45 protein-coding genes, 2 tRNA genes, 1 pseudogene and 1 riboswitch (1 of these 49 running past the window's edge) are annotated in these 47,085 nt (G+C 60.4%); of the genes and pseudogenes, 29 read left to right on the top strand and 19 right to left on the bottom strand.

All coding sequences use genetic code 11. The annotated features are described in order from the left end of the window. Window positions 1-196, top strand: the 3' portion of a protein-coding gene (locus tag KGA88_RS12880; protein WP_223591445.1) for a hypothetical protein. The gene continues 11 nt to the left of window position 1, outside the view; only the last 196 of its 207 coding nucleotides appear in the window; its start codon lies off the left edge, out of view; its stop codon occupies window positions 194-196. 51 nt (window positions 197-247) lie between these two features. Here the strand turns inward: KGA88_RS12880 and KGA88_RS12885 are convergent, their stop codons facing one another. Then, window positions 248-439, bottom strand: a complete 192-nt coding sequence (locus KGA88_RS12885) for a YegP family protein (RefSeq protein WP_110658535.1) — start codon at window positions 437-439, stop codon at window positions 248-250. Window positions 440-697: 258 nt separating this feature from the next. Between KGA88_RS12885 and KGA88_RS12890 the strand changes: the two genes are divergently transcribed. Then, window positions 698-1,171, top strand: coding sequence for a hypothetical protein (locus KGA88_RS12890; RefSeq protein ID WP_110658536.1), 474 nt, complete (start codon window positions 698-700; stop codon window positions 1,169-1,171). Between the two features lie 48 nt (window positions 1,172-1,219). Here the strand turns inward: KGA88_RS12890 and KGA88_RS12895 are convergent. The 5 genes from KGA88_RS12895 to dapA form a co-directional block, all read right to left on the bottom strand. Then, window positions 1,220-1,309 (bottom strand) — tRNA-Ser (locus KGA88_RS12895). 83 nt (window positions 1,310-1,392) lie between these two features. After that, window positions 1,393-2,106 (bottom strand): phosphoribosylaminoimidazolesuccinocarboxamide synthase, encoded by a 714-nt coding sequence (gene purC, locus KGA88_RS12900; protein ID WP_093413164.1) that lies wholly within the window; start codon window positions 2,104-2,106, stop codon window positions 1,393-1,395. 28 nt (window positions 2,107-2,134) lie between these two features. Further along, on the bottom strand, window positions 2,135-2,893 hold the full coding sequence (locus KGA88_RS12905) for an MBL fold metallo-hydrolase (protein WP_223591448.1): 759 nt from the start codon (window positions 2,891-2,893) through the stop codon (window positions 2,135-2,137). A 4-nt stretch (window positions 2,894-2,897) separates the two neighbouring features. Then, on the bottom strand, window positions 2,898-4,013 hold the full coding sequence (bamC, locus tag KGA88_RS12910) for an outer membrane protein assembly factor BamC (protein WP_110658538.1): 1,116 nt from the start codon (window positions 4,011-4,013) through the stop codon (window positions 2,898-2,900). Window positions 4,014-4,030: 17 nt separating this feature from the next. Further along, the gene (dapA, locus tag KGA88_RS12915) at window positions 4,031-4,909 is read right to left on the bottom strand and encodes a 4-hydroxy-tetrahydrodipicolinate synthase (RefSeq protein ID WP_007979774.1); all 879 of its coding nucleotides are present in this window, start codon (window positions 4,907-4,909) and stop codon (window positions 4,031-4,033) included. A gap of 328 nt (window positions 4,910-5,237) precedes the next feature. On the opposite strand from dapA, the gene KGA88_RS12920 reads away from it, so the two are divergent. Both KGA88_RS12920 and KGA88_RS12925 read left to right on the top strand, forming a co-directional pair. Continuing rightward, window positions 5,238-5,798 (top strand): glycine cleavage system protein R, encoded by a 561-nt coding sequence (locus KGA88_RS12920; protein WP_007979776.1) that lies wholly within the window; start codon window positions 5,238-5,240, stop codon window positions 5,796-5,798. 10 nt (window positions 5,799-5,808) lie between these two features. Then, the gene (locus KGA88_RS12925; RefSeq protein WP_223591450.1) at window positions 5,809-6,282 is read left to right on the top strand and encodes a peroxiredoxin; all 474 of its coding nucleotides are present in this window, start codon (window positions 5,809-5,811) and stop codon (window positions 6,280-6,282) included. A 216-nt stretch (window positions 6,283-6,498) separates the two neighbouring features. On the opposite strand, the gene KGA88_RS12930 is transcribed toward KGA88_RS12925, so the two are convergent. Further along, complete coding sequence (locus tag KGA88_RS12930; protein WP_223591452.1) at window positions 6,499-7,569, bottom strand: AI-2E family transporter; 1,071 nt, start codon at window positions 7,567-7,569, stop codon at window positions 6,499-6,501. A 31-nt stretch (window positions 7,570-7,600) separates the two neighbouring features. Beyond that, a complete protein-coding gene (locus KGA88_RS12935) occupies window positions 7,601-7,840 on the bottom strand; it encodes a sulfurtransferase TusA family protein (protein ID WP_110659961.1) in 240 nt (79 codons plus the stop codon). 98 nt (window positions 7,841-7,938) lie between these two features. On the opposite strand from KGA88_RS12935, the gene KGA88_RS12940 reads away from it, so the two are divergent. After that, window positions 7,939-9,372, top strand: coding sequence for a M48 family metalloprotease (locus KGA88_RS12940; RefSeq protein WP_223591454.1), 1,434 nt, complete (start codon window positions 7,939-7,941; stop codon window positions 9,370-9,372). A 76-nt stretch (window positions 9,373-9,448) separates the two neighbouring features. Here the strand turns inward: KGA88_RS12940 and KGA88_RS12945 are convergent, their stop codons facing one another. The 4 genes from KGA88_RS12945 to rpoE form a co-directional block, all read right to left on the bottom strand. After that, a complete protein-coding gene (locus KGA88_RS12945; RefSeq protein WP_110659959.1) occupies window positions 9,449-10,876 on the bottom strand; it encodes a DegQ family serine endoprotease in 1,428 nt (475 codons plus the stop codon). 178 nt (window positions 10,877-11,054) lie between these two features. Next, the gene (locus tag KGA88_RS12950) at window positions 11,055-12,014 is read right to left on the bottom strand and encodes a MucB/RseB C-terminal domain-containing protein (RefSeq protein ID WP_223591456.1); all 960 of its coding nucleotides are present in this window, start codon (window positions 12,012-12,014) and stop codon (window positions 11,055-11,057) included. An 8-nt stretch (window positions 12,015-12,022) separates the two neighbouring features. Further along, entirely contained in the window at window positions 12,023-12,610 is a 588-nt protein-coding gene (locus KGA88_RS12955) for a sigma-E factor negative regulatory protein (RefSeq protein WP_110659957.1), read from the bottom strand. 31 nt (window positions 12,611-12,641) lie between these two features. Continuing rightward, window positions 12,642-13,223 carry an RNA polymerase sigma factor RpoE gene (gene rpoE, locus KGA88_RS12960; protein ID WP_003172477.1) on the bottom strand — a complete coding sequence of 194 codons (582 nt, stop codon included), beginning with the start codon at window positions 13,221-13,223 and terminating at the stop codon, window positions 12,642-12,644. Window positions 13,224-13,775: 552 nt separating this feature from the next. On the opposite strand from rpoE, the gene nadB reads away from it, so the two are divergent. Beyond that, the gene (nadB, locus tag KGA88_RS12965) at window positions 13,776-15,392 is read left to right on the top strand and encodes an L-aspartate oxidase (protein WP_223591458.1); all 1,617 of its coding nucleotides are present in this window, start codon (window positions 13,776-13,778) and stop codon (window positions 15,390-15,392) included. On the opposite strand, the gene KGA88_RS12970 is transcribed toward nadB, so the two are convergent. Both KGA88_RS12970 and KGA88_RS12975 read right to left on the bottom strand, forming a co-directional pair. Beyond that, window positions 15,361-15,813: a protein YgfX gene (locus tag KGA88_RS12970; RefSeq protein ID WP_223591460.1), complete on the bottom strand. Its 453-nt coding sequence runs from the start codon at window positions 15,811-15,813 to the stop codon at window positions 15,361-15,363. The genes nadB and KGA88_RS12970 overlap by 32 nt on opposite strands. Then, complete coding sequence (locus KGA88_RS12975; protein WP_007979797.1) at window positions 15,797-16,051, bottom strand: succinate dehydrogenase assembly factor 2; 255 nt, start codon at window positions 16,049-16,051, stop codon at window positions 15,797-15,799. Before KGA88_RS12975 ends, KGA88_RS12970 begins: the two co-directional genes overlap by 17 nt. 149 nt (window positions 16,052-16,200) lie before the next feature. Here KGA88_RS12975 and KGA88_RS12980 point away from each other — a divergent pair, with 149 nt between their 5' ends. After that, window positions 16,201-17,142: a YgfZ/GcvT domain-containing protein gene (locus KGA88_RS12980; RefSeq protein WP_223591462.1), complete on the top strand. Its 942-nt coding sequence runs from the start codon at window positions 16,201-16,203 to the stop codon at window positions 17,140-17,142. A gap of 34 nt (window positions 17,143-17,176) precedes the next feature. Beyond that, a complete protein-coding gene (locus KGA88_RS12985; RefSeq protein WP_223591464.1) occupies window positions 17,177-17,998 on the top strand; it encodes an HDOD domain-containing protein in 822 nt (273 codons plus the stop codon). A 146-nt stretch (window positions 17,999-18,144) separates the two neighbouring features. Here the strand turns inward: KGA88_RS12985 and KGA88_RS12990 are convergent, their stop codons facing one another. Together KGA88_RS12990 and KGA88_RS12995 are read right to left on the bottom strand one after the other, a co-directional pair. Continuing rightward, window positions 18,145-19,533, bottom strand: coding sequence for a sensor histidine kinase (locus tag KGA88_RS12990; RefSeq protein ID WP_223591466.1), 1,389 nt, complete (start codon window positions 19,531-19,533; stop codon window positions 18,145-18,147). Next, window positions 19,526-20,197 carry a response regulator gene (locus tag KGA88_RS12995; protein WP_007979804.1) on the bottom strand — a complete coding sequence of 224 codons (672 nt, stop codon included), beginning with the start codon at window positions 20,195-20,197 and terminating at the stop codon, window positions 19,526-19,528. The genes KGA88_RS12990 and KGA88_RS12995 overlap by 8 nt, the downstream gene beginning before the upstream one ends. A gap of 237 nt (window positions 20,198-20,434) precedes the next feature. Between KGA88_RS12995 and KGA88_RS13000 the strand changes: the two genes are divergently transcribed. Genes KGA88_RS13000 through KGA88_RS13020 form a run of 5 tightly spaced genes read left to right on the top strand, consistent with a single transcriptional unit; the run spans window position 20,435 to window position 25,808 of the window. Further along, a complete protein-coding gene (locus KGA88_RS13000) occupies window positions 20,435-21,724 on the top strand; it encodes an OprD family porin (protein WP_223591474.1) in 1,290 nt (429 codons plus the stop codon). Window positions 21,725-21,763: 39 nt separating this feature from the next. Then, window positions 21,764-22,741: a Bug family tripartite tricarboxylate transporter substrate binding protein gene (locus tag KGA88_RS13005; protein WP_110662037.1), complete on the top strand. Its 978-nt coding sequence runs from the start codon at window positions 21,764-21,766 to the stop codon at window positions 22,739-22,741. A 59-nt stretch (window positions 22,742-22,800) separates the two neighbouring features. Beyond that, window positions 22,801-23,259, top strand: a complete 459-nt coding sequence (locus tag KGA88_RS13010) for a tripartite tricarboxylate transporter TctB family protein (RefSeq protein ID WP_223591476.1) — start codon at window positions 22,801-22,803, stop codon at window positions 23,257-23,259. 1 nt (window position 23,260) lies between these two features. After that, window positions 23,261-24,775: a tripartite tricarboxylate transporter permease gene (locus KGA88_RS13015; RefSeq protein ID WP_075947502.1), complete on the top strand. Its 1,515-nt coding sequence runs from the start codon at window positions 23,261-23,263 to the stop codon at window positions 24,773-24,775. After that, complete coding sequence (locus tag KGA88_RS13020; protein WP_223591478.1) at window positions 24,768-25,808, top strand: AbrB family transcriptional regulator; 1,041 nt, start codon at window positions 24,768-24,770, stop codon at window positions 25,806-25,808. Before KGA88_RS13015 ends, KGA88_RS13020 begins: the two co-directional genes overlap by 8 nt. 101 nt (window positions 25,809-25,909) lie before the next feature. Here KGA88_RS13020 and ung read toward each other — a convergent pair whose 3' ends face one another. Then, window positions 25,910-26,602: a uracil-DNA glycosylase gene (gene ung, locus KGA88_RS13025; RefSeq protein WP_103394563.1), complete on the bottom strand. Its 693-nt coding sequence runs from the start codon at window positions 26,600-26,602 to the stop codon at window positions 25,910-25,912. Window positions 26,603-26,734: 132 nt separating this feature from the next. On the opposite strand from ung, the gene KGA88_RS13030 reads away from it, so the two are divergent. After that, window positions 26,735-27,847 carry an enoyl-CoA hydratase/isomerase family protein gene (locus KGA88_RS13030; RefSeq protein ID WP_110662557.1) on the top strand — a complete coding sequence of 371 codons (1,113 nt, stop codon included), beginning with the start codon at window positions 26,735-26,737 and terminating at the stop codon, window positions 27,845-27,847. A 128-nt stretch (window positions 27,848-27,975) separates the two neighbouring features. On the opposite strand, the gene KGA88_RS13035 is transcribed toward KGA88_RS13030, so the two are convergent. Together KGA88_RS13035 and KGA88_RS13040 are read right to left on the bottom strand one after the other, a co-directional pair. Further along, window positions 27,976-28,413 (bottom strand): hypothetical protein, encoded by a 438-nt coding sequence (locus KGA88_RS13035; RefSeq protein WP_110661813.1) that lies wholly within the window; start codon window positions 28,411-28,413, stop codon window positions 27,976-27,978. A gap of 167 nt (window positions 28,414-28,580) precedes the next feature. Continuing rightward, the gene (locus tag KGA88_RS13040; RefSeq protein WP_223591480.1) at window positions 28,581-28,835 is read right to left on the bottom strand and encodes a hypothetical protein; all 255 of its coding nucleotides are present in this window, start codon (window positions 28,833-28,835) and stop codon (window positions 28,581-28,583) included. A gap of 282 nt (window positions 28,836-29,117) precedes the next feature. Further along, a riboswitch (guanidine-I (ykkC/yxkD leader) is annotated at window positions 29,118-29,218 on the top strand. Between the two features lie 60 nt (window positions 29,219-29,278). Here KGA88_RS13040 and KGA88_RS13045 point away from each other — a divergent pair. From KGA88_RS13045 to KGA88_RS13115, 15 genes and pseudogenes are all read left to right on the top strand, one after another. Beyond that, entirely contained in the window at window positions 29,279-30,346 is a 1,068-nt protein-coding gene (locus KGA88_RS13045) for a putative urea ABC transporter substrate-binding protein (RefSeq protein WP_110661815.1), read from the top strand. A 15-nt stretch (window positions 30,347-30,361) separates the two neighbouring features. Beyond that, window positions 30,362-31,177: an ABC transporter permease gene (locus KGA88_RS13050; protein ID WP_110661816.1), complete on the top strand. Its 816-nt coding sequence runs from the start codon at window positions 30,362-30,364 to the stop codon at window positions 31,175-31,177. Further along, a complete protein-coding gene (locus KGA88_RS13055; RefSeq protein WP_223591482.1) occupies window positions 31,174-31,962 on the top strand; it encodes an ABC transporter ATP-binding protein in 789 nt (262 codons plus the stop codon). The genes KGA88_RS13050 and KGA88_RS13055 overlap by 4 nt, the downstream gene beginning before the upstream one ends. 13 nt (window positions 31,963-31,975) lie before the next feature. Continuing rightward, window positions 31,976-32,701 (top strand): urea amidolyase associated protein UAAP1, encoded by a 726-nt coding sequence (locus KGA88_RS13060; RefSeq protein ID WP_110661818.1) that lies wholly within the window; start codon window positions 31,976-31,978, stop codon window positions 32,699-32,701. Between the two features lie 11 nt (window positions 32,702-32,712). Then, window positions 32,713-33,354 carry an urea amidolyase associated protein UAAP2 gene (locus KGA88_RS13065; RefSeq protein ID WP_007996701.1) on the top strand — a complete coding sequence of 214 codons (642 nt, stop codon included), beginning with the start codon at window positions 32,713-32,715 and terminating at the stop codon, window positions 33,352-33,354. A 305-nt stretch (window positions 33,355-33,659) separates the two neighbouring features. Beyond that, entirely contained in the window at window positions 33,660-37,295 is a 3,636-nt protein-coding gene (gene uca, locus KGA88_RS13070) for an urea carboxylase (RefSeq protein WP_223591491.1), read from the top strand. A 25-nt stretch (window positions 37,296-37,320) separates the two neighbouring features. Further along, on the top strand, window positions 37,321-39,099 hold the full coding sequence (atzF, locus tag KGA88_RS13075) for an allophanate hydrolase (RefSeq protein WP_223591493.1): 1,779 nt from the start codon (window positions 37,321-37,323) through the stop codon (window positions 39,097-39,099). A 295-nt stretch (window positions 39,100-39,394) separates the two neighbouring features. After that, window positions 39,395-40,888: a sensor domain-containing diguanylate cyclase gene (locus tag KGA88_RS13080; protein WP_223591495.1), complete on the top strand. Its 1,494-nt coding sequence runs from the start codon at window positions 39,395-39,397 to the stop codon at window positions 40,886-40,888. Beyond that, on the top strand, window positions 40,875-41,093 hold the full coding sequence (locus tag KGA88_RS13085) for a cysteine-rich CWC family protein (protein ID WP_110662853.1): 219 nt from the start codon (window positions 40,875-40,877) through the stop codon (window positions 41,091-41,093). The genes KGA88_RS13080 and KGA88_RS13085 overlap by 14 nt, the downstream gene beginning before the upstream one ends. A gap of 34 nt (window positions 41,094-41,127) precedes the next feature. Then, window positions 41,128-41,820, top strand: coding sequence for a 16S rRNA pseudouridine(516) synthase (locus KGA88_RS13090; RefSeq protein WP_223591497.1), 693 nt, complete (start codon window positions 41,128-41,130; stop codon window positions 41,818-41,820). Window positions 41,821-42,132: 312 nt separating this feature from the next. Then, window positions 42,133-43,017 (top strand): alpha/beta fold hydrolase, encoded by an 885-nt coding sequence (locus tag KGA88_RS13095; RefSeq protein WP_110662373.1) that lies wholly within the window; start codon window positions 42,133-42,135, stop codon window positions 43,015-43,017. Window positions 43,018-43,195: 178 nt separating this feature from the next. Beyond that, window positions 43,196-43,269 (top strand) — tRNA-Gly (locus tag KGA88_RS13100). Between the two features lie 325 nt (window positions 43,270-43,594). Next, window positions 43,595-45,139: a Fic family protein gene (locus KGA88_RS13105; protein WP_110662372.1), complete on the top strand. Its 1,545-nt coding sequence runs from the start codon at window positions 43,595-43,597 to the stop codon at window positions 45,137-45,139. A 553-nt stretch (window positions 45,140-45,692) separates the two neighbouring features. Further along, window positions 45,693-45,962, top strand: a complete 270-nt coding sequence (locus tag KGA88_RS13110) for a short-chain dehydrogenase (RefSeq protein WP_223591499.1) — start codon at window positions 45,693-45,695, stop codon at window positions 45,960-45,962. A gap of 75 nt (window positions 45,963-46,037) precedes the next feature. Next, a pseudogene (locus KGA88_RS13115) lies at window positions 46,038-46,286 on the top strand (type II toxin-antitoxin system HicB family antitoxin); the annotation flags it as partial. Window positions 46,287-47,085: the final 799 nt, after the last annotated feature.

Genomic DNA, 47,085 nt, shown 5'->3' on the forward strand with positions numbered 1-47,085 from the left:
CAAAGCCAAAGACGACAAGCACTTCAACTGCACCCAGACCCACGAAGCCGACTACGTCGCCAGCCTGTACCCCCACGCCAGGGAAGAGGTCAAAACGTTCCTCGCCTCGGCCTGCAAGGACAAATCCCTGCACAACTCCACCCACAAGGACGTCTACGAACTGATCAAGAGAAAACTGGGTCATTCCCAGCCGTAAAACCGGTTGGGAACGAAGCTGCTCTGAACGAGCAGCTTCACCACCCTAAAGCTAGATTTCCTTGATCGGGGTCTGCTCGCAGGTCCCCTTGATCAAGTTGATTGCATGCACGCAATCGCCCTTGTTGACGTAAGACTCCCCGCTGGCAATGGTTTCATGATTCCCCGCCTTCAACCGCCACCGCCACTGGCCCCTGCCAGTCAGAAGGGTGCCGCGGATTTGCCTGTAAATCTCAAAATACATTGCTCACTCCTTGCAATTGCTGGTGACTGCAGGTCAGTGACCTGCGAAAGCCAGAGTAGAGGAGGAACTTTCAAGAAGACGTTTTTCAGTGTCAGGGGATATTTCGAGGAAAAAGCTTCGGCGTTCGCAACTCCAGGCTCCACTGAGTCCGCTACGCCGCCGTCATATGCACTCACATTGTAGGGTTCGCCGCGCCCAAGTCCGCCCGTTAGTCTTTGCCGCTGCAGCCTCTCTTTTTCATAACCCGAGCCGAAAAACATGAACGTCTTCGCCCTTCGCACGCTATGCCTGATGTTGATAGGCATGCCCGTCATTGTGCACGCCAATGAACCTGAGACACTCACCCTGATCACCTACGCCGACGGCACCCGCGGTATGAAGAACGCGATAGACCTCGATCCGCCCGGCCCCTCGCAGGGTGACTTGTTTGTCTTCGACCAGCCGCTGATGAACGAGCAGCGACAAGATATCGGCAGCAATAGCGGCTACTGCGTGAACACACTTCCCGAAAAACACAGCCAGTGCCAATGGACCCTGCTATTCAACGACGCGGCGGGCAAAACGGCCGCCAGTATCGTCGTGGCCGGACAGGAGCATGAAACAGGGCAGTCGATTGTCGCGGTGATTGGCGCCACAGGAGAATACGCCGGGTTCAGCGGTGAAATGAGTACGGAACCCAATCCCGATGGCACCTTCACGCAAATCCTGCAACTCTCGCGCAGCGCAAGATGAAACGAAAAAGCCCCGTAACTTTTCAGCTACGGGGCTTTTTCTATGTAATGGCGGAGAGATAGGGATTCGAACCCTAGGTACCGGTGAAGGTACAACGGATTTCGAATCCGTCCCATTCGGCCACTCTGGCATCTCTCCAACGGCGCGCATCATAACAACACTTTCGCCGGAAGCGAACCCCCTAAGCGAAATATTTCTGTGCTTTCAGATGCTTGCGTCGGTTAAAGCGGTACGCCCAGACGATTGGCGACTTCTTCGTAGGCTTCGATGACGTCACCGAGGCCCTGACGGAAGCGGTCCTTGTCCATTTTCTTGCCGGTTGCCTTGTCCCACAGGCGGCAGCCGTCCGGGCTGAATTCGTCGCCCAGGACGATGGAGCCATCGTGGAACACGCCGAATTCCAGCTTGAAGTCGACCAGCAGCAGGCCGGCGTCGTCGAACAGTTTGTTCAGGACTTCGTTGACCTTGAGCGACAGTTCTTTCATGCGAACCAGTTGCTCGGCGGTGCCCCAACCGAATGCCACGACGTGGGATTCGTTGATGAACGGGTCGCCCTTGGCGTCGTCCTTCAGGAACAGTTCGAAGGTGTAAGGGTTGAGCTTCATGCCCTCTTCGACACCCAGGCGCTTGACCAGGCTGCCAGCGGCGTAGTTACGCACGACGCACTCGACCGGGATCATATCCAGCTTCTTCACCAGGCACTCGTTGTCGCCCAGCAGTTTGTCGAATTGGGTCGGCACGCCGGCGGCTTCGAGCTTCTGCATGATGAAGGCGTTGAACTTGTTGTTCACCATGCCTTTGCGGTCGAGCTGTTCGATACGCTTGCCGTCGAACGCCGAAGTGTCGTTGCGAAACAGCAGGATCAAACGGTTAGCGTCGTCGGTCTTGTAAACCGACTTCGCTTTGCCGCGGTAGAGTTCTTCACGTTTTTCCATGATGGGCTCCGCTTGCTAAGTAGATGGGCTAGGCGATGTGACGCCAGTCGAGCCCTGAATCTTGATCGGCCAGTTGCAGCCAGTCCGGGTCGCACCCGAGGGTGTCGACAAAACATTGCCGGGCCAGCCGCGGCAGGTTGTTCTTACTGCTCAGATGGGCCAGGACCAGGTGTTGCAGGTCTTTCCAGCCCAACTCGGCCACCAGGAATGCCGCCTGATGGTTGTTCAAATGTCCCAGTTCACCGCCCACCCGTTGCTTGAGAAAGTACGGGTAGTGACCGCGAGCCAGCCTGTCACGGCAATGGTTGGACTCGATCATCAATGCATCGAGGTCGCGATAGCCGTCCAGCACCTTGTTGCAGTACGAGCCCAGGTCGGTCAGCAGGCCGAAACGCCGCTCCCCGTCACTGAACACGTATTGCGTCGGCTCCAAAGCATCATGGGCCACGGCAATGACGTCGATGCTCAAGTCGCCGACCTGCAGTTGCTCGCCGCCGGCCACAAAGCCTGCGGGTTCAATCGGTTTGCGCATCCCGCGCAAGGTCCCGCGACTGAGGTAGACAGGCAGATTGTAGCGCCGAGACAGCAAACCCACGCCATGCACGTGGTCGGCATGTTCGTGGGTCACGAGTATCGCGCTCAGCTGCGCAGGGTTCACACCCAGGCGCAGCAGGCGTTTTTCGGTTTCCCGCAGGGAAAAACCACAATCCACCAAGACATACGTATCAGCGCTGGCTATCAGCGTGCCGTTCCCTTGACTACCGCTGCCGAGAACGGCAAAACGCATAGGATCAGCCCAGGTTGTCTTGAATCTTGCTCAACACTTTACGCGCCACATCTGCCGGCGCCACGGTGTTTATGTTCTTCTCGACGGTGACCTGGACGTTCTCGCCAACCTTGCTCAGGCGAACCTGATAACGCTCGGCACGGGCTTCAAGCTCTTCCTTGCTCGGCGCGCTGCCGAACAGGCTGCTGAAGAAGCCTGGCTTGTCGTCTTTCTTCTCGGCTTTTTCGGCCAGGTTGATGTAGTACAGGCCCAGGCTGCGGTTGATGTCTTCAACACGCCATTCGCCTTGTTCCAGCGCACGACCGACGCTCGACCAGGCACGATCCAGGTCGGTACCGACGTTCAGCACAGGGTTGCCGCTGCCGTCTTCGCTCAGGCTGATACGGCTAGGCGCGTCGAAATCACGCGAAGCCAGCATCGAGACCGAGCCGCCCTTCTCCGAGATACGGCTCATGCTCGCGAGCATGTCGTCGACCAGTGCCGCGTCCAGGCCAGTGTTGACCGAACGGTTGGTGAAGGCCACGTCGGCGGTGCTGCCGGCAGGACGCTCGGCGCTGACCACATAGACTTCACTGGTGTTGCGCTGCACGCCCGGCTCGATACGCACCCGCACGCGGGTTTCGCTGTCGGTGCTGACGCCAGCCGCGCTCAGGCGCTTGGCGACAGCGGCGGACAGTTCGTCGGAATGCTGCCAGGTCGTGGTGAATTCGCCGGTTTGCGGGCGCTGTTCATCCATGCGGAAACCGTTGTCCTGGAAGAACTGAACGGCCACGGGCCAGACTTCGGCCGGCGGGTTCTGCGCCAGGATGGAGCTGGTGCCGCCGCTCTTCTGCAGCGAGTAGGCACTGGCGTCGGCAGCCGCTGTCAGCGGCTGAGGGCGAGGAACGATGTATTCGCCCGTGGCGGTGTCATCGGCCACGTTGCGCGGGATCGGCAACAGCGGATCCAGACGCTTGGCGGTACGGACATCCGGCGGTATTTGCATCGGTGCAGTCTGTTGCGCTTCCAGGTAGTCGCTACCACGGTCACGGAAATAACCTTCCGGGCCCCAGACCCATCCGCAGCCACTGGTGCTGGAGATAATCAAGGCAAGTGCGGAAAGTCCGGCCATTCGCTTCATGCGTTGTACTTCCTCAATTAAACCAGGACGCTGCACTGGCGCAGGGCCGTGCGAAGCGTTTCGTGACAAGGTGCGCTCAGCCAGGTCAGCGGCAGGCGAATACCTTCGTGCATCAGGCCCATTTCAACCAAAGCCCACTTCACCGGAATCGGGTTGGCTTCGATGAACAGGTCCTTGTGCAGCGGCATCAGTTTTTCGTTGATCGCCCGTGCAGTCTCGGCATCACCCTTGAGGGCGGCCTCGCACAGGTCGGCCATTTCACGCGGCGCGACGTTGGCGGTGACGGAGATGTTGCCCTTGCCGCCCATCAGGATCAGCTCGACCGCGGTCGGATCATCGCCAGAAAGAACGATGAAGTCCTTGCTGACGCCATCAAGGATGGCCTTGGCGCGCTTGAGGTCGCCGGTCGCTTCCTTGATGCCGATGATGTTCGGCACGGTGGACAGGCGAATCACGGTCTCGGCCTGCATGTCGCAGGAGGTGCGGCCGGGAACGTTATAGAGAATCTGCGGGATGTCGACCGCTTCGGCGATGTGCTTGAAGTGCAGGTACAGGCCTTCCTGGGTCGGCTTGTTGTAGTACGGCACGACCAGCAGGCAGGCGTCGGCGCCGGCTTCCTTGGCATTGCGGGTCAATTCGACGGCTTCGCGGGTCGAGTTGGCGCCGGTACCGGCAATCACCGGAATACGGCCATTGACCTGTTTGACTACCGCCTTGATGACGGCGATATGTTCATCGACATCAAGGGTTGCCGATTCGCCGGTAGTACCGACGGCGACAATGGCATGGGTGCCGTTTTCAAGGTGGAAGTCCACGAGTTTGCTGAGGCTGTCCCAGTCAAGACGACCCTGTGCATCCATGGGTGTGACCAGTGCCACCATACTGCCCGCAATCATGAAACCGCTCCTGCCGGAAAAAGAGAGCCGTAATGGTACTGGCGCCAAGATGCTTGCACAAGCGAAGTACTGTGCTGCCGCCATTCCCCTTGGCGCCGGTTTTCGCTACCCTTCAGACTTTGATCGGTACAGACAAGCTCGTCCGCCGGGTTTCAGCCTCCATTTTCGGCATCACAAGTCCTGATCCAGCCTTGCCACGTCTCGCTCCCGCCCTGCCGGAGCTCGTTGCAACCTGTCACTCGGGGCTTTCTGAGTTCGCATCCGCAGGCTCGCTCCCGGCAAATCAGCCCACTAACGTACCGACCGCTCATCGCTTTAGGAATGCTGCATGTCCACCCCCACAGTTCGCGAACAATTCCTTGTTATCAGTGCCCTCGGCGCCAACCCCATGGAGCTGACCAACGTCCTGTGCCGCGCCAGCCATGAAAATCGCTGCGCCGTTGTCACCTCCCGCCTGACCCGTCATGGCGAATGCAGTGCGCTGGTGCTGGAAATCTCCGGTAGCTGGGATGCCCTGGCGCGCCTGGAAGGCAGCCTGCCAGTGCTGGCCAAGCGGCATGCGTTCACGGTCAACGTGGTACGCAGCGCTGCCCTGGAAAACCGTCCCCAGGCTCTGCCGTACGTCGCTTATGTCAGCTCGGCCTACCGCTCGGACATCATCAACGAGCTGTGCCAGTTCTTCATGGACCACAATGTCGAACTGGAAAACCTGACCTGCGACACCTATCAGGCTCCGCAGACCGGCGGCACCATGCTCAACGCCACCTTCACCGTGACCTTGCCGGCCGGCGTGCAGATCAGCTGGCTGCGCGATCAGTTCCTGGATTTTGCCGACGCGCTGAACCTGGACGCGCTGATCGAACCCTGGCGCCCACAGAACCCAATGTAAGGAAGCTTTCATGGCCGTTGCCATCGACCAACCGGTTGCCGATTTCGAAGCCCCCGCCACCAGCGGGCAGACCGTTAGCCTCGCCGGCCTGAAGGGCAAGCAGGTAGTGATCTACTTCTACCCCAAGGACAGCACGCCGGGCTGCACGACTGAGGGGCAGGGCTTTCGTGATCAGTACGCCGCGTTCAAGGCCGCCAATACCGAAGTGTTCGGCGTGTCTCGCGACAGCCTGAAATCCCACGAGAACTTCAAGTGCAAGCAGGAATTCCCCTTTGAGCTGATCAGCGACAAGGACGAAGCAATCTGCCAGCTGTTCGACGTGATCAAGCTGAAAAAGCTCTACGGCAAGGAATACATGGGCGTGGATCGCAGCACGTTCCTGATCGACGCCAAAGGCGTGCTGCGCCAGGAATGGCGCGGCGTGAAGGTGCCGGGGCATGTTGATGCGGTTTTGGCTGCGGCTCAGGCACTGAATAAAGGCTGATGTATCTGGCGTCTGCTCAGACGCCTTCGCGAGCAAGCCCGCTCCCACAGGATTATTGGGCGATCCCGGGATTTGTGCCTGGCGGCAGTCCCCTGTAGGAGCTGGCTTGCCAGCGATGGCGGAGTGTCATGGTGAAGACAGTTGCTGCGCTGACCCGGTGGGAGCGGGCTTGCTCGCGAAGAGGCCATCAGCCTCACTGAAAATAAAGCCTGAACACTAAAGCAGCGGCGCCACCACCGGCTCCTTGCGCGGCCACGCATCCAGCACGGCCTTGAACAGCGTTGCCAGGGGAATCGCAAAGAATACCCCCCAGAAGCCCCACAGCCCGCCAAACAGCAGCACCGCGCAGATGATCGCAACCGGGTGCAGGTTGACCGCCTCCGAGAACAGCAAGGGCACCAGCACGTTGCCATCGAGCGTCTGAATGATCCCGTAGACCGCCATCAGGTAGATGAACTGATCGCTCCAGCCCCACTGGAACAGCGCAATCAGGAACACCGGCACAGTCACCACCACGGCGCCGACATAAGGCACCACCACCGAAATCCCCACCAGCAATGCCAGCAGCGCCGCGTAGTTGAGTTCAAGAACGACAAAGGCTATGTATGTCACGCCACCGCAAATGAAGATTTCGATGACCTTGCCGCGAATGTAGTTGGCGATCTGCCGATTCATTTCATGGGCGACCCGGGTGATCAGCGCCCGCTCACGAGGCAGGTAACCGCGCACCCACTGGCCGATCATGGCCCGATCCTTGAGGAAGAAAAACACCAGGATCGGCACCAGCACCAGGTAGATCATGATGTTCACCAGCAATGGCAGGCTCGACAGCGAAAACGTCAGCGCCCACTGACCAAACTTGCCGATTTCGCCCCGCACCACTTCGATGGCCTGCAACACCTGCTCATCAGACACCAGGTGCGGATAACGCTCGGGCAGCAGCAGCAACAGCGACTGCCACTTGGCGAGCATGCCGGGCAACTCGTTGAACAACGTGATCAGTTGATGCCACAGCAACGGCACGACCACCACGATAAACACCAGCAACAACCCCATGAACAACGCAAAGACCAGCCCCACCGCAACCCCGCCCGGCACCCGCAGGCGTTCGAGGGTCACCACCAGTCCCTGCATCAGGTACGCCAGCACCATGCCCGCGAGCACCGGCGCCAGCATACCGCCCAGGGTCAGTACGGCGGTGAACGCCAGAATCAGCAGGACAGCCAGCACCACCGCTTCTTCATCGGAAAAATAGCGCTGAATCCAGTCGCGTAACACTTTGAACATCAATAATCCTTAGGAGCAAACGCAGCCGATTTCAGGCTTTTTTCAACCAGTAGCGGTAAACACCGGCATCTTCTTCTTCACGAAGCAGGGTATGACCGGCCAATCGGGCAAAGGTGCGAAAGTCGCGCTGCGAACCTGCATCGGTGGCGATGACCTTGAGCACCGCGCCACTGGCCAACTTGTTGAGCTCCATCTTGGCCTTGAGCAATGGCAAGGGACAATTCAGGCCGCTGGCGTCCAGTTCAACGTCATGCTCTACAGCATCGGTCATTGCATCACTCCGGGTCAGGTGGTTGAGCTGCCTAGAATATCTGGTCGCAACGCCGGTGTCCGGCTACAGTAAGGTCTTTGTCGACTAAGGCTTTGTGCATGACATTTTTGCGCCCTACCCTGCTGACGCTCGCTTGCCTGCTCGCCTCACCGGGCTTCGCCGACGACCTGCCGTCACTCGGCGACGCCAGTTCTGCCATTGTCTCGCCTCAACAGGAATACCAGCTCGGTCGCGCCTGGCTGGCCATGTTGCGCAGTCAGGTTTCGCAGCTCAACGATCCGCAGCTCAAGGATTACGTGGAATCCAGCGTTTATCGACTGGTGGAGACCAGCCAGGTCACCGACCGGCGCCTTGAGTTCATCCTGATCAACAGCCCGCAGCTCAACGCCTTTGCGGCGCCGGGCGGGATCGTCGGGGTCAACGGTGGCTTGTTCCTCAACGCCCAGACCGAAGGCGAATATGCCTCGGTACTGGCGCACGAATTGGCTCACTTGTCGCAGCGCCACTTTGCCCGCGGCATCGAAGCACAGCAACGCATGCAAGTGCCGATGATGGCTGCATTGCTGGCCGGCATCGTGGTGGCCGCCGCAGGTGGCGGTGACGCCGGGATCGCAGCCATTGCCGGCACACAGGCCGCAGCCATCCAGGAACAGCGGAGGTTCTCCCGCCAGAACGAGCAGGAAGCCGACCGTATCGGCATCCTCAATCTGGAAAAGGCCGGTTACGATCCGCGCTCGATGCCAACCATGTTCGAGCGCCTGGGGCGTCAGTACCGCTACGATGCCAAGCCACCGGAATTCCTGCTGACTCACCCGGTCACCGAATCGCGTATCGCCGATACCCGCAACCGTGCCGAACAGTTTCCAATAGGCGGTATCGAAGACAGCATGCGCTACCAACTGATCCGCGCACGCGTGCAGCTGATCTATGAGGAAACCCCGGGGCTCGGCGCCAAGCGCTTCCGCGCCCAGCTCGACGAGAACCCGAAAAACGACGTGGCACGCTACGGCCTGGCGATCGCCCAGATCAAGGGCGGCCAGCTGAACGAAGCACGGGAAAACCTCAAGCAGTTGCTGACCAAGTCACCCAACGAAATCATTTACAACCTGGCTCAGGTCGATCTGGACATCACCAACAACCGACTGGCGGATGCCCAGTCCCGGGTTGACCGCTTGATGGCCCAGTACCCTGGCAACTACCCGCTGAACCAGGTGCGCGTCGACCTGCTGCTCAAGCAAAACCGTACTGCGGATGCGGAGAAAGCCCTCGAAGGCCTGCTCAAGTCGCGCCCGGATGATCCGGACGTGTGGTATCAGGTTGCCGAAACGCGCGGTCTGTCGGGCAACATCATCGGCCTGCATCAGGCTCGCGCCGAGTATTTTGCGCTGGTCGGAGACTACAAACAGGCCATCCAGCAACTGGACTTCGCCAAACGCAAGGCAGGCAGCAACTTCCCGCTGTCTTCGCGGATCGACGCGCGGCAACGCGAGCTGATGGAGCAGGAGCGCATGATCAAGGACATGATGGGCTGACGCCTCCGGAGACAAAAAGTCCGGACAAAAAAAACCGCCTCTTGCGAGGCGGTTTTTTATTCAGCCAACAACCGGATTATTCAGCCAGTTTGAAGGTGATGAAACTCGCACGCCCCTGGCGCAGCACCCGCATCGACACCGAGCGGTTCTTTGGCAACGCCTTGGCGATGTCCGCGAACTCCTTGGTGGAACCGATGGCCTGGTTGTTCAGGTGAGTGATCACATCACCTGGCTGCAGACCGATCATGGCGGCAGGACCGTCCTGCACTTCCTTGATCAGCACACCACCCTTGAGGTCGTAGGTTTTCTTTTGCTCATCAGTCAGCTCGACCACGGAAACCCCGAGGCGATTGCTGCTGCGCTCGATGCTGGATTTTGGCAGCGCATCCATCTCCGAGCCTTCTTCCGGAATTGAACCGACGGTCAGCTCGACATTCTTGCGCTTGCCGTCACGAATCACTTCCAGATTGGCCTTGGCACCTGCCTTCAACGCACCAACGAGGTGCGGCAGGTCGGCCGACATGACAATTGGCTGACCGTTCATGCTCAGGATCACGTCGCCAACCTGCAGGCCACCCTTGGCTGCCGGGCCATCATCCTGGATCTGGGCAACCAGCGCACCGGCCGGTTTCTCCAGACCGAACGACTCCGCCAGGTCCTTGCTCACTTCCTGAATCACGACGCCCAGCCAGCCACGGCTGACCTTGCCACCGGATTTCAGTTGATTGGAAACATCCATGGCCACGTCGATCGGGATCGCGAACGACACACCCATGAAGCCACCGGAGCGGGTATAGATCTGCGAGTTGATCCCGACCACCTCACCGTTCAGGTTGAACAGCGGGCCGCCCGAGTTACCCGGGTTGATCGGCACGTCGGTCTGGATGAACGGCACATAGTTTTCGTTCGGCAGGCTGCGACCGACGGCGCTGACGATGCCTTGGGTCACGGTGTGGTCAAAGCCGAATGGCGAGCCGATCGCGACCACCCACTGGCCCGCTTTCAGGTCCTGGGATTTACCGAGCTTGAGCACCGGCAGATCCTTGCCTTCGATTTTCAGCAGCGCCACGTCGGAACGTGGATCGGTCCCGACGAGCTTGGCTTTCATCTCGCTGCGATCAGCCAGGCGAACGAGGATTTCGTCAGCATCGGCGATCACGTGGTTGTTGGTCAGGATGTAGCCATCAGGAGAGATGATGAAACCCGAGCCCAGGGAAGTTGCCTCGCGCTGACGGTCACGAGGTGAACGCGATTGCGGCGGCATGCCCCGCTCGAAGAACTCGCGCAGCATTGGCGGCAAGCCTTCGAGGTCGGGCATCTGCTGCTGGCTGACTTTGCGATCCGGCAGCTTTTGCGTGGTACTGATGTTCACGACCGCAGGCGAGGCCTGTTCGACCAGTTGCGTAAAGTCAGGCAATTCGACCGCTTGGGCGGTGACCGTCTGACCGAGCACCAGCACGGTGGCAATAATGGAAAGGTAGGACTTCAAGCGTGGTATCGACATACGGCTCCCGTTACGACGAGCATGGTTAAGCGATATGGAGCAAGGAACACCGGGAACAATACGCCGGTATTTTTGTTCCGGGAACAACAAACAAGGCCAGAGCCGAGGGGCTCTGACCTATAAAAAATTTAAGGGATTTTTGCAAATTGAAATGCTCACGAAACATTTCGAATTTAGCTCACTGCTTGGTTGCAGTGGCGTCGGTACGCATCGAAAGCGCTATCCGTTCAGCGGTACCGACCGGTATCTCGCCGACGACGGTTACCATCATGTCACCCTGCGCCGTGGTCAAGCGCCGGGAAACCGCAACGGTCGGCCCCAACTGAGTACGGGTGTCGGTGACGGTTGCGCCATTCAACGGCTCAAGGAATACCGAAAAACGCGCGAGGCCATCGTCATACATCAGGCTATTGACCTGGGTTTTGGTCTGCGGATCCTTGCGCGCGGTGCTGCTGGTCAACTCGAAGCCGGGCGGCAACCAGTCGGAACGCCAGACCTGGGCAGTCTTGATGGCAGAGGCCCTGTCACTTTCGAGGTTGACTGGCTTGCAATCGTTACTGGCCTGCAGGTCGTTTTCGGAAGGAACGTCAGCCGTATCCAGTTGCGTAAACTGGAAGCGCTCCAGCAACCGCCCCTTGTCGTCCAACAGCAAAGACTTCAGAGGCAGGCCGGTTTCTTTATCCAGATGCAGTTCAAAACCGTAGCGGTGTTGATCTCGGGGTGTCAGCGATACGATCACCGCCGAACGCCCGGCGACACGCGACTTGCCGATGACAGCAAGGTCATACCAATTCTTGAGCTTTTGAGGATCGAGTGCACGGGCAGCGGAGTTGGGGGAGTCCCCCAGCCCTGCTATCAATGTACCGCTGACGCATTGAGTATGCCCATCAATGCGAACGACTTCCTGAGCGGAACCGTCGAGCTGAATCAATCGCTCGCGGACCTTTCCATCCTGGACACGGTGCCAGATGTTATGGGTAGAAAAACTACCGTTACGCTCGTAGACGAAAGTACCCTGAAAGCTTTGCTGCTGCTCTGCCTGGCCCAGGCGGGTCAACCAATCCTGGGCATCATCGGCTTGGGCTGGAACGATGAACCAGCCGCTGAGCAGAAGCGAAAGTAGAGGTAGGGCGCGCATGATCCTCCTTAACGGTTTTCCAGACTTGCGGCACGAGCGTAAGGCAGAGCGCTCTCAGTGCCTTTCAGTGCAGCCTGTTGAGCATGTTGGCGCAAGTAGCCTGGCAGACGCTGATCATGCCAGCCTGGTTGACCTTGCAAAACGCCATTGGCCATTGGGCCAGTAGCTTCCGAACTCTCATTGTAGCCTGCCAGAACAGCAGGGCCTTTTACTTGAGGAACGGCCAATGCGGGTTGAGTGGATTGCTGGGCCAGCTCGACACCAGCGATCTCATCCTGGTTGTACAGACGCACGCCAGCCAGTACCGCCAGGGTCACCGAGGCAGCGACCGCCAGACGACCCAGGCTGCGCCATGGACCGCGGGAAGCTTTTGCCGGCGAGGCTTCGTCAGCCAGGGCAGCGGAAACAGCCGCGGCGATGTCCAGGCGTGGAAGCAGCAGATCCTTGTGCATCACTGCCCGAGCGATCTGATAACGAGCCCATGTGTCACGGGTTTCAACATCGTCGCAGGCACTCAATACCCGACGCAATTCCAATTCGTCCGCTTCGTTATCCATCACTGCGGACAGCGATTCCTGCAGGGCTTCACGACTCATGGCGTTCCTCTCTTGGCTATCGCCGCTGTCTTTAGTTTTCCTGCAACAACGGCTGCAGGGCTTTATCGATGGCCTCCCGGGCGCGGAAGATCCGGGAGCGCACGGTGCCTACCGGACATTGCATGACACTCGCAATGTCCTCGTAACTCAGACCATCAAACTCACGTAAAGTTAAAGCCGTACGCAAATCTTCCGGCAGTTGCTGAATGGTTCGATGGACGGTGCCTTCGATCTCATCCCGCAGCAAAGCCCGTTCTGGCGACTCGAGATCCTTGAGGCCATGATCGCCATCGTAGAACTCTGCATCTTCGGAACTGACATCGCTATCCGGCGGCCGGCGGCCGCGTGAAACCAGATAGTTTTTCGCCGTGTTAATGGCGATGCGGTAAAGCCACGTATAAAACGCGCTGTCTCCGCGAAAATTTCCAAGTGCACGGTACGCCTTGATAAAGGCTTCTTGTGCCACATCCTGGGCTTCATGGGTGTCGTGCACAAAACGCACGATCAACCCGAGAATTTTGTGCTGGTATTTCAGCACTAGCAGATCGAAAGCACGCTTGTCGCCGCGCTGAACGCGCTCGACCAGTTGCTGATCCTCTTCCTGGGTTAGCATGAACACTCCTCGATGAGCTCGGAGGAGGCTTGCAGAAGTAAACCACCAGACTTGCAAACATAGACTCGTGCTTTTCGCAAAAGTTCTCCCCCTCCAGGCAAGTTTCCTGCGGGCTCTGATTTGGCACGCACGAAAAGCGCAGCGCGAGTTGACCCGGCTGCGCGAATAATCTTGTCATCGGATTCTTCGGCACGGATCGCACTGCAATCGCGCACTGAAGCCGACACTGTCCCTTGTTTCAGGCATCCGTCTATTGATCTTGGCCCTTTGGCAAAAGTTCCAAATATTTATAGCTGCGCCGAGCAGACATTGTGCAACCGTGAAGGGAAAAAGACTGTTAAATCGGCGATACAGTCATTCTCGCGCCTAACGGGCAGAAAAACATCCGACGAAGCGTCCGATGTTTTGCGTCACAGTAGTTTCACAATGCCATGCTAGCTCGGGTATTGTGCCGCTCCCCCCCTCTATATACTAGTGGGCTGTGCGGCTGACCTGAGTCGCCAATCCAGCTGCGCCACCCCCGACCCGGGTCGCTTTGAGCGGAATCCTGAAATGAGCCAACAGTTTCAACACGATGTGCTGGTAATTGGCAGCGGTGCTGCCGGCTTGAGCCTTGCGCTGACCTTGCCCGGTCATTTGCGCATTGCCGTTCTGAGCAAGGGCAACCTCGCCAATGGTTCGACTTTCTGGGCCCAGGGCGGCGTTGCAGCCGTGCTGGATGACACCGACACCGTTGAATCCCACGTCGATGACACGCTCAATGCCGGCGGCGGCCTGTGCCACGAGGATGCCGTGCGCTTCACTGTCGAGCACAGCAAGGAAGCGATTCAATGGCTGATCGACCAGGGCGTGCCCTTTACCCGCGATGAACAGTCGAGTACCGAAGATGGCGGGTTCGAGTTCCACCTGACCCGCGAGGGTGGTCACAGCCATCGGCGCATCATCCATGCCGCCGATGCCACGGGCGCTGCGATTTTCACCACCCTGCTCGATCAGGCCAGGAAACGATCGAACATCGAACTGCTGGAGCAGCGGGTTGCGGTTGACCTGATCACGGAGAAACGCCTGGGCCTGGAAGGTGATCGCTGCCTTGGCGCTTATGTGCTCAATCGCGGCACCGGCGAAGTCGACACCTATGGCGCGCGCTTTGTGATCCTCGCCTCCGGTGGTGCGGCCAAGGTCTACCTGTACACCAGTAACCCTGACGGTGCCTGCGGCGATGGCATCGCCATGGCCTGGCGCTCGGGCTGCCGGGTAGCGAACCTGGAATTCAACCAGTTCCACCCCACTTGCCTGTATCACCCGCAAGCCAAGAGCTTCCTGGTCACCGAAGCCCTGCGAGGCGAAGGTGCCCACCTGAAGCTGCCCAATGGCGAGCGCTTCATGCAGCGCTTCGATCCACGGGCGGAGTTGGCGCCACGGGACATCGTCGCCCGGGCCATCGACCATGAAATGAAGCGCCTGGGTGTCGACTGCGTCTACCTGGACATCAGCCACAAGCCTGAAGCCTTTATCAAGACGCACTTCCCGACGGTATACGAACGCTGCCTGGAGTTTTCCATCGACATCACCAAGCAACCGATTCCGGTGGTCCCGGCGGCGCACTACACCTGCGGCGGCGTGATGGTCGATCAACAGGGCCGTACCGATGTGCCGGGGCTGTACGCCATTGGCGAAACCAGTTTCACCGGCCTGCACGGCGCCAACCGCATGGCCAGCAACTCGCTGCTCGAATGCTTCGTCTACGCCCGCTCGGCGGCCGCGGACATTCTCGAACAGTTGCCCCGTGTTTCGCTGCCCGCCACCCTCCCCGCCTGGGATGCGAGCCAGGTCACCGACTCCGATGAAGACGTGATCATTGCGCACAACTGGGATGAGCTGCGGCGATTCATGTGGGACTACGTCGGCATCGTGCGCACCAACAAGCGTCTGCAACGGGCGCAACACCGCGTGCAACTGTTGCTGGATGAAATCGATGAGTTCTACAGCAACTACAAGGTCAGCCGGGATTTGATCGAGCTGCGCAACCTGGCTCAAGTGGCCGAGCTGATGATTCTGTCGGCCATGGAGCGCAAGGAAAGCCGTGGCCTGCATTACACCCTCGACTACCCGGACATGTTGCCGGTCGCGCTGGACACTATTCTGGTGCCGCCCACCTACGTCGGCTGAATTTGAGCCGGACCCGCAGGCGTCGGTGCACATCCGCCGCCTGCGAATCCCGGGGCACGCAAATGGCCCTGACCCGGCGCTCGCCACGCAGGCGGAAACGCAAAACCACAACCAACGGCAACGCCAGGCTGTCCGGTCGCAACTGTACGGGCTGCCAACCTTTCGCGCGACTCCACAACTGCCAACCATCGGCATCGCGCCGCAAGCCGCAAAAGGCCTGTGGGTGCGTCAGCAAGATCTGCCGGGACAACGACCAAAACCCATGAGCCAGGCACAGCACAACGCCGAGCGAACTGGCCCAGAGCGGAATCGACAGTAAAAACATAGAACCCAGCGCGAACAGCTGGGCCAGAAGATACGCCGCCAGCAACTGCCGTGAGGCATGCCAGCGGCATTCGAAGCCGTTACTTGGGCTGGACACGATCCAGGATCATGCGGACCATGCGTTGCAGCTCGGGATCCTCGGATTCGCTGCGTTCCATGAACCAGCCGAACATGTCCTGATCCTCACACGTCAGCAATCGGACGTACAACGCGCGATCCACCTCGTTGAGCGTTGCGTAAACCTCTTTCGTGAACGGCACCAGCAACACGTCAAGCTCAAGCATGCCACGGCGGCTGTGCCAAAAGAGGCGGTTCAGTTCAACATCTTCGACCATGGAGCGCTCCTCAAATAGGCCGCAAGTATACAGGCCCGCGCCCCGTCGAACAGTCGGCTTTGGTCGGGCACCGTCGAGCCTTTGTTAACTACCCATTTCGAAGGCGCCCCCTTATGATGTCCACCAGACTCTTTACCCTGCGATGACCCATGGCCGATTCTGCTTTTTTCTGCACCCTTTCTCATGAGGGTGTTCTCGCGGTCCGCGGCGCGGACGCCAGCAAATTCCTGCAAGGCCAACTGACTTGCAACCTCAATTACTTGAGCGAAACCCGGGCCAGCCTTGGTGCGCGCTGCACGCAAAAAGGCCGGATGCAATCGAGTTTCCGCATCCTGCTTGAAGGGGACGGCGTGGTCCTGGCCATGGCCACCGAGTTGCTCGAACCGCAACTGGCGGACCTGAAGAAATACGCGGTGTTTTCCAAGTCGAAACTGACCGACGAAAGTGCCGCCTGGGTCCGTTTCGGCGTTGACCATGGCGACGCTGCACTGGTCAGCCTCGGCCTGGACCTGCCGGCGGAAACCGACAGCGTCGTGCGCCACGATGGGCTGATCGCCACCCGTGTCTCGCCGCAACGCGCCGAGTTGTGGGTTGCCGCCGCTCAAGCCGATGCGGTCAAAGGCAAACTGGCGTCGGTACTGAGCGAAGGCGATCTGAATCAGTGGCTGCTGGGCCAGGTCCGCGCAGGGATCGGCCAGGTCATGCCCGGCACCCGCGAGTTGTTCATCCCGCAGATGCTCAACCTGCAAGCGGTCGGCGGTGTGAGCTTCAAGAAAGGCTGCTACACCGGGCAGGAAATCGTCGCGCGGATGCAGTACCTGGGCAAACTCAAGCGCCGCCTGTATCGCCTGCAACTGACTGCCAGCGAGCTGCCTGAACCAGGTATCGCGCTGTTTTCCCCAACCCACGGCAGCTCCATTGGCGAAGTGGTGCTGGCTGCCCGCACCGGGCAAAACGTTGAACTCCTGGCTGTGTTGCAAGCCGAAGCAGCAGAAAGTGGAGACATCCACCTGGGCGCGCTCGAAGGGCCGTCCTTGCAGCTGCTCGACCTGCCTTATGAACTGGACCGCGATCGCGAAATCCAGCAATAACGGCAGCACTTGGTGCAACACCTAGAGAGACTAAATGAGCGAGCTGGCGGAAAAGGTCCAACAGGATTTGGTTGAGGCCATCAATAACGATGACCTGGTTCTGCCAACGTTACCGGAAGTGGCCCTGCAGATTCGCAAGGCCGCGGAAAACCCGGAAGTCAGCGTCAGTACCCTGAGCAAAGTGATCGGCCGTGATACCGCGCTGTCGGCACGCCTGATCAAAGTGGTCAACAGCCCGCTGTTGCGCGCGACTCAGGAAGTGACCGACCTGCATACCGCGATCACTCGCCTGGGCATCAACTACAGCTGCAATCTGGCGATCGGCCTGGTCATGGAGCAGATTTTCCATGCCCGCTCCGACGTGGTGGAACAGAAGATGCGCGAAGTCTGGCGCAAAAGCCTGGAAATCGCTGGCGTCAGCTATGCCCTGTGCCGCAATCACACCCGGCTCAAGCCCGACCAGGCCGCCCTTGGCGGGCTGGTGCATCAGATCGGCGTGCTGCCGATCCTGACCTACGCCGAAGATCACTATGAGCTTCTGTCCGACCCGGTCAGCCTCAACCATGTGATCGACCAGATTCATCCTCTGATCGGCGAAAAACTGCTCAGGGTCTGGGAATTTCCCGACATGCTGGTGCAAGTGCCACAGCTATACCTGAACTTCAAGCGCCAGTCTGCGCAGGTCGACTATGTGGATCTGGTGCAGGTGGCCAGCCTGTATTGCCTGCGGGATACCGAACATCCACTCTCCAGTCTCGATGCCTTGAATGTGCCGGCCTTCAGGACGCTCGGAATCGATTTTGACGACGAGGCGACGTGCGCTGATCTGGAAAAAACACGCACGATGTTTTACTGAGCATTGTGGCGAGGGGGCTTGCCCCCGTTGGGCTGCGAAGCGGCCCCAAAACCTGCGACCGTGTAAGCCAGGCACACCGCATAGTCAGGATTTACGACTGCTACGCAGCCGAACGGGGGCAAGCCCCCTCGCCACAATGGGATTGATCAATCCCCCGCCACAAAACTCACCCGCACCTTCAACCCCGCGTGCTCACCATCATGCAAGCTGATCTGCGCCAGATGCGCGCGGCAGATCTCGCCGACAATCGCCAATCCCAACCCTGAACCGGCCACTTGCTGATTGCGTCGGTAAAAACGCTCGAACACCCGACTGCGTTCCTCAACCGGGATACCCGGCCCATCATCTTCGACTTCCAGCACGGCGGGCGCCGAGACACGCAAAATCACATTGCCGCCCGGTGGCGTGTGAGCCAGTGCGTTATCCACCAGATTGCTCAACAGTTCGTTCAACAGCGTCGGCTCGCCCCGCAACCAGACAGGCTCATCCGCCTCCAGCGCCAGCGCGATCCCGCGCTTATGGGCCAACGGCGCCATGGCCATGCCCAGCTCCCGCGCCAACTGACTCAAGTCGAGTAATTGCGCGCCGCCCTCGGCAATCGCCCGGGCGCCATTTTCCACCCGTGCCAGGGACAGCAACTGATTGGCCAGATGGGTCAAGCGATCGGTGCCCTGGGCGGCTGTCTCCAGCGTACTGCGCCAGGTATCGGGCTCGGCCGAACGCATGCCCAGTTCCAGCCGCGCCTTGAGCGCCGCCAGAGGCGTGCGCAGTTCGTGGGCGGCATCGGCAATGAATTGCGCCTGCTTCTCGAACTGCCCGCGCAAGCGCTCGGTAAAGTGATTGAGTGCACGCACCAGCGGCCACAATTCGCGCTGCACCTCCACCAATGGCAAGGGACGCAGATCGTCCGGCTGACGTTCTTCCACCGCCGTGCGCAAGCGCTCCAGCGGACGCAACGCGGCACTCACCGCAAACCACACCAGCATCAACGCACCGATGGCCAGCATGCCCAGGCGCAGCAAGGTGTCGGCCGCCAGGCTGCGGGCCATGCTGACCCGCGCTTCATCGGTTTCCGCCACGCGGATTTCCGCCATGCCGTTCATGTTCGGCTCGCTCACCGGCTTGAGCAGGCTCACCACCCGCACGTTCTGCCCGCGGTACTGGGCGTTGTAGAAACGCGCCAGCGCCGGATAGTCATCGGTGCGCGGCGTTCCCGGCGGTGGCGCGGGCAGGTTTTCGTAACCGGAAATCAGCTTCTGATTGATGTCGTTGACCAGATAGAAAATGCGCCCGGCACTGTCGTAGGCAAACGTATCGAGGGCCACATAGGGCACGTCGGCACTCAGGGTGCCATCGCGCTGGGAGACACCGGCGGCGATGGTCCGCGCCGAGGCCAGCAGGGTCCGGTCATAGGCCGTGTCGGCGGCTTCACGACCGTTCCAGTAGGCGCTCAAACCACTGGCCAGCATCAACACCACCAACAACAGCGCCAGGTTCCACAACAACCGCCAGCGCAGGCTGCTGGGCTTATGCATCGCGGCTTTCCAGCAAGTAACCGAGGCCGCGGAAGGTCACGATGGCGACTGGCTGGCCATCGAGTTTCTTGCGCAGGCGGTGCACATAGATTTCGATCGCATCGGGGCTGGCCTCTTCATCGAGACCGAATACTTGCGACGCCAATTGCTCCTTGCTCATCACCCGACCGGGACGTGCGATCAGGGCTTCGAGTACCGCTTGTTCGCGGGAAGTCAGGGTCAGCAATTCTTCGCCGAGGGTGAAGCGCCGGGTTTCCAGGTCATAGGCCAGCACACCGCAACGCTGAATGCGTTCACCGCCCAGCACACTGCGACGCAGCAAGGCTTTGACCCGGGCTTCGAGTTCGGTCAGTTCGAAGGGCTTGGCCAGGTAATCGTCGGCGCCGAGGTTCAGGCCGTGGACCCGATCCTTGACGTCGCTGCGGGCGGTCAGCATCAGCACCGGCAGGTTCTTGCCCCGCGCCCGCAAACGCGCCAGCACTTCAAAACCATCCATGCGCGGCAAGCCGACGTCGAGGATCGCCATGGCGTATTCCTCGCTGCCCAGCGCCAGGTCGGCTGCCACGCCATCGTGCAGGACATCCACGGTCAGCCCGGTGCTCTTGAGCGCCTGGGCGACACTTTCGGCGAGCTGCAAATGGTCTTCGACGAGCAGGACACGCATGGATCTTTACCTCATTCAGGGATGGTCGACGCCATTCTTTGGCGCGAAGTTTACAGCCGCATCCGCCGCTGTGAAGCCCGAAAACCGTGAAAGTCAGCTGAAAGCTTAGCGAAAGGTTAGCCCGTTACAGTCCAGCCACGGACAGTTTCGACTGCCGTCGCTGAAGCCACGCAGCGATACGAAAAACGCCTCGAAGCGTTTTCGACAAATAAGAACAATAAACGGAGTAAGTCATCCATGCAGTCCTTGCAGACCCAGGCTATCGCGCCTGCCCGCCTCTCCCGTTTCAGCCACACTGCGCTTGCCAGCGCTGCCGCCCTTGCCGGTTTTTCACCGTTGAGCCAGGCCGCCTTCTTCGAAGACAGCTCGGCCACTTTCGAAACCCGCAACATGTACTTCAATCGCGATTTTCGCGACGGCACCAGTGCCCAACAGTCCAAGCGTGACGAGTGGGCCCAGGGGTTCATGCTCAATCTGAAATCAGGCTACACCGACGGCACCGTGGGGTTCGGTGTCGATGCGTTGGGCATGATGGGGGTCAAGCTCGATTCGAGCCCGGACCGTACCGGTACCGGTCTGCTGCCGACCGACGATGGGCGAGCCGTCGACGAATACTCCAAGCTGGGCCTGACCGGCAAAATGAAAATCTCCGCCAGCGAGCTGAAAATCGGCACCCTGATGCCGGAACTGCCGATCCTCAAGCCCAACGACGGGCGCATCCTGCCGCAGACCTTTGAAGGCGGCATGCTGACCTCCAAAGAGATCAAGAACCTGACCTTCACCGGCGGGCGCCTGGACAAAGCCAAGGACCGTGACAGCACCGACTTCGAGGACATTGCCCTCAATAACAAGAACAGCCGTTTTGCGGGCACCGTAGCGGGCGACCACTTTGACTTTGGCGGCCTGGACTACAAGTTCACCGACAAGATCACCGGCAGCTATCACTTCGCGCAACTCGGTGAAGTCTACAACCAGCATTTTCTCGGGTTGATCGCCTCGCAGCCCTTCGGCCCCGGCACCTTTGGCACCGACCTGCGGTTTGCCATCAGTGACGACCAGGGCGAAGCCCGCGGCGGCAAGATCGACAACAAATCCCTCAACGGCCTGGTGAGTTACGCCCTGAGCGGACACAAGTTCAGCGCCGGCTACCAGCATATGTCCGGCGACAGCGCTTTCCCGTATGTGGATGGCGCCGACCCGTACCTCGTGAACTTCGTGCAGATCAACGACTTTGCCGGCGCCGAAGAGCGTTCCTGGCAAGCGCGTTATGACTTCGACTTCGTCACCCTCGGCATCCCTGGCCTGAGCTTCATGAGCCGTTACGTGAGCGGTGACAACATCAAGCTCAAGAACGGTGACGAAGGCAAAGAGTGGGAGCGCAACTCCGAGATCAAATATGTAGTACAAAGCGGCGCACTCAAGGATGTCGCCGTGCGCCTGCGCAATGCCACTTACCGCTCCAACTACTCCGCTCGCGATGCCGATGAAGTACGTCTGCTGGTGAGCTACAGCGTTGCCCTTTGGTAATTCAGTACGTCGATAACAACAACTCCCAAGGAGACTTGAATGAACCTGTCAATGCGTAAACTAGCCCTCGCCGCCAGCGTCCTGCTGTTCACTGGTCAGGCACTCGCCGAGCCAAAACGCCCGGAATGCATCGCCCCGGCCTCGCCCGGCGGTGGTTTCGACCTGACCTGCAAGCTGGCGCAAAGCGCGCTGGTCAACGAAAAACTGCTGACCAAACCGATGCGCGTGACCTACATGCCCGGCGGTGTCGGCGCGGTGGCGTACAACGCGGTGGTCGCCCAGCGTCCGGCCGATGCCGGCACCCTGGTGGCCTGGTCCAGCGGTTCGCTACTGAACCTGGCCCAGGGCAAGTTTGGTCGTTTCGATGAAACCAACGTGCGCTGGCTGGCCGCCGTCGGCACCAGCTACGGCGCCATCGCCGTGAAGAGCGATTCGCCCTACAAGACCCTCGACGACCTCGTGCAGGCACTGAAGAAAGATCCGAGCAAAGTGGTGATCGGCTCCGGCGGCACCGTCGGCAGTCAGGACTGGATGCAGACCGCGCTGATCGCCAAGGCCGCCGGGATCAACCCGCGTGACCTGCGCTATGTGGCCCTCGAAGGTGGCGGCGAAATCGCCACTGCTCTGCTCGGCGGTCACATCCAGGTCGGCAGCACCGACATCTCCGACTCCATGCCGCACATCCAGAGCGGTGACATGCGCCTGCTGGCGGTGTTCTCCGACAAACGCCTGGACGAGCCGGAAATGAAGGACATTCCGACTGCCCGCGAGCAAGGCTATGACATCGTCTGGCCGGTGGTGCGCGGTTTCTACCTCGGGCCAAAAGTCAGCGACGAAGACTATGCCTGGTGGAAAGCGGCCTTCGACAAACTGCTGGCTTCCGAAGACTTCGCCAAGTTGCGCGATCAGCGCGAGCTCTTCCCGTTCGCCATGACCGGCCCGGAGCTGGACACCTACGTGAAGAAGCAGGTCGCGGACTACAAAGTGCTGGCCAAAGAGTTCGGCCTGATCCAGTGATCGCCTCTGTCTAGCGGCCGCGGCTCCGTTTGGCGGAGTCGCGGCACAGGAGTTCCCCCATGCTCTTACAACGCATTTTTGCTTCGGTGCTGTTGCTGGTCTGCCTCGGCCTGGCGCTGATGGCATGGCCGTACCAAGCGGCTTTTTCCTACGAACCGGTGGGGCCTCGGGCCTTTCCATTGCTGATGCTCGGCCTGATGGGCTCGGCGCTGTTGTACATGGTGTTTCGTCCCGCGCCGATCAAGCACAGCGATGACGAGCCGCCGCTGGACCGCGAAACCCTGACCAAGATCGGCATCTGCGTAGTGCTGTTACTGGTGTTCGCCGGCACCTTCGAACCCCTGGGTTTCATCGTCGCCAGCATCCTGATCGGCGTGCCCATGGCTCGTCTGTATGGCGGTCGCTGGGTGCCAAGCATCGTGATCATCAGCCTGATGGCCATCGGCCTCTACCTGCTGTTCGACAAGTTGATGGACGTGCCGCTGCCCCTTGGCGTGCTCGACGTTCTGGAGAACTGATATGGATACTCTTGGCTATTTGGGTCAGGGTTTCGGCGTCGCGCTGAGCCCGTACAACCTGGTGACCGCGCTGTGCGGCACCCTGATCGGCACCGTGGTCGGCCTGTTGCCGGGCCTGGGGCCGATCAACGGCGTGGCACTGTTGATCCCGATCGCATTCGCCCTCGGCCTGCCACCGGAGTCGGCACTGATCCTGCTGGCGGCGGTGTACCTGGGTTGCGAATACGGCGGCCGGATCAGCTCGATCCTGCTGAACATCCCGGGCGAAGCGTCCACCGTGATGACCACCCTCGACGGTTACCCGATGGCCCGCAAAGGCCTGGCCGGTGTAGCGCTGTCGCTGTCGGCATGGAGCTCGTTCATCGGTGCCTTTATCGCCACCTGCGGCATGGTGCTGTTCGCCCCGCTGCTGGCGAAATGGGCGATTGCCTTCGGCCCGGCGGAATATTTCGTACTGATGGTCTTTGCGATTGTCTGCCTCGGCGGCATGGCCGGTGACCGTCCGCTGAAGACGTTCATCGCAGCGCTGATCGGCCTGTTCCTGTCGACCGTCGGCATCGACGCCAACAGCGGTGTGTACCGTTTCACCGGGGACAACATCCACCTGACCGACGGCATCCAGTTCGTCGTGCTGGTGCTGGGTCTGTTCTCCATCAGCGAAATCCTCCTGCTGCTGGAAAAAACCCACCACGGCCAGGAAGCGGTGAAAGCCACCGGCCGGATGATGTTCAATTTCAAGGAAGCGGCGTCGGTGTTCGTGGTGAACATCCGTTGCGGCGTACTGGGTTTCATCATGGGCGTGTTGCCCGGTGCCGGTGCGACCCTGGCCAGTGCCGTGGCCTACATGACCGAAAAACGCATGGCGGGTGCCAAGGGTACTTTCGGCCAGGGCGACATGCGCGGCCTCGCGGCGCCGGAAACCGCCATCGGTGGTGCGGCTTGCGGTGCGCTGGTGCCGATGCTCACCCTCGGCGTTCCAGGCTCGGGTACCACGGCGGTGATGATCGGCGCACTGTCGCTGTACAACATCACTCCGGGCCCGCTGCTGTTCCAACAGCAACCGGACATCGTCTGGGGCCTGATCGCTTCGTTGTTCATCGCCAACGTGATGCTGGTGATCCTCAACATTCCGATGATCCGTATCTTCACCCGTATCCTTGCCGTGCCGAACTGGGCACTGGTGCCGGTGATCGCGATCATTACCGGGATCGGCGTCTACGCGGTGCACGCGACAACGTTCGACCTGTTCCTGATGATCGGCATCGGCATCTTCGGGTATATCCTGCGCAAGCTGGACTTCCCGCTGTCGCCGGTATTGCTGGGCTTCATCCTCGGAGGATTGATGGAACAAAACCTGCGCCGCGCCCTGTCGATTTCCAACGGTGCGCTGGAAATCCTCTGGTCGAGCCCGATCACCTTCGGTTGCTGGGTCCTGACCGCGATCATGCTGCTGATGCCGCTTATCCGCATCTGGCGCAAACGTTCGGCCGCGCAACGCGCTATCGCCGATGTCTGATCGGTCCACCTTCAAAGCCTGGTGGGGAACCCCGCTGGTCGGCCTGCTGGGCGGTTACCTCGCCAGCCAGGTCGGCTGGCCTTTGCCGTGGATGGTCGGCTCGTTGCTGGCGATCATCCTCGTGCGCTGCCTGACACCCTGGCAATTGGCCGAAATCCCTGGCGGCCGCAAGTGCGGCCAGTGGATCGTCGGTATCGGCATTGGCCTGCACTTCACCCCGCTGGTGATGGAGCAGGTGCTGAGTCATTTCGGTCTGATCTTCTTCGGTGCGTTGGTCACCAGCCTGTCTGCCGTGGTCGGCGTGTGGCTGATGCGCCGCACCGGTGAAGATCGCGCCACGGCGTTCTTTTCCAGCATGCCTGGCGGTTCCGGGGAGATGGTCAACCTCGGTGCCCGCAATGGTGCGGTGCTCAGCCGTGTGGCGGCGGGGCAGAGTCTGCGGGTGTTGGTTGTGGTGCTCTGCGTGCCGGCGGCTTTCAAGTATCTGTTGGGCGACGGTGCGCCGATTTCCCACGCGAGCAGCATCGACTGGCGCTGGCTGGCGGTGTTGTTTCCTGCTGGCGCGTTGGCGGCCTGGATCTGGGAACGCCTGCGTCAACCCAACCCCTGGCTGTTCGGGCCGTTGCTGGTCAGTGCCGCCGTCAGCATTGGTTGGGATCTGCACATCGGCTTGCCCAACGGCGGCAGCCAGATCGGCCAATGGCTGATCGGCAGCGGGCTGGGCTGTCACTTCAACCGGCAGTTCTTCCGGCGTGCGCCATCGTTCATGGGCCGTACCTTGATCGGCACGGTGTTGACCATGTTGATTGCGACGGCAGCGGCCTTGGGCTTGAGTGCATTGACCCACCTGGATCTGCGGTCGCTGACCCTGGGCATGATGCCAGGCGGGATTGCCGAGATGAGCCTGACGGCGGAAACCCTGCAATTGTCGGTACCGCTGGTGACGGCGATGCAGGTGATGCGGTTGCTGTTTGTGCTGTTTCTGGCGGAGCCGTTGTTCAAGTATTGGAACCGGAATCCGGATTCAGTCTGATAGACCGAGGTGTCTGCTTCGCGAGCAAGCCCGCTCCCACAGGGTTCGTGTGTTCCCTGTGGGAGCGGGCTTGCTCGCGAAGAGGTCCTCCAAATCAACGCTTAAACCGGCGGCAACCGCCACTCGATCGGCGTCTCGCCATTCTGTTCCAGAAACTTGTTGGTTCGGCCGAAGTGCCCGCAACCGAGGAAGCCGCGATAGGCCGACAGCGGAGACGGATGCACCGAGGTCAACACCAGGTGCTTGGTGGCATCGATCAGCTTCTGCTTGCTCTGGGCATGGGCGCCCCACAGCATGAACACCAGGTGCGGCTGCTGCTGGCTGACCACTTCAATGACCCGATCGGTGAAAAACTGCCAGCCCTTGTCCTTGTGCGCATTGGCATTGGCGCGCTCGACGGTCATGGTGGTGTTGAGCATCAGCACGCCCTGATCGGCCCAGCTTTGCAGGTAGCCGTGGTTGGGAATGTCGATATTCAGGTCGCGCTTGAGTTCTTTATAGATGTTCACCAGCGACGGCGGCGCCGGCACGCCGGGTTGCACCGAGAAGCACAAGCCATGGGCCTGGCCCGGGCCGTGATAAGGATCCTGGCCGAGGATCACCACCTTGACCTTGTCCAGCGGCGTGGAATTGAGCGCGTTGAAGATCATCGGGCCCGGTGGATAGATCTCCTTGCCGGCCGCCCGCTCCTGTTGCAGGAAGTTTCGCAACTCTGTCATGTAGGGCTGGTCGAATTCGGCACGCAGGGCCTCCTTCCAGCTCGGTTCGAGTTTGATACGGTCGTCAGCAGTCATGGTTACATCCGGCAAAAGCAATGGGGCGAACCCTAGGAAAGCGCGCCACGCTTGTCAATTGATCTGACGCAGAACCGGCACTTTCCCACACAGCGATCATACTTAACCCTCAAATTCCCGATCGAGGTCACGATGAATCTGCACTTCGAAGAACTCACCGGCACCGACGGCGCCCGCATCGGCGTCGCCAGCCTGGATGCCGAAAAATCCCTGAACGCCCTGTCCCTGCCGATGATCAACGCCCTGCGCGACCGCATGGAGGCCTGGGCCAAGGACCCGCAAATTGTCTGCGTCCTGTTGCGCGGCAATGGCGCCAAGGCCTTTTGCGCCGGCGGCGAAGTGCGCAGCCTGGTGGAAGCCTGTCGCGTCCATCCGGGCGAAGTGCCGCCACTGGCCGCGCAGTTTTTTGCGGCGGAGTATCGCCTGGACTTCAAACTCCACACCTACCCCAAACCGCTGATCTGTTGGGGCCACGGCTATGTGCTTGGCGGTGGCATGGGGTTGTTGCAAGGCGCAGGCATCCGCATTGTCACGCCGAGCAGCCGCCTGGCGATGCCGGAGATCAGCATCGGCCTGTACCCGGACGTTGGCGCCAGTTGGTTTCTGTCGCGCCTGCCCGGCAAGCTCGGATTGTTCCTGGGCCTGACCGGCGCACACATGAACGGCCGCGATGCCATCGACCTGGACCTGGCCGATCGTTTCCTGCTCGACGAACAGCAGCCGGAATTGATCGAAGGCCTGTTGCAATTGAACTGGCAGGAACAGACACCGATGCAGCTCAACAGCCTGCTCAAGGCCTTGCAGCAGGAAGCCGTGGCGCAGATGCCCGAAGCCCAGTGGCTGCCACGCCGCCAGCAGATCGACGAGCTGCTGGATGTCAGCGATGTGCGTTGCGCCTGGAAGGCCATCAGCGCGTTGCGCGATCACACCGATCTATTAATGAGCCGCGCGGCCAGGACCCTGAGCGAAGGCTCGCCACTGACCGCCCGTCTGGTGTGGGAGCAGATCGTCCGTGCCCGGCACCTGTCGCTGGCCGAAGTCTTCCAGATGGAATACACCTTGAGTCTCAACTGCTGTCGTCATCCGGAATTCAGCGAAGGCGTACGAGCCCGCTTGATCGACAAGGATCAGAAGCCGCACTGGCACTGGCCGGACATCAACAACGTGCCGGACGCGGTGGTAGAGGCGCATTTTCACAAGGCGTGGGAAGGTCGGCATCCGCTGGCGGATTTGTCCGAATACTGAAAGCTACACACAATACTGTGGGAGCGGGCTTGCTCGCGAAGGTATCGTCTCAGAAACATTGATGTTGTCTGACACTCCGCCTTCGCGAGCAAGCCCGCTCCCACAGTAGAACTGTGTTCTATACAAAACTAGCGGTGATTGCCCCGCCCGTTGTGATCAGCACGCCCGCTGCGGTAGCCGCGCCCGTCGTGACTGCGATTGTCGTTGTTCCAGCCTCCGCGGTTACGGCCGTCCCAGCCATGGTTCTGATGCATGCGGTAGTCGCCCCGCGACGGCTGATAATAACGAGGAGCCGACTGGTAATAGCGCGACGGTTGATAGATCCGCGGCTGCGAGTAATAGCGCGGAGTTGGCTGGTAGTACCGCGCTGGCGGCGCGTAATACCGGGGCGGCGGCGTGTAGTAACCACCGCCATTTGAGTAGTAGGAACTCCCTCCGGCGTAATAGGCTGGCGATGGCGAGGTATAGACCTCGGAACTGTAGTAACTGCCTCCTTCGTCGTAATAAGGCACGCATCCACCAAGGGACAATCCCAACACAGCAAGCAGAAGAATTCGGCAATACATAGCGGCCTCCTGGACCGCGAGTGAGCCACACCAGCGACGCTGGCAGGCGGCAGTCAAATATTCAGTGACTGTCGAAAGATCAGACACCGAATTCGCAATCTGGTGCGCTCCTGAAACAAGTAGAAACATCTGCCCGATGAAAGGTTTTTCATCCATTCACGCCCTGATTAACGGTGGCCACCGCCGTGATGCCCGCCGCCGTGACCGCCGTAATACCCGTGGCCACGGTAGTAACCATGCCCCCCGTAGTAATAGGAGCGATAACCACCGTAATAACGTGGGCCGTAGTAACCGTAGTAATAAGGCGAGTAGTAACCGGGGGAGTAATAAGATCCCCCGTAGTCGTCGGCAGGACCGTCGTAGTAGTAGCAGCCAGACAATCCAAAACCGAGCACTGCACCCAACAACAATCGACGTAACATGGCGGCCTCCGTAAAGACCAGTGACAGCAGTCGGCACAGACCGGCTGACATCTGTTTTGACTGGCAAACCCGCATCAAGTGCTATGCCGCACCCACCTTCGGATCAGCGGCGAACACGTTCCAATGCGGTGCACCTGCGCACCATCACAAGGCAGCCTGCCCTTCTGCTCAATCCCGCTGACCACCCAGTTGCCCACGCTAGAGCGCTTGGGCCGACTTGGCACGCCTCTCGCTTTAACAAAACAGTGCAGGAGTCACTACAGGTTCGCGGCACCACAATTTGCAATGGCTGACTAGGGTTCCGGCTCGCAATCGCGAGTGACTGGTCCGAGAGTTGGCGACCTCCAGTTGAGGTTACACGGCGGGACAAAAGCCCGGGAGACAAGCCACCGTTAGCGGTGCCGCTGCCGTCCTGTCCGTCCTTGATCAACTGGAGAACCACCATGTCCCAGCTTCGTTTACCCGCCCTGCTCGCCGCTGCGTTCGCAGCCCTCGTGAGTCTCTCGTCCCAGGCCGCCCAGAAAGATCACTTCAGCGTGTGCTGGACGATCTACGCCGGCTGGATGCCCTGGGAATACGCAGGCAGCCAGGGCATCGTCGACAAATGGGCGAAGAAGTACGGCATCAAGATCGACGTGGTGCAGCTCAACGATTACGTCGAATCGATCAACCAGTACACCGCCGGCCAGTTCGACGGCTGCACCATGACCAACATGGACGCGCTGACCATTCCGGCCGCTGGCGGCGTCGACAGCACTGCGCTGATCGTCAGCGATTTCTCCAACGGCAACGACGGCATCGTGCTCAAGGGCGAAGGCAAGAAAGTCACCGACCTCAAGGGCATGGACGTCAACCTGGTCGAGCTCTCTGTCTCCCACTACCTGCTGGCCCGGGCCCTGGATTCGGTGGACCTCACCGAGAAAGACCTGAAAGTGGTCAACACGTCCGACGCCGACATCTCGGCCGCCTTCAACACCGAACAGGTCAACGCCGTCACCACCTGGAACCCGATGCTCTCGGACATCAAGGCCAAGCCTGCGGTGACCGAGGTGTTCAATTCCAGCCAGATCCCCGGCGAGATCATGGACATGATGGTGGTCAACAGCACCACCCTCAAAGACAACCCGGCCCTGGGCAAGGCGCTGACTGGCGCGTGGTTCGAAGTGGTCGAGCTGATGAACGCAAAAAACGCCGCCAGCAAAGCCGCACTCGAACACATGGCCAAGGCCTCGGGCACTGACCTGGCGGGTTTCCAGGCGCAACTGGACACCACCAGATTGTTCGCGACGCCCAACGAAGCCCTGGCGTTTTCCACCAGCAAGCAACTGCCGGAAACCATGCGCAAGGTCGCCGAGTTCTCTTTCCAGCACGGCTTGCTGGGTGAGGGCGCCAAGGACACCAGTGCCGTCGGCATGGCCTTCGCCAACGGCGTGACCAGCGGCGACAAGGGCAACCTCAAGCTGCGCTTCGATCCGAGCTACGTGCAGATGGCCGCCGACGCCAAGTTGTAATCAGGAGAACTGGCCATGCGCCTGATCAACCGTCACCCGGACCGCCCGAGTCGCCTGTTGCTGGTGATCCTGCCGTTCGCCCTGGTGCTGTTCGCCTACTTCATGGGCTCGGCCGAGCGACTGGCGGAAAACCCCAACGACAAGCTGCTGCCCAGCGCCGTGCAGATGACCGATGCGGTTAAACGCCTGGCGTTCGTGGCCGACACCCGCACCGGCGAATACCTGCTCTGGCAGGACACGGCATCTAGCCTGCAGCGCCTGGCCATCGGCCTGGGCATCAGCGCCTTGGCCGGGCTGTGCCTGGGCATCGCCGCCGGCACCCTGCCGCTGTTCGGTGCACCGTTGTCGCCCTTGCTGACGGTGCTGTCGATGGTGCCACCGCTGGCGATCCTGCCGATCCTGTTCATCGTCTTCGGCCTGGGGGAATTGTCGAAAGTGATGCTGATCGTCATCGGCATCACCCCGGCGCTGGCCCGCGACCTGGAACAGCGCGCCCGGGAAATTCCCGTGGAGCTGCTGATCAAGGCCCAGACCCTCGGCGCGTCTACCTGGACCCTGATGCTGCGGGTGGTGTTGCCGCAACTGCTGCCACGGCTGTTGATCTCGCTGCGCCTGATGCTCGGTTCGGCGTGGCTGTTCCTGATTGCCGCCGAAGCCATCGCCTCCACCGACGGCCTCGGCTACCGGATTTTCCTGGTGCGCCGCTACCTGGCGATGGACGTGATCCTGCCCTACGTGGTGTGGATCACCCTGCTCGCCTGGTTGATGGATTGGGGGCTCAAGCACCTTACCCGCCGCGCGTTCCCCTGGTATGAAGGAGCGGCCAAATGAGCTTCATCACCGTCAAGAACGTCTGGCAGCAATACGCCGATCAGGTGGTGCTCGAAGGCTTGAACCTGAACGTCAACGAAGGTGAGTTCTGCACCCTGGTGGGTGCGTCCGGTTGCGGCAAATCGACCTTCCTGCGCCTGCTGCTCGGCCAGGAGCGCGCCAGTCGTGGCGAGATCCTGCTCGACGGCCAACCGCTGACTGCTGAACCGGATGCCAGCCGTGGCGTGGTGTTCCAGCGCTACTCGGTGTTCCCGCACTTGAGCGTGCTGGACAACGTCGCCCTCGGCCTCGAACTGCCCCGCTCGCCTTTGCTTGGACGCCTGTTCGGCAGCGCGAAAAAAGAGGCTCGCGAACAGGCTTCGGTGCTGCTGCACAAAGTCGGCCTCGGCCACTCGCTGGACAAGTACCCGGCGCAGCTCTCCGGCGGCATGCAACAACGCCTGGCCATCGCCCAGGCGCTGATCATGAAGCCCCGAGTGCTGTTGCTCGACGAACCGTTCGGCGCCCTCGATCCGGGCATCCGCAAAGACATGCACGCCTTGCTCCTGGAGCTGTGGCGCGAGACCCGACTGACGGTGTTCATGGTCACCCACGACCTGTCCGAAGGTTTCAGCCTCGGCACGCGCCTGCTGGTGTTCGACAAGGTCCGTCTCGACCCGCACGCCCCTGGTGCCTATGGCGCACGCATCACCTACGACATCCCTTTGAACAGCGACCGCCGCACCAGCCGTGCCGCCGTCGATGCCCTGCCGCTGCAACTGGCGGGCACGCTTCGTATCGCTTAGAGGAATTTTGAAAATGACAGATTCGACTCAACTGTTCCCGCCCTTCGCCGAAGAAATGCTCCCGGGCGGCGGCCATCGCTCTTTCGTATTGAAGCGCGGCCAACTGCTGCGCCTGACCGACATTCGCGGCGGCGCCAACGTCAGCCTGACGCTACTCAACGCCAATGAAAAAACCGAGCGCCTGAACCTGCCCGACAGCCTCAAGTGCCAACACACCGCCAAGCTCACCGCCGGCCATTGCCTGTACTCGGACATGGGGCGCGTACTGGCGGCAATCACCGCCGACACTTGCGGCTGGAGCGACAGTCTCGGCGGCGTACTCTGCGCTGAAGAAGTGGCAGAAAAATACGGCGCCGGCCGCTATCAGGAACTGCGTAACGGCTTCTTCCGCAACGGCACCGACAACCTGTTGGTGGAACTGGGCAAATGGGGGTTGGGCCTGTCCGACCTGCTGATGACCCTCAACCTGTTCAGTCGCGTGAACGTCGATGACGCCGGGCGCTTTCACTTTGTCGAGGGCAACTCCAGGGCCGGCGACTACATCGAGCTGTACGCGCCGATGGCCACCCTGGTGGTACTCACCGCCCTGCAGCACCCGATGGACCCGTCCCCGGAATATGCACCGAAACCGCTGAAGCTCAGCTGGATGAACGCCGACGCCAGCGTCGCCGAACACTGCCGCACCTCGCGCCCGGAAAACGAGCGCGGCTTCATTAACACCGACCGTTTGTTCGCCTGAGGATCGCTGCCATGTCACTCGCTATCGCCACCGCTCCACAGTCGCCTGAAACGGCCGTCTACCGCGCCACCATTCCCGCCGGCGAACCCTGGCTGATGGAGGTCAAGGCCGGACAGACCCTGCGCATCCTCGATCTTGAGGGCAACCAGGCGGTCGATACCCTGTTCTACAGCGTCGCCAATCCCAAGGAACGCTACGACGTACAGCGCACCCTGCGTCGGCAGAACAGCGTGTACCTAAGCACCGGCAGCGTGCTGTATTCCAACCTCGGCAAGCCGATGCTGACCATCGTCGCCGACACCTGTGGACGTCACGACACCCTCGGCGGCGCCTGCGCGCAAGAGAGCAACACCGTGCGCTACGCCCTGGAAAAACGCTACATGCACAGCTGCCGCGACAACTACCTGCGTGCCTGCGTGCACGACGGCCGCCTGGGCAAGGGCGACATCGGGCCGAACATCAACTTCTTCATGAACGTGCCGGTCACTGCCGACGGCGGGCTGACCTTCGAAGACGGCATCTCGGCACCGGGCAAGTACGTCGACCTGCGGGCCGAGATGGACGTGATCGTGCTGATTTCCAACTGCCCGCAACTGAACAACCCGTGCAACGCCTACAACCCGACCCCTGCGGAGCTACTGGTATGGAACTGAAATTCCCGAGATTGCGCCGCTGGTTGTTTGCCCTGTGCCAGGCCAGATCCGGGCAGTGCCTCAAGAAATAAGAACACCGCTGCTCAAATGTGGGAGCGGGCTTGCTCGCGAAAGCGGTGTATCAGACACATCAACGCTGACTGACACGCCCTCTTCGCGAGCAAGCCCGCTCCCACAGGGGGTCGGCGGTGTTTTTGAGCGAATTGATTCTGCCACTGGGGACGACCCCGGTGCATTTCGAAAAACTGCGGGACGGCCCGCATCCCAGTCGAGGCTGATGCGCTATCGCCTCCGGGGGTTATGCCATGTTCGAAAAAGTCCTGATTGCCAACCGTGGCGCCATTGCCTGCCGCATCCTGCGCACCTTGCGTGAACTGCAAGTGCAGGGTGTTACCGTGTACTCCGAAGCCGACGCCACCAGCCTGCACATCCTGCAAGCCGACGAGGCCCACAGCCTCGGTGAAGGCGCGGCCGCCGGCACTTACCTGGCGGTCGATAAAATCCTCGCTATCGCCAAATCCACGGGCGCCACGGCGATCCATCCCGGCTACGGTTTTCTTTCGGAAAACGCCGCGTTCGCCGAAGCCTGCGAGGCCGCCGACATCGCCTTCATCGGCCCGACCCCTGAACAACTGCGGGTGTTCGGCCTCAAGCACACTGCCCGCGCCCTGGCCAAACAACACGGCGTGCCGATGCTTGAAGGCACCGAACTGCTCGACAGCCTCGACGCTGCGCTGCTGGCCGGTGAACAGGTCGGCTACCCGGTCATGCTCAAGAGCACGGCTGGCGGTGGCGGCATTGGCATGCGCGTGTGCCGCAGCGCCGCCGAGTTGAGCGAATCCTTCGAAGCGGTCAAACGCCTGGGCCAGAACAACTTCAGCGACGCCGGGGTGTTCATCGAGAAGTACATCCAGCGTGCCCGCCATCTGGAAGTGCAGGTGTTCGGCGACGGACGCGGCGAAGTGATCGCCCTCGGCGTTCGCGATTGCTCGGTACAGCGGCGCAACCAGAAAGTCCTCGAGGAAACCCCGGCGCCGAACCTGCCCGAGGGCATGGCCGATGAGCTGTGCGCGGCAGCGATCCAACTGGCCAAAGCGGTGCGTTACCGCAGCGCCGGCACCGTCGAATTCGTATTCGACAGCGATGCCCAGCGTTTCTATTTCCTTGAAGTGAACACTCGTTTGCAGGTGGAGCACGGTGTCACTGAACAGGTGTGGGGCGTCGACCTGGTGCGCTGGATGGTGCAACTGGCCGCTGGTGATCTGCCGCCGCTGAGCGATCTGATGTCGGGTTTGAAACCAGAAGGTCATGCGATTCAGGCGCGGTTATATGCCGAAGATCCGGGTCGCGACTTTCAGCCGAGCCCGGGGTTGCTCACCGCCGTGGATTTCCCGGCGACCAATGGCATTCAACTGCGCATCGACACCTGGGTCGAGGCGGGCTGCGAGATCCCGCCGTACTTCGATCCAATGATCGCCAAGGTCATCTGCTGGGCACCGACTCGCGAAGAAGCCACTGCGGATCTGCATCAAGCGCTGGGTGCCAGCCTGCTCTACGGCGTGGAAACCAACCGCGACTACCTGCGGCAGATTCTGCTGGATGCGCCTTTCGCCAGCGGCCAGCCGTGGACCCGTTGCCTGGAAGGCCTGGTCTATCAGGCCAACACCTTCGAGGTGCTCAGCGCCGGAACGCAAACCAGCGTTCAGGACTACCCCGGCCGTCTCGGTTACTGGGCCGTTGGCGTACCGCCGTCAGGTCCGATGGACAGTCGCGCGCTGCGTCTGGGCAACCGTTTGCTGGGCAATGATGAAGGCGCAGCGGCGCTGGAAATCACCATGAGCGGGCCATTGCTGCGCTTCAATTGCGCGGCGGTGGTGGCGGTGACTGGCGCGGTGATTCCATTGCTGCTCAACGGCGAAACTGTGCCGATGAACACTGCGCTGTTGGTCGCCGCAGGATCCACCTTGAGCCTCGGCACCATTGCCGGTGCGGGCGCGCGCAGCTATCTGTGCCTGCGCGGCGGCCTGCAGGTTCCGGATTATCTGGGCAGCAAAAGCACCTTCACCCTGGGCCAGTTTGGCGGCCACGGTGGTCGCGCGTTGCGAGCCGGTGATGTGTTGCACCTGCCAGCCCTGAATGACCGCAGTGCCGGCGAACAACTGGCTGAAGAGCAGGTCACCGAGCTGCCAGTAGTTCGGCAGATTCGCGTGATCTACGGCCCCCACGGCGCCCCGGAATACTTCACGGAAAACTACATCGGCACCTTCTTTACCACGCAGTGGGAAGTGCATTTCAACTCCAGCCGTACCGGTGTGCGCCTGATCGGGCCGAAACCTGAGTGGGTGCGCGCCGACGGTGGCGAGGCGGGTCTGCACCCGTCGAACATTCACGACAATCCCTATGCGATCGGCGCGGTGGATTTTACCGGTGACATGCCGGTGATCCTCGGCCCGGACGGTCCGAGCCTCGGCGGGTTCGTGTGCCCGGTGACGGTGATCGAGGCGGATCTTTGGCAGTTGGGGCAGCTCAAGGCTGGAGACAAGGTGCAGTTCTCCCCCGTCGATCTCCAGACCGCCCGCGACCTCGCCCTGAAATGGAACCCCCCTTGTAGGAGCCGGCTTGCTGGCGATGGGGCCCTGGCAGACACCGCGACAACTTCATCGCCAGCAAGCCGGCTCCTACAGGGGGTTGTGTCGCCTGTAGTGCTGGATATTGGACAGGAGGACACGCGGCTGGTTGCACGGTTGTCGGGCGACACGCATTTGCTGCTGGAAATCGGCGCCCCGGAACTCGACCTGGTCCTGCGCTTTCGCGCCCACGCCCTCATGCAAGCCCTGGAAAGCAAACAGCTTCACGGCGTGATCGATCTCACCCCCGGCATCCGTTCCCTGCAGGTCCACTACCAGCCCGAACAACTGCCACTGTCCGATCTGCTCGGCATCGTCGCCGGCGAATGGGACGCCGTGTGCGCCGCCAAGGACCTGCAAGTACCCTCGCGCATCGTTCACCTGCCGCTGTCCTGGGACGATCCGGCGTGCCAGTTGGCCATCGAGAAATACATGACCACCGTGCGCAAGGACGCCCCATGGTGCCCGAGCAACCTGGAGTTCATCCGTCGCATCAACGACCTGCCGAACCTCGATGAAGTGCAACGCACGGTGTTCGACGCCAGCTACCTGGTGATGGGGCTGGGTGACGTCTACCTCGGTGCCCCGGTCGCCACCCCGCTCGACCCCCGTCATCGCCTGGTGACCACCAAGTACAACCCGGCGCGCACCTGGACGGCGGAAAACTCGGTGGGCATCGGTGGCGCCTACATGTGTGTCTACGGCATGGAAGGCCCCGGCGGTTATCAGTTTGTCGGGCGTACGCTGCAGATGTGGAACCGCTACCGCGAAGTGGCCGCGTTCGATGGCAAACCGTGGTTGCTGCGGTTTTTCGACCAGATCCGTTTCTACCCGGTCAGCGCCGATGAACTGCTGCGCATCCGCCGGGATTTCCCCCTCGGGCGCTTCGACCTGAACATTGAGCACAGTCAGTTGAACCTGGTGGATTACCAGGCGTTCCTGGCTCGGGAAGCGCAATCCATCGGCGCTTTTCGTGCGCAGCAACAAGGGGCGTTCAACGCCGAACGCGAACGCTGGATCGCCAGTGGCCAGGCGCATTTCGACAGTGAGGAGCCGGCTTCGCAAGCGTCCGAAGAGGCGCCGCTGGCCAGCGGTCAACAGAGCGTCGACAGCCACATCGCCGGCAACCTCTGGCAGGTCCAGGTCGAGGCTGGCAGCCGCGTCGACGCCGGTGATGTGCTGGTGATCCTGGAGTCGATGAAGATGGAAATCCCCCTGCTCGCACCGATGGCCGGCGTGGTGCGCGAGATTCGCGTGCAACCGGGTTCGGCGGTGCGTGCCGGACAGCGCGTCGTGGTGCTGGAACTCGACTGAGCCCATTTTGAAAAGGACCGACACCATGAATATCAATCTGCAACTCGACGCCCTGCGCAGTGCCTACCGCGACGGCAGCCTCACGCCCCGGCAACTGCTGCCGAGCCTGCGGGACAAAGCCGCGGCACTGAATCCGGACTATCACCTGTTCATCCACTTGCTCAGCTTTGATGAGCTGGAACCTTACCTCGCCGCCCTCGACGGTCGCGACCCCGACAGCCTGCCGCTGTATGGCGTGCCGTTCGCGATCAAGGACAACATCGACCTGGCGGGCATTCCGACCACGGCAGCGTGCCCGGCATTTGCCTACGTGCCGGAGCGCTCGGCGACCATCGTCGAACAACTGCTGGCCCTCGGTGCAATTCCATTGGGCAAGACCAACCTCGACCAGTTCGCCACGGGGCTCAACGGCAGCCGCTCACCCTACGGCGCCTGCCCCAACAGCGTGTTGCCGGAGTATCCGTCGGGCGGTTCCAGCGCCGGTTCGTCGCTGGCGGTGGCACTCGGCGTCGCGAGTTTTTCGTTGGGTACGGACACCGCCGGCTCCGGGCGCGTGCCGGCGGCGTTGAACAATCTGGTCGGCATGAAAGCCACCAAGGGCCTGATCTCGACGGCCGGCGTGGTACCGGCCTGTCGTACGCTGGATTGCGTCACCACCTTCACCGCCACGGCGCGGGAGGCCAGCCAGTTGCTGGCGCTCACCGCACGCCTCGATCCACGGGACGAATACAGCCGCAGCAACCCGCTGTGGAACGACGGCTCGGCGTTCGGTACACCACGCCCCTTCCGTTTCGGCGTACCGCGTGCGCAGGACCTGCAATTCTTCGGTTGCCCTGAAGGCCCGCTGTTGTTCGGTGATGCCATCGACCGCCTCAAGGCCCTGGGCGGCGAAGCGGTGGAACTGGATCTGTCGCCATTTCTGGAGGCGGCCCGCTTGCTCTATGAAGGCCCGTGGGTGGCCGAGCGCTACAGCGTGGCCGGTGAGTTGATGGCGCAGAATCCCGAGGCCGTGTTGCCGGTGATTCGCGCCGTATTGGCCAAGGCACCTGGCGTCGACGGCGTGCAAACCTTCCGCGCCCAATACCGCCTGCAAGCGCTCAAAGCCCTGTGCGACAAGGCACTGGAAGGCCTCGATTGCGTGGTCACGCCAACCATCGGCCGCCCGGTGACGCTGGCGCAGCTCAAGGCCGAACCGGTGCTGCGCAATTCGGAACTGGGCTACTACACCAACTTCATGAACCTGCTCGACTACGCCGCCGTCGCCGTGCCCAGCGCCTTCATGGACAACGGCCTGCCATGGGGCGTGACGCTGTTTGGCCGAGCCTTTACCGACCAGTATCTGTTGAGCGTGGCGGATGCCTTGCAGCGTCAGCACGGCCTGGCCGCGCCCGCACCGGCGACGGTTGCCCGTCATGATCGGGCGCGGCTGGTGGTCTGCGGTGCGCATCTGGACGGGTTGGCGTTGAACTGGCAGCTCAAGCAGCGCGGCGCCTGCTTGTTGGAATCGACCTTCAGCTCGCCGGATTATCAACTCTATGCCCTGGCCGGCGGCCCGCCGTTTCGTCCGGGCATGGTCCGCGTGAAGGATGGCGGCGTGGCAATTGCGGTGGAAGTCTGGGAGTTGCCGAGCAGCGAGTTGGGTTCGTTCCTGACCGGGATTCCGGCGCCACTGGGATTGGGCAAGGTGCAACTGGCGGACGGTCGCTGGGAGAGCGGGTTTATCTGCGAGGCCTATGGACTGGAGGGTGCGGTGAATATCAGTCATATGGGCGGGTGGCGGATGTATCTGAAAACACTGGCTTAAACGCACTCAACCCTGTGGGAGCGCTCTTGTGGCGAGGGGGCTTGCCCCCGCTGGACTGCGCAGCAGTCCCCAAATCCTGCCATGCGGTTTGCCTGAGACAAACCGGGCCTGGGCATTGGGGCCGCTTCGCGACCCAACGGGGGCAAGCCCCCTCGCCACAAAAGCTCGCTCCCACAGGGACCACGCGCAACCTCCGTGGAACATAGGAACGACCATTCGCGGCGCACATGGAGCAGTTATTTCCCCGCACTACCCTTAGAATGCATGCCATCGGATGCCTGCCAATGGAACTGCCATGCCGCTTCGCTCGCCGCTGTATTCTCAACGCTCGTTGGTCCTCACGCTGGTTGCATTGCTGGGCGCAGGCTTTCTCGCTACCTCCTTTCTCAGTTACTACGCCTCCCGAGCCTCGATCCGCGACAACATCGTCAACACCGAACTGCCGCTGACGTCGGACACCGTCTACTCGGAAATCCAGAAAGACCTGGTCAGGCCGATCCTGATTTCCTCGATGATGGCCCGCGACACCTTCATGCGCGACTGGGTGGTCAACGGTGAAAAGGATTCCGACCAGATGACCCGTTACCTCAACGAGGTCATGACTCACTACGGCGCCTACACCGCGTTCTTCGTCTCCAACACCAGCCTGACCTACTACCACGCCAAGGGTGTGCTCAAACAGGTCAAGGCCACCGAGCCCCGCGACGCCTGGTACTTTCGCGTGCGCGACATGAAGGATCCGTACGAGATCAACGTCGATCCGGACCTCGCCAACAAGGACAACCTGACCTTCTTCATCAACTACAAGGTCTACGACTACAACAGCCGATTCATCGGCGCGGCCGGGGTTGGCCTGACCGTCGACGCCGTGATCAAGCTGATCGACAAGTACCAGCAGCGTTATCAGCGCAGCGTGTATTTCGTCGACAACTTCGGGCGCCTGGTGCTCACCGGAGCCGAAGGAGGCCCGCAGGGCGCGCACATCGGGCAGAAGCTCGGTGAACTCGACAGCATGAAGGAATTGATCAGCCAACTGCCCAAACCCCACAGCGGCAGCTACGAATACTCCGCGCAGGGCCAGGGACATTTCCTCAACGTGCGGTTTATCCCGGAGCTGAACTGGTACCTGTTCGTCGACAAACGCGAAGACAGTGCCCTCGGTGAAATCCGCCAGTCGCTGTACCTCAACCTGCTGATCTGCCTGCTGGTCACGGTGACCGTGCTGGTGTTGCTCAACCGGGTGGTCAAACGCTATCAGGATAAGATCCACGCCCAGGCGATCCTCGACAGCCTGACCGAACTGCCCAACCGTCGAGGCTTCGACCTGCTGGCTGCGCAGGCCATGCAGGAAGCCAAGCGCGAGCCAAAACCACTGACCGCGTTACTGCTGGATCTCGACCACTTCAAGGCCCTGAACGACACCTACGGCCACCTGGCCGGTGACCAGGTGCTGATCGGCTTCGCCCGGGATCTGGAAAGCTGCCTGCGGCATTCCGACATCGTCTGCCGCTGGGGCGGTGAAGAGTTCATCGTGCTGCTCAAGGACACCGACGGCAAGACGGGCCTGATGATTGCCGAGAAAATTCGCCAGCACGTGGAACAGCAGCGCTACGCCTACAACGAGCAGGCCTTGCACGTGACCGTCAGCATCGGCCTCACCACCCTGCAGCCCGATGACACCTTGCACAGCCTGCTGTCGCGGGCGGATCATGCGATGTACCGGGCCAAGCAAAGTGGCCGTAACCGAACCTGCGTGGAAATGTCTCACTCCGTCCATGAACCCGCCTGACCTCTGCCCCGCCTGCGGCGCGCCCAACGACTGCACCCTGGCCGACCCGCGAACCGCCGACCGCGCCTGCTGGTGCTTCGGCGTCAGCATCGACCCGGCGGTGCTCCAGGCGCTGCCGGTGGAACTGCGCAACGCCTCGTGCCTGTGCCCGCGCTGCGCCGAAGTCGAGGCGCAGTTGCAAGCAGCGGCCGAATCGATCAAGTAAGATGCGCGCCCCTTTCTTCACAGATCCGTAAGTCATGCGTGTCGACCGATTCCTCAGCAACCTGCCGTGCTTCAACCGTAAGCAGGTGCGCCTGTTGCTGGTGGAAAGACGCGTCAGGATTGACGGAAAAATCGTCAGCGACTCGCACAGCGAAGTCCGCGAATTCAGCCGTGTTGAAGTCGACAGCGATGTGCTGCAAGTCGGCAAACCCCTGCGCCACTTCATGCTGCACAAGCCCGCCGGTTGCGTCAGCGCCACCAAAGACCCGCAACACCCCACCGTACTCGATCTGATCCACGAGCCGGACAAGGACGAACTGCACATCGCCGGACGCCTGGATTTCAACACCACTGGCCTGATGCTGATCACCAACGACGGCAGCTGGTCGCGGCGCCTGACCCAACCGCAGACCAAGCTGCCCAAGGTCTATTACGTCGAAACCGAGCAGGACATCGGCCCCGAATACGCGATCACGTTCAGCGAAGGGCTGTACTTCGCCTTCGAAGACCTCACCACGCAACCGGCCGGGCTAGAGCTGCTCGGGCCAAAGTCCGCGCGCCTGAGCATCGTCGAAGGCCGTTATCACCAGGTCAAGCGCATGTTCGGCCACTTCAACAACAAGGTCATGCGCCTGCACCGCGAGCGCATGGGGCCGCTGGTGCTCGACGACGCGTTGAAACCGGGCGACTACCGCCCACTGACCGATGAAGAGATCGGATTGATCTAAGCCACCGACCATTCAGCAGAAGTTGTCGAACAATTTACCAACGGCACTTGCGCGATGACGTGACCCCTGCTTGAATCAGGACGTCGGCCGAAATGTGACCGACGAGTCACCCCATACTTCTAAGAAACTTTTTGCCGGTAGGAACCCAAGGGTTCCGGCCTCATCCGGCAGACTGCCCGCCAATAACAATACCCGTCGACCGGACTGCAATGGATCGACATGGGCCTCTCAAATTCCAGGCGTATGCCTACCTGTCACAAAGCTCGTGCAATCTCTATTGCGCGCATACCCGCTTGCCAGGAGTCTTATGACATGAGGCCAGAAATCGCTGTGCTGGATATACAGGGTCAGTATCGGGTTTACACGGAGTTCTATCGCGCAGACGCCGCAGAGAAGACCATTATCCTGGTCAACGGCTCGATGGCCACGACTGCGTCGTTTGCACAAACCGTGAAAAACCTCCATCCGCAGTTCAACGTCGTCTGCTACGACCAGCCCTACGCGGGCCGGTCAAAAGCCCACAACCTGCATGAAAAAATGCTCACCAAGGAAGTCGAAGGGCAGATCCTTCTTGAGCTGATCGACCACTTCGCCGCCGAACACGTGCTGTCGTTTTCCTGGGGTGGCGCGGCGACCATGGTCGCGTTGTCGCAACGGCCACGGCGCATCGAAAAAGCCGTGATCAGCTCGTTCTCCCCGGAAATCAACTCGCACATGCTCGATTATCTCGAGCGCGGCGTCGATTATCTCGGCAGCCGGGACGGTGACCGGGTAGGCAATCTGGTGAACAGCACCATCGGCAAGCACCTGCCAACGTTGTTCAAACGCTTCAATTATCGGCACGTCAGTTCCCTGGCCGAGCATGAATACGGGCAGATGCACTTCCACATCAACGACCTGCTGCAAAGTGATCGCCAGTGCTTTTTCAAAGCCGCGGAGAAAATCAACGTACCGGTGTTGTTCATGAACGGCGAATGGGACGAATACACCGCCGCCGATGGCGCCCGGTTGTTCGCCAATCACGTGCAGCACGCCACCTTCACTACCTTGCAGGCCACCGGGCACTTTCTCGACATGGAACACAAAGCCGCTTGCCGGGACAGCCGCAATGCACTGATGGGCTTCCTGAAGCCGGCACCGCATGAAAGCCGACCGCGTTACCACTACGTCCAGGACCACCATGCATTGTCCATCTGAAACAGCGCCATCGCGAGCAAGCCCCGCCCTGCTGAATTAAACGTATTGTGCAGGCGCGAGGTTTGCCCGCGATCGACCGTCATGCGGTCCGGACTTGGTTTCACCTGCGCTAAACCCGTCTGGTGCAAAGAAAAACTTCATTTCCACGCGCACATCTGGTACAAAGTCACCGCTCTGAGCGGGTGTCGTATAATGGCATTACTCCAGCTTCCCAAGCTGATAACGAGGGTTCGATTCCCTTCACCCGCTCCAATCAGATTTTGGTCTCACGTCAGGGTGGTTTTGACGGGGGATGTAGACAGAAAAAACCGGTCCAAGTGGCCGGTTTTTTTGTGGGCGGGATTTGATGGCGTCGGATTTGTGGATAGCTTGGTCGGTCACTTTCCGGTGATCGGTGACTACATTCTTTCGCGGCTGTAGCGACTACTCTAAAAACTGTTAGCGTTTTTCTCCAAAAATACGAATTCAGTATCAAATTTCATCCAGCATTAGTATTTTTCCACCAGCGAAATTATCGTTTCGCCACAATACTGACATCCTGTTAGCGTTTTTCCTGTCCCCGTAAAGGATTTCGTCAATGCAAGTCGGATTCCAGACCCTCGCGAACCGTTACAACATCGCATTGGCACAACCCCTGCGCGTACAGTCGATGATCGGCACCGTACGTGTCAGCCGTGAAAGTGCCGGAAACGTGGAGAACAGGTATCCGCCACGCTACCGCCCTGCAGACGATTTCGCAGGGCATTTCGAGTTCGGTCTCAAGTACGAAGAGATTCATCTCGAGTTCTTTGCTCGCCTGTTTGCGGCCATAGGCCCGCAGCCTGTTGAAGACTGGTGTCGACGGGAGCCTTTTGGCCAGTATGCCCGTCGCACAGGATTCCTCTACGAATGGCTGACAGGGGAACGCCTGGAGGTGCCTGATGTGACCAATGGCGCCTATGTTGATGTACTTTCACCAGAAAACTACCTGACTCGTCGCGAGTCGTTGCGAACGCGGCGATGGCGAATCAATAACAATCTGCCGGGGACACCCCGGTTCTGCCCCTTGGTTCGTCGTACAGAGTCAGTGCGGGAGGCCTTGCAATTCGATCTGCGCGCCGCATTGGATGAGTTGGATCAAGCCTTTGGTGCCGACATCCTGATGCGAACGGCCAGTTGGCTGTCGTTCAAGGAATCGCGCGCGAGCTTTCTCATCGAAAAGGAAGCCGACCAGGCCGATCGCATCCAGCGGTTTGCGCATGTCATTGCCCAGCACTGCGGCCATATTGAAGCCCCATTAAGCAACGACACCCTTCGATCCCTGCAAGCCGGCATTCTGGGCCACGATGCCATCGGACTAGGCTTGCGGCGCTCCCCTGTCTTCGTGGGACAAGCCACAATGCGCGAAGACATCGTGCATTACATTGCCCCGCACTTTGAAGATCTTGCTCCCCTGCTGGAAGGCCTCAACGAGTTCGAGGTCGCAACACGTGGTGCCGAGTCAGTGGCACGCGCCGCAGTGCTTGCCTTCGGCTTCGTGTACATCCATCCCATGCGTGACGGCAACGGCCGGATTCATCGCTTCCTGATCAATGACACCTTGATACGGGACAAGGCAGTGCCTGACGGAGTGATCCTGCCCGTGTCAGCCACGATCACCAGTTCTATCGATTTCAGGGCCGGCTACGATCGTACGCTTGAAGTGTTCTCACGACCGTTCATGCGCCGGTACGCGGCAGCCTATCGGTTCGGCGAACTCGTGACCTACGAGGACGGGACGCTTAGCAATTTCATTTTCGATGAATACGTAGACGCGAGCTTTGCCTGGCGATACCCGGACCTGACCGAGCACGTTCTCTACACCGCACGCGTTGTCGAACATACGATTCGTACGGAGATGGCAGATGAGGCCAGAGTGTTGGTGATCTTTCAGCGAGCGCAGGAACAACTCAAAGAAGTGATCGAGATGCCGGATCAGGATGCCAATCGCCTCATCCGTTCGATCAAGGAAAACGGCTGGAAGGTCTCCGGCAAGCTGAAAAAAGGGTACCCGATACTTGAAGATGAGCGCATGGCGCAACGTGTTGTGGATGCAGTGCGTTCGGCGTTTGAGGATCGAGTGATGGGGGCTGGTGAAGAGTGATCTTCGGTAGAACTCTGTGGCGAGGGAGCTTGCTCCCGCTGGACTGCGCAGCAGGCCCATTTGTTGGGGCCGCTTCGCTGCCCGGCGGGAGCAAGCTCCCTCGCCACAGGTGCAGTGTCTCGGCTTAATTGATCGGCATTAGCCCAAGTGGCCGGTTTTTTTGTGTGCGGAATTTGGTGATGTGCCTGCCAACGTGAGTGCCAAGGCCCACTTTTAAGGGCCCAACGGAGATAAACACGAGAAAAAGCAACGTCCTACACGAGACTGGGAATAGTCCGTAGACTTGCGCATTGCTGTGGCTTTGTCATGAGACCTATAGTTCGACCGCGCCCAAATGGCGTGTCGGGTTTGGCGACTCGATGGCAAAGCACAGAAACCTCCGAGCTATCTCGGAGCGTTTCTGAACGCACTCATCTGCCTTTTTTGGCGGCTGTGCGTGGGAGACTCTAGGGTCTGCCGGTTTGCCTTGTCCCGGTTCGCCAACCCGCGTATAGCTGCCACCCTTTGTTTGGCGACACTGAGTGGTAGTTCACCTTAATTCAAGGAATCACTCATGAAAGAATTCATGGCTTTAACCAGCAACGCCGACGATCTCCCCTCGCTCTTCGTCAACACCACACAACCCCTGCACTCCCTGCTCAGCACCGCCAGCTACCGAATTCGCGCCGTGACGCAGCTTCTAGAAAACCTCGCGATGCGTGGCGACCTGACCTCTGACGCGGTCGTGCTGAGCGACTTCGCATTACTCTGCTGCGTGCCATTGCGTGACGGTTGCGATGTGCTGGATGTAATTGCTCGACGCATGGATGCAGAACCTGCCTGACAACCCATCGGGCGCTTTCAAGGCGCCCTTTGCGTTTCATACCCCCATCAGCCTTTTCCATGGAGGACGATGAACATGTTTTACCCGATTGCGATTTCCATGGGCGACGACGAACAGGCGTGGGGCGTGGAAGTCCCGGATGTGCCAGGCTGTTTTAGCGCCGGTGAGGATCTGGAAGATGCAATAACCATGGTTCAACAAGTCATTGAGGGGCATTTCGAGATGCTCGTCGAGTACGGTGCGCCCTTCCCCTCAGCCAGCAGCGTTGCCCTGCATGCAGCAGATCCAAAGTACGCAGGCTGCACGTGGGCACTGGTGGAAATCGCTGATGATGTAGGTTCGCGCTAAGCGCTGACCCCATCGCCTGGACGCTCGTATCTTTTGCGTATAGATGCTGCGACGCGAATAAAGAAACCGTAGTGCAGCGTTGAGCCAGGCAATTGACCCCTTATGCTCCCGGCTCACCCTTCACCCCGAGATCAACATGCACAATTCAGAGTTGGGAATCATGATCATTTCAATGATCGGATTGTTCGGCTTTGCCTCGTTTGCTTTTGAATACCTGAATGCCCGGCGCTCGAAAAAGAACAGACGGTAAAAAAGCACTTCACGCAATCCCGGGAAACACCGATAACGCAAATACCTGTAGGAGCCGGCTTGCTGGCGATGGACTCCAGTGCGCCGCGTTTATCCAGGTCACACGCGTAATCGTTAACGACCATCGCTGGCAAGCCAGCTCCTACAAGGGACCGCGTCCTGGTCGAAATGATGTGAACGCCAAACTGTAGGAGCCGGCTTGCTGGCGATGGACTCCAGTGCGCCGCGTTTATCCAGTTCATTTGCGTAATCGTTAACCACCATCGCTGGCAAGCCAGCTCCTACAGGAGACCGCGTCCCGGTCGAAATGATGTGAACGCAAACTGTAGGAGCCAGCTTGCTGGCGATGGACTCCAGTGCGCCGCGTTTATCCAGGTCACACGCGTAATCGTTAACGACCATCGCTGGCAAGCCAGCTCCTATGTATGGACTCGCCCCCACTGTCTACCCGCTTTTGAAAAACCGCTGCCCCGTTGCATCTATGTATTAGGCCTATTCGTGGAAGCCGTCTTCGGCTTCTGGCCAA

The organism is Pseudomonas sp. A-R-19 (assembly GCF_019956575.1).
GTDB lineage: Bacteria > Pseudomonadota > Gammaproteobacteria > Pseudomonadales > Pseudomonadaceae > Aquipseudomonas.

Coding starts and splice junctions, on each gene's coding strand:
- KGA88_RS12885 (WP_110658535.1), bottom strand. CDS start 439: ATGTATTTTGAGATTTACAGGCAAATCCGCGGCACCCTTCTGACTGGC.
- KGA88_RS12890 (WP_110658536.1), top strand. CDS start 698: ATGAACGTCTTCGCCCTTCGCACGCTATGCCTGATGTTGATAGGCATG.
- purC (WP_093413164.1), bottom strand. CDS start 2,106: ATGGAAAAACGTGAAGAACTCTACCGCGGCAAAGCGAAGTCGGTTTAC.
- KGA88_RS12905 (WP_223591448.1), bottom strand. CDS start 2,893: ATGCGTTTTGCCGTTCTCGGCAGCGGTAGTCAAGGGAACGGCACGCTG.
- bamC (WP_110658538.1), bottom strand. CDS start 4,013: ATGAAGCGAATGGCCGGACTTTCCGCACTTGCCTTGATTATCTCCAGC.
- dapA (WP_007979774.1), bottom strand. CDS start 4,909: ATGATTGCGGGCAGTATGGTGGCACTGGTCACACCCATGGATGCACAG.
- KGA88_RS12920 (WP_007979776.1), top strand. CDS start 5,238: ATGTCCACCCCCACAGTTCGCGAACAATTCCTTGTTATCAGTGCCCTC.
- KGA88_RS12925 (WP_223591450.1), top strand. CDS start 5,809: ATGGCCGTTGCCATCGACCAACCGGTTGCCGATTTCGAAGCCCCCGCC.
- KGA88_RS12930 (WP_223591452.1), bottom strand. CDS start 7,569: ATGTTCAAAGTGTTACGCGACTGGATTCAGCGCTATTTTTCCGATGAA.
- KGA88_RS12935 (WP_110659961.1), bottom strand. CDS start 7,840: ATGACCGATGCTGTAGAGCATGACGTTGAACTGGACGCCAGCGGCCTG.
- KGA88_RS12940 (WP_223591454.1), top strand. CDS start 7,939: ATGACATTTTTGCGCCCTACCCTGCTGACGCTCGCTTGCCTGCTCGCC.
- KGA88_RS12945 (WP_110659959.1), bottom strand. CDS start 10,876: ATGTCGATACCACGCTTGAAGTCCTACCTTTCCATTATTGCCACCGTG.
- KGA88_RS12950 (WP_223591456.1), bottom strand. CDS start 12,014: ATGCGCGCCCTACCTCTACTTTCGCTTCTGCTCAGCGGCTGGTTCATC.
- KGA88_RS12955 (WP_110659957.1), bottom strand. CDS start 12,610: ATGAGTCGTGAAGCCCTGCAGGAATCGCTGTCCGCAGTGATGGATAAC.
- rpoE (WP_003172477.1), bottom strand. CDS start 13,223: ATGCTAACCCAGGAAGAGGATCAGCAACTGGTCGAGCGCGTTCAGCGC.
- nadB (WP_223591458.1), top strand. CDS start 13,776: ATGAGCCAACAGTTTCAACACGATGTGCTGGTAATTGGCAGCGGTGCT.
- KGA88_RS12975 (WP_007979797.1), bottom strand. CDS start 16,051: ATGGTCGAAGATGTTGAACTGAACCGCCTCTTTTGGCACAGCCGCCGT.
- KGA88_RS12980 (WP_223591462.1), top strand. CDS start 16,201: ATGGCCGATTCTGCTTTTTTCTGCACCCTTTCTCATGAGGGTGTTCTC.
- KGA88_RS12985 (WP_223591464.1), top strand. CDS start 17,177: ATGAGCGAGCTGGCGGAAAAGGTCCAACAGGATTTGGTTGAGGCCATC.
- KGA88_RS12990 (WP_223591466.1), bottom strand. CDS start 19,533: ATGCATAAGCCCAGCAGCCTGCGCTGGCGGTTGTTGTGGAACCTGGCG.
- KGA88_RS12995 (WP_007979804.1), bottom strand. CDS start 20,197: ATGCGTGTCCTGCTCGTCGAAGACCATTTGCAGCTCGCCGAAAGTGTC.
- KGA88_RS13000 (WP_223591474.1), top strand. CDS start 20,435: ATGCAGTCCTTGCAGACCCAGGCTATCGCGCCTGCCCGCCTCTCCCGT.
- KGA88_RS13005 (WP_110662037.1), top strand. CDS start 21,764: ATGAACCTGTCAATGCGTAAACTAGCCCTCGCCGCCAGCGTCCTGCTG.
- KGA88_RS13010 (WP_223591476.1), top strand. CDS start 22,801: ATGCTCTTACAACGCATTTTTGCTTCGGTGCTGTTGCTGGTCTGCCTC.
- KGA88_RS13015 (WP_075947502.1), top strand. CDS start 23,261: ATGGATACTCTTGGCTATTTGGGTCAGGGTTTCGGCGTCGCGCTGAGC.
- KGA88_RS13020 (WP_223591478.1), top strand. CDS start 24,768: ATGTCTGATCGGTCCACCTTCAAAGCCTGGTGGGGAACCCCGCTGGTC.
- ung (WP_103394563.1), bottom strand. CDS start 26,602: ATGACTGCTGACGACCGTATCAAACTCGAACCGAGCTGGAAGGAGGCC.
- KGA88_RS13030 (WP_110662557.1), top strand. CDS start 26,735: ATGAATCTGCACTTCGAAGAACTCACCGGCACCGACGGCGCCCGCATC.
- KGA88_RS13035 (WP_110661813.1), bottom strand. CDS start 28,413: ATGTATTGCCGAATTCTTCTGCTTGCTGTGTTGGGATTGTCCCTTGGT.
- KGA88_RS13040 (WP_223591480.1), bottom strand. CDS start 28,835: ATGTTACGTCGATTGTTGTTGGGTGCAGTGCTCGGTTTTGGATTGTCT.
- KGA88_RS13045 (WP_110661815.1), top strand. CDS start 29,279: ATGTCCCAGCTTCGTTTACCCGCCCTGCTCGCCGCTGCGTTCGCAGCC.
- KGA88_RS13050 (WP_110661816.1), top strand. CDS start 30,362: ATGCGCCTGATCAACCGTCACCCGGACCGCCCGAGTCGCCTGTTGCTG.
- KGA88_RS13055 (WP_223591482.1), top strand. CDS start 31,174: ATGAGCTTCATCACCGTCAAGAACGTCTGGCAGCAATACGCCGATCAG.
- KGA88_RS13060 (WP_110661818.1), top strand. CDS start 31,976: ATGACAGATTCGACTCAACTGTTCCCGCCCTTCGCCGAAGAAATGCTC.
- KGA88_RS13065 (WP_007996701.1), top strand. CDS start 32,713: ATGTCACTCGCTATCGCCACCGCTCCACAGTCGCCTGAAACGGCCGTC.
- uca (WP_223591491.1), top strand. CDS start 33,660: ATGTTCGAAAAAGTCCTGATTGCCAACCGTGGCGCCATTGCCTGCCGC.
- atzF (WP_223591493.1), top strand. CDS start 37,321: ATGAATATCAATCTGCAACTCGACGCCCTGCGCAGTGCCTACCGCGAC.
- KGA88_RS13080 (WP_223591495.1), top strand. CDS start 39,395: ATGCCGCTTCGCTCGCCGCTGTATTCTCAACGCTCGTTGGTCCTCACG.
- KGA88_RS13085 (WP_110662853.1), top strand. CDS start 40,875: ATGAACCCGCCTGACCTCTGCCCCGCCTGCGGCGCGCCCAACGACTGC.
- KGA88_RS13090 (WP_223591497.1), top strand. CDS start 41,128: ATGCGTGTCGACCGATTCCTCAGCAACCTGCCGTGCTTCAACCGTAAG.
- KGA88_RS13095 (WP_110662373.1), top strand. CDS start 42,133: ATGAGGCCAGAAATCGCTGTGCTGGATATACAGGGTCAGTATCGGGTT.
- KGA88_RS13105 (WP_110662372.1), top strand. CDS start 43,595: ATGCAAGTCGGATTCCAGACCCTCGCGAACCGTTACAACATCGCATTG.
- KGA88_RS13110 (WP_223591499.1), top strand. CDS start 45,693: ATGAAAGAATTCATGGCTTTAACCAGCAACGCCGACGATCTCCCCTCG.